The organism is Erysipelatoclostridium sp. MSK.23.31 (assembly GCF_019125875.1).
GTDB classification, from domain to species: Bacteria; Bacillota_I; Bacilli_A; order Erysipelotrichales; family Coprobacillaceae; genus Thomasclavelia; species Thomasclavelia ramosa.
This window is the reverse complement of the sequence record NZ_JAHOCB010000018.1, coordinates 1-57671: the sequence shown is the minus strand read 5'-3', so window position 1 is coordinate 57671 and position 57671 is coordinate 1. Positions and strand designations below refer to the sequence as shown.

At 29.0% G+C, this 57671-nt stretch carries 59 protein-coding genes, 2 pseudogenes and 1 riboswitch (1 of these 62 running past the window's edge); of the genes and pseudogenes, 29 read left to right on the top strand and 32 right to left on the bottom strand.

The genetic code is table 11. The features are described from left to right. The 4 genes from KSU54_RS09620 to KSU54_RS09605 all read right to left on the bottom strand — a co-directional run. Positions 1 to 651: the 5' portion of a helix-turn-helix domain-containing protein gene (locus KSU54_RS09620; RefSeq protein WP_003535582.1), read on the bottom strand. 144 nt of this gene lie to the left of the window's left edge; the window shows 651 of its 795 coding nt (coding positions 1–651); the start codon lies at positions 649 to 651; the stop codon falls past the left edge of the window. Positions 652 to 762: 111 nt separating this feature from the next. After that, positions 763 to 1230 (bottom strand): glyoxalase, encoded by a 468-nt coding sequence (locus KSU54_RS09615; RefSeq protein ID WP_003535581.1) that lies wholly within the window; start codon positions 1228 to 1230, stop codon positions 763 to 765. Next, positions 1227 to 1490, bottom strand: coding sequence for a DUF3795 domain-containing protein (locus KSU54_RS09610; RefSeq protein ID WP_009008832.1), 264 nt, complete (start codon positions 1488 to 1490; stop codon positions 1227 to 1229). Before KSU54_RS09610 ends, KSU54_RS09615 begins: the two co-directional genes overlap by 4 nt. A 29-nt stretch (positions 1491 to 1519) precedes the next feature. Further along, entirely contained in the window at positions 1520 to 2326 is an 807-nt protein-coding gene (locus KSU54_RS09605; protein WP_003535573.1) for a helix-turn-helix domain-containing protein, read from the bottom strand. 178 nt (positions 2327 to 2504) lie between these two features. Between KSU54_RS09605 and KSU54_RS09600 the strand changes: the two genes are divergently transcribed. Then, complete coding sequence (locus KSU54_RS09600) at positions 2505 to 3851, top strand: hemolysin family protein (protein WP_003535569.1); 1347 nt, start codon at positions 2505 to 2507, stop codon at positions 3849 to 3851. On the opposite strand, the gene KSU54_RS09595 is transcribed toward KSU54_RS09600, so the two are convergent. Then, on the bottom strand, positions 3838 to 5145 hold the full coding sequence (locus KSU54_RS09595) for an MATE family efflux transporter (protein ID WP_003535568.1): 1308 nt from the start codon (positions 5143 to 5145) through the stop codon (positions 3838 to 3840). The genes KSU54_RS09600 and KSU54_RS09595 overlap by 14 nt on opposite strands. 223 nt (positions 5146 to 5368) lie before the next feature. On the opposite strand from KSU54_RS09595, the gene KSU54_RS09590 reads away from it, so the two are divergent. Then, entirely contained in the window at positions 5369 to 6763 is a 1395-nt protein-coding gene (locus KSU54_RS09590; protein ID WP_117792139.1) for an ROK family protein, read from the top strand. 26 nt (positions 6764 to 6789) lie between these two features. Then, a complete protein-coding gene (locus KSU54_RS09585; RefSeq protein WP_003535566.1) occupies positions 6790 to 7101 on the top strand; it encodes a PTS sugar transporter subunit IIB in 312 nt (103 codons plus the stop codon). Positions 7102 to 7112: 11 nt separating this feature from the next. Here the strand turns inward: KSU54_RS09585 and KSU54_RS09580 are convergent, their stop codons facing one another. From KSU54_RS09580 to mnmE, 5 genes are all read right to left on the bottom strand, one after another. After that, the gene (locus tag KSU54_RS09580) at positions 7113 to 7925 is read right to left on the bottom strand and encodes a MurR/RpiR family transcriptional regulator (RefSeq protein WP_008792558.1); all 813 of its coding nucleotides are present in this window, start codon (positions 7923 to 7925) and stop codon (positions 7113 to 7115) included. A gap of 97 nt (positions 7926 to 8022) precedes the next feature. Next, on the bottom strand, positions 8023 to 8664 hold the full coding sequence (locus KSU54_RS09575) for an NUDIX hydrolase N-terminal domain-containing protein (RefSeq protein ID WP_003535564.1): 642 nt from the start codon (positions 8662 to 8664) through the stop codon (positions 8023 to 8025). Then, positions 8627 to 9499 (bottom strand): mechanosensitive ion channel family protein, encoded by an 873-nt coding sequence (locus KSU54_RS09570; RefSeq protein ID WP_003535563.1) that lies wholly within the window; start codon positions 9497 to 9499, stop codon positions 8627 to 8629. The genes KSU54_RS09575 and KSU54_RS09570 overlap by 38 nt, the downstream gene beginning before the upstream one ends. 8 nt (positions 9500 to 9507) lie before the next feature. Beyond that, positions 9508 to 9735 carry a hypothetical protein gene (locus KSU54_RS09565; protein WP_003535562.1) on the bottom strand — a complete coding sequence of 76 codons (228 nt, stop codon included), beginning with the start codon at positions 9733 to 9735 and terminating at the stop codon, positions 9508 to 9510. A 1-nt stretch (position 9736) separates the two neighbouring features. Next, positions 9737 to 11071: a tRNA uridine-5-carboxymethylaminomethyl(34) synthesis GTPase MnmE gene (mnmE, locus tag KSU54_RS09560; protein ID WP_003535561.1), complete on the bottom strand. Its 1335-nt coding sequence runs from the start codon at positions 11069 to 11071 to the stop codon at positions 9737 to 9739. Positions 11072 to 11170: 99 nt separating this feature from the next. Here mnmE and KSU54_RS09555 point away from each other — a divergent pair, with 99 nt between their 5' ends. After that, on the top strand, positions 11171 to 12163 hold the full coding sequence (locus KSU54_RS09555; protein WP_009300415.1) for a Gfo/Idh/MocA family protein: 993 nt from the start codon (positions 11171 to 11173) through the stop codon (positions 12161 to 12163). A gap of 82 nt (positions 12164 to 12245) precedes the next feature. Further along, positions 12246 to 14162 carry a GGDEF domain-containing protein gene (locus tag KSU54_RS09550; protein WP_040434125.1) on the top strand — a complete coding sequence of 639 codons (1917 nt, stop codon included), beginning with the start codon at positions 12246 to 12248 and terminating at the stop codon, positions 14160 to 14162. A gap of 308 nt (positions 14163 to 14470) precedes the next feature. On the opposite strand, the gene KSU54_RS09545 is transcribed toward KSU54_RS09550, so the two are convergent. From KSU54_RS09545 to KSU54_RS09535, 3 genes are all read right to left on the bottom strand, one after another. Continuing rightward, positions 14471 to 15775 carry a sensor histidine kinase gene (locus KSU54_RS09545; protein ID WP_003535553.1) on the bottom strand — a complete coding sequence of 435 codons (1305 nt, stop codon included), beginning with the start codon at positions 15773 to 15775 and terminating at the stop codon, positions 14471 to 14473. Further along, positions 15768 to 16466: a LytR/AlgR family response regulator transcription factor gene (locus tag KSU54_RS09540; RefSeq protein WP_003535552.1), complete on the bottom strand. Its 699-nt coding sequence runs from the start codon at positions 16464 to 16466 to the stop codon at positions 15768 to 15770. Before KSU54_RS09540 ends, KSU54_RS09545 begins: the two co-directional genes overlap by 8 nt. A 354-nt stretch (positions 16467 to 16820) precedes the next feature. Then, positions 16821 to 17300, bottom strand: coding sequence for a PTS sugar transporter subunit IIA (locus KSU54_RS09535; protein ID WP_003535551.1), 480 nt, complete (start codon positions 17298 to 17300; stop codon positions 16821 to 16823). 56 nt (positions 17301 to 17356) lie between these two features. On the opposite strand from KSU54_RS09535, the gene KSU54_RS09530 reads away from it, so the two are divergent. Then, positions 17357 to 18121, top strand: coding sequence for a MurR/RpiR family transcriptional regulator (locus KSU54_RS09530; RefSeq protein ID WP_008792552.1), 765 nt, complete (start codon positions 17357 to 17359; stop codon positions 18119 to 18121). Then, complete coding sequence (locus tag KSU54_RS09525) at positions 18121 to 18873, top strand: MurR/RpiR family transcriptional regulator (protein ID WP_003535547.1); 753 nt, start codon at positions 18121 to 18123, stop codon at positions 18871 to 18873. Before KSU54_RS09530 ends, KSU54_RS09525 begins: the two co-directional genes overlap by 1 nt. 17 nt (positions 18874 to 18890) lie before the next feature. Here KSU54_RS09525 and KSU54_RS09520 read toward each other — a convergent pair whose 3' ends face one another. From KSU54_RS09520 to KSU54_RS09510, 3 genes are all read right to left on the bottom strand, one after another. Then, positions 18891 to 20417, bottom strand: coding sequence for a PTS transporter subunit EIIC (locus tag KSU54_RS09520; RefSeq protein ID WP_003535545.1), 1527 nt, complete (start codon positions 20415 to 20417; stop codon positions 18891 to 18893). A 20-nt stretch (positions 20418 to 20437) separates the two neighbouring features. Continuing rightward, positions 20438 to 21763 carry a 6-phospho-alpha-glucosidase gene (locus tag KSU54_RS09515; RefSeq protein WP_003535543.1) on the bottom strand — a complete coding sequence of 442 codons (1326 nt, stop codon included), beginning with the start codon at positions 21761 to 21763 and terminating at the stop codon, positions 20438 to 20440. Positions 21764 to 22153: 390 nt separating this feature from the next. Next, positions 22154 to 23077 (bottom strand): AEC family transporter, encoded by a 924-nt coding sequence (locus KSU54_RS09510; protein ID WP_008792550.1) that lies wholly within the window; start codon positions 23075 to 23077, stop codon positions 22154 to 22156. Positions 23078 to 23252: 175 nt separating this feature from the next. On the opposite strand from KSU54_RS09510, the gene rho reads away from it, so the two are divergent. Then, complete coding sequence (gene rho / locus KSU54_RS09505) at positions 23253 to 24437, top strand: transcription termination factor Rho (RefSeq protein ID WP_003535540.1); 1185 nt, start codon at positions 23253 to 23255, stop codon at positions 24435 to 24437. Positions 24438 to 24682: 245 nt separating this feature from the next. Here rho and KSU54_RS09500 read toward each other — a convergent pair whose 3' ends face one another. From KSU54_RS09500 to rpmH, 9 genes are all read right to left on the bottom strand, one after another. Next, entirely contained in the window at positions 24683 to 25873 is a 1191-nt protein-coding gene (locus tag KSU54_RS09500) for an MFS transporter (protein ID WP_003535538.1), read from the bottom strand. A 65-nt stretch (positions 25874 to 25938) separates the two neighbouring features. Continuing rightward, positions 25939 to 26301, bottom strand: a complete 363-nt coding sequence (locus tag KSU54_RS09495) for a MerR family transcriptional regulator (RefSeq protein ID WP_003535536.1) — start codon at positions 26299 to 26301, stop codon at positions 25939 to 25941. After that, positions 26285 to 26590: a hypothetical protein gene (locus KSU54_RS09490; protein ID WP_003535534.1), complete on the bottom strand. Its 306-nt coding sequence runs from the start codon at positions 26588 to 26590 to the stop codon at positions 26285 to 26287. Before KSU54_RS09490 ends, KSU54_RS09495 begins: the two co-directional genes overlap by 17 nt. 58 nt (positions 26591 to 26648) lie before the next feature. Continuing rightward, positions 26649 to 27002 (bottom strand): GNAT family N-acetyltransferase, encoded by a 354-nt coding sequence (locus KSU54_RS09485; protein ID WP_226814513.1) that lies wholly within the window; start codon positions 27000 to 27002, stop codon positions 26649 to 26651. Continuing rightward, entirely contained in the window at positions 26989 to 27171 is a 183-nt protein-coding gene (locus KSU54_RS18855; RefSeq protein ID WP_226814512.1) for a hypothetical protein, read from the bottom strand. Before KSU54_RS18855 ends, KSU54_RS09485 begins: the two co-directional genes overlap by 14 nt. 43 nt (positions 27172 to 27214) lie before the next feature. Next, positions 27215 to 27814, bottom strand: coding sequence for an RNA-binding cell elongation regulator Jag/EloR (gene jag, locus KSU54_RS09480; protein WP_003535530.1), 600 nt, complete (start codon positions 27812 to 27814; stop codon positions 27215 to 27217). Positions 27815 to 27822: 8 nt separating this feature from the next. Then, entirely contained in the window at positions 27823 to 28719 is an 897-nt protein-coding gene (locus KSU54_RS09475; protein WP_003535528.1) for a YidC/Oxa1 family membrane protein insertase, read from the bottom strand. Further along, a complete protein-coding gene (gene rnpA, locus KSU54_RS09470) occupies positions 28720 to 29058 on the bottom strand; it encodes a ribonuclease P protein component (protein WP_003535526.1) in 339 nt (112 codons plus the stop codon). A 40-nt stretch (positions 29059 to 29098) separates the two neighbouring features. After that, the gene (rpmH, locus tag KSU54_RS09465; protein ID WP_003535525.1) at positions 29099 to 29233 is read right to left on the bottom strand and encodes a 50S ribosomal protein L34; all 135 of its coding nucleotides are present in this window, start codon (positions 29231 to 29233) and stop codon (positions 29099 to 29101) included. A 689-nt stretch (positions 29234 to 29922) separates the two neighbouring features. Here rpmH and dnaA point away from each other — a divergent pair. From dnaA to KSU54_RS09430, 7 genes are all read left to right on the top strand, one after another. Beyond that, entirely contained in the window at positions 29923 to 31269 is a 1347-nt protein-coding gene (dnaA, locus tag KSU54_RS09460) for a chromosomal replication initiator protein DnaA (RefSeq protein WP_003535522.1), read from the top strand. A 155-nt stretch (positions 31270 to 31424) separates the two neighbouring features. Next, positions 31425 to 32534, top strand: a complete 1110-nt coding sequence (gene dnaN / locus KSU54_RS09455) for a DNA polymerase III subunit beta (RefSeq protein WP_003535521.1) — start codon at positions 31425 to 31427, stop codon at positions 32532 to 32534. 209 nt (positions 32535 to 32743) lie between these two features. After that, positions 32744 to 32950 carry a S4 domain-containing protein YaaA gene (gene yaaA / locus KSU54_RS09450; protein ID WP_003535520.1) on the top strand — a complete coding sequence of 69 codons (207 nt, stop codon included), beginning with the start codon at positions 32744 to 32746 and terminating at the stop codon, positions 32948 to 32950. After that, positions 32950 to 34047 (top strand): DNA replication/repair protein RecF, encoded by a 1098-nt coding sequence (recF, locus tag KSU54_RS09445; RefSeq protein WP_003535519.1) that lies wholly within the window; start codon positions 32950 to 32952, stop codon positions 34045 to 34047. The genes yaaA and recF overlap by 1 nt, the downstream gene beginning before the upstream one ends. Beyond that, on the top strand, positions 34047 to 35972 hold the full coding sequence (gyrB, locus tag KSU54_RS09440) for a DNA topoisomerase (ATP-hydrolyzing) subunit B (RefSeq protein ID WP_003535518.1): 1926 nt from the start codon (positions 34047 to 34049) through the stop codon (positions 35970 to 35972). The genes recF and gyrB overlap by 1 nt, the downstream gene beginning before the upstream one ends. 17 nt (positions 35973 to 35989) lie before the next feature. Continuing rightward, a complete protein-coding gene (gene gyrA, locus KSU54_RS09435) occupies positions 35990 to 38449 on the top strand; it encodes a DNA gyrase subunit A (protein ID WP_117792141.1) in 2460 nt (819 codons plus the stop codon). Between the two features lie 53 nt (positions 38450 to 38502). Further along, a complete protein-coding gene (locus tag KSU54_RS09430) occupies positions 38503 to 39012 on the top strand; it encodes a GNAT family N-acetyltransferase (RefSeq protein ID WP_003535516.1) in 510 nt (169 codons plus the stop codon). Between the two features lie 25 nt (positions 39013 to 39037). On the opposite strand, the gene KSU54_RS09425 is transcribed toward KSU54_RS09430, so the two are convergent. Genes KSU54_RS09425 through KSU54_RS09410 form a run of 4 tightly spaced genes read right to left on the bottom strand, consistent with a single transcriptional unit; the run spans position 39038 to position 40388 of the window. Continuing rightward, positions 39038 to 39439, bottom strand: coding sequence for an HAD family hydrolase (locus KSU54_RS09425; RefSeq protein ID WP_259394520.1), 402 nt, complete (start codon positions 39437 to 39439; stop codon positions 39038 to 39040). Positions 39440 to 39462: 23 nt separating this feature from the next. Then, entirely contained in the window at positions 39463 to 39681 is a 219-nt protein-coding gene (locus KSU54_RS09420) for an HAD family hydrolase (RefSeq protein ID WP_003535514.1), read from the bottom strand. Then, complete coding sequence (locus tag KSU54_RS09415; protein ID WP_117792143.1) at positions 39678 to 40001, bottom strand: hypothetical protein; 324 nt, start codon at positions 39999 to 40001, stop codon at positions 39678 to 39680. Before KSU54_RS09415 ends, KSU54_RS09420 begins: the two co-directional genes overlap by 4 nt. 42 nt (positions 40002 to 40043) lie before the next feature. Next, a complete protein-coding gene (locus KSU54_RS09410) occupies positions 40044 to 40388 on the bottom strand; it encodes a class I SAM-dependent methyltransferase (protein ID WP_003535509.1) in 345 nt (114 codons plus the stop codon). 136 nt (positions 40389 to 40524) lie between these two features. After that, a riboswitch (Lysine riboswitch) is annotated at positions 40525 to 40692 on the top strand. Positions 40693 to 40743: 51 nt separating this feature from the next. On the opposite strand from KSU54_RS09410, the gene KSU54_RS09405 reads away from it, so the two are divergent. The 7 genes and pseudogenes from KSU54_RS09405 (at position 40744) to KSU54_RS09375 (ending at position 51188) form a co-directional block, all read left to right on the top strand. Then, positions 40744 to 42249: a Na+/H+ antiporter NhaC family protein gene (locus tag KSU54_RS09405; RefSeq protein WP_008792541.1), complete on the top strand. Its 1506-nt coding sequence runs from the start codon at positions 40744 to 40746 to the stop codon at positions 42247 to 42249. Between the two features lie 97 nt (positions 42250 to 42346). Further along, entirely contained in the window at positions 42347 to 45253 is a 2907-nt protein-coding gene (locus tag KSU54_RS09400) for an EAL domain-containing protein (protein ID WP_008792540.1), read from the top strand. Positions 45254 to 45384: 131 nt separating this feature from the next. Beyond that, entirely contained in the window at positions 45385 to 45972 is a 588-nt protein-coding gene (locus KSU54_RS09395; RefSeq protein ID WP_008792539.1) for a TetR/AcrR family transcriptional regulator, read from the top strand. A gap of 65 nt (positions 45973 to 46037) precedes the next feature. Beyond that, positions 46038 to 46734, top strand: a pseudogene (locus KSU54_RS09390) (ABC transporter ATP-binding protein). Then, the gene (locus KSU54_RS09385; protein ID WP_003535499.1) at positions 46735 to 48978 is read left to right on the top strand and encodes an ABC transporter permease; all 2244 of its coding nucleotides are present in this window, start codon (positions 46735 to 46737) and stop codon (positions 48976 to 48978) included. Between the two features lie 85 nt (positions 48979 to 49063). Then, the gene (serS, locus tag KSU54_RS09380; RefSeq protein WP_003535496.1) at positions 49064 to 50344 is read left to right on the top strand and encodes a serine--tRNA ligase; all 1281 of its coding nucleotides are present in this window, start codon (positions 49064 to 49066) and stop codon (positions 50342 to 50344) included. A gap of 16 nt (positions 50345 to 50360) precedes the next feature. Then, on the top strand, positions 50361 to 51188 hold the full coding sequence (locus KSU54_RS09375) for a Cof-type HAD-IIB family hydrolase (protein WP_003535488.1): 828 nt from the start codon (positions 50361 to 50363) through the stop codon (positions 51186 to 51188). A 1-nt stretch (position 51189) separates the two neighbouring features. Here the strand turns inward: KSU54_RS09375 and KSU54_RS09370 are convergent, their stop codons facing one another. The 3 genes from KSU54_RS09370 to KSU54_RS18845 all read right to left on the bottom strand — a co-directional run bounded on the left by KSU54_RS09370 (position 51190) and on the right by KSU54_RS18845 (position 52035). Further along, positions 51190 to 51756, bottom strand: coding sequence for a substrate-binding domain-containing protein (locus tag KSU54_RS09370; RefSeq protein ID WP_081446365.1), 567 nt, complete (start codon positions 51754 to 51756; stop codon positions 51190 to 51192). Between the two features lie 86 nt (positions 51757 to 51842). Continuing rightward, entirely contained in the window at positions 51843 to 51932 is a 90-nt protein-coding gene (locus tag KSU54_RS18850; RefSeq protein ID WP_232254053.1) for a LysR family transcriptional regulator, read from the bottom strand. After that, entirely contained in the window at positions 51913 to 52035 is a 123-nt protein-coding gene (locus KSU54_RS18845; RefSeq protein ID WP_003535485.1) for a LysR family transcriptional regulator, read from the bottom strand. Before KSU54_RS18845 ends, KSU54_RS18850 begins: the two co-directional genes overlap by 20 nt. A 209-nt stretch (positions 52036 to 52244) precedes the next feature. Between KSU54_RS18845 and KSU54_RS09360 the strand changes: the two are divergent. From KSU54_RS09360 to KSU54_RS09330, 7 genes and pseudogenes are all read left to right on the top strand, one after another. Next, a pseudogene (locus KSU54_RS09360) lies at positions 52245 to 52775 on the top strand (DUF6198 family protein); the annotation flags it as partial. A 113-nt stretch (positions 52776 to 52888) separates the two neighbouring features. Continuing rightward, positions 52889 to 53320, top strand: coding sequence for a LytTR family DNA-binding domain-containing protein (locus KSU54_RS09355; protein WP_003535483.1), 432 nt, complete (start codon positions 52889 to 52891; stop codon positions 53318 to 53320). Between the two features lie 8 nt (positions 53321 to 53328). Beyond that, complete coding sequence (locus KSU54_RS09350) at positions 53329 to 53748, top strand: DUF3021 family protein (protein ID WP_117792145.1); 420 nt, start codon at positions 53329 to 53331, stop codon at positions 53746 to 53748. A gap of 90 nt (positions 53749 to 53838) precedes the next feature. After that, positions 53839 to 54777, top strand: coding sequence for an ABC transporter ATP-binding protein (locus tag KSU54_RS09345; protein WP_008792533.1), 939 nt, complete (start codon positions 53839 to 53841; stop codon positions 54775 to 54777). Next, positions 54777 to 55907 (top strand): ABC transporter permease, encoded by a 1131-nt coding sequence (locus KSU54_RS09340; protein ID WP_003535480.1) that lies wholly within the window; start codon positions 54777 to 54779, stop codon positions 55905 to 55907. Before KSU54_RS09345 ends, KSU54_RS09340 begins: the two co-directional genes overlap by 1 nt. Next, complete coding sequence (locus KSU54_RS09335; RefSeq protein ID WP_003535477.1) at positions 55894 to 57042, top strand: ABC transporter permease; 1149 nt, start codon at positions 55894 to 55896, stop codon at positions 57040 to 57042. The genes KSU54_RS09340 and KSU54_RS09335 overlap by 14 nt, the downstream gene beginning before the upstream one ends. A 34-nt stretch (positions 57043 to 57076) precedes the next feature. Continuing rightward, the gene (locus tag KSU54_RS09330; RefSeq protein ID WP_117792147.1) at positions 57077 to 57580 is read left to right on the top strand and encodes a GNAT family N-acetyltransferase; all 504 of its coding nucleotides are present in this window, start codon (positions 57077 to 57079) and stop codon (positions 57578 to 57580) included. Positions 57581 to 57671: the final 91 nt, after the last annotated feature.

The window sequence follows — 57671 nt, the reverse complement described above, 5'->3', positions numbered from 1 at the left end:
TAAACCAATCTTATACCAAATATTCAGCGTTGTTTTTACCCATATCCATATGACTATATATACATACAAATTAGTAAACAAAGCAATAACCAAAGCTTCATGTAAAAACCAGTCTAATGAATACACCTGAACTGAAACTACATAAAGCAGTGGAATTACCCCTATACTGGCTACAATAATAGCTTTAATAACAACATTTTCTTTAGCTTGAACTAAAACTGTTAAAATTATCCAAGCATAAATAATTGCTGCACTACTTATTATTGACCACGTGAAACTATGATTTAGGTAATAATTACATAAACATGGTACAAAGATTCCAATCATCATTACGATTGTGATAAAAAGATAACTGATCTTAATGATTCTCTCCTTGTTTTCAATTGCTTTTATCTTTGTATAATTGATTAGATTTTGAACTGTCTTTTTCTCACTTTTATCAACTACAGTACCACCAATCAATTCATCAATACTCATCTTTAAAGCCTCACTTAACGGTAATAATAATGAGATATCGGGACACCCGATTCCACGTTCCCATTTTGATACAGCTTTATCACTTACATTGATTAAATTTCCTAATTGTTTTTGAGTATACCCAAGATTTTTACGAGCTGATAAAATTCGTATCCCAATTTCTTTATTATCCATAAAATTACTTCCCTTCTACGTCCTAATCCTAACATAAAAGTTATAATTTTACTATCGACGGACTGTTTACCTCACTAGAATCCTTGATCTATAAAAAAAGTTGTAGTCAACCTACAACTTATTGAAAATATTCCTTACATAGTCAATAGGATATTGTGTAATTCTACTTACTTCATCTATATCTTTTTTAGCCAATAATAGATTTGTAATTACTACATCCATTGCTTCACCAATTTCAATCATATGATTATCGGGATCAAAGATTCGTACTACCCGCTGTTGCCAATTATATTTTTTGATTGGGTGAACATATTTAATATTTGGATATGTCTCCAACTTTTTTATAAATTTATCAAAATCATCAACTTCAAAATATAATTCCATATTACAAGCTTTATCACAAACCCAATCACTAGGGACATCAACGAGCCAGGCAAAATCTTTTTGTAAAGCAAAACCACCATCAAAAGTAATATTTAAACCATGATCTAAAATTATTTTTTGATCAAACAATTGCATATAGAACTGTTTAGAAACTTCGAGATTTTTGACTGCTAAGACAGTTGCTTCTAATTTCATTTGATTTTACCCCAACATCTGCATTGTTCTAAACGTTTTCCCTGATCCCCTTGTTTTTCGTCATAAGCATACGATTTAGCCAATTTGCATGGAAAATCTTCACATTCACCACAATGATTTAATTCTTTTGTTTCTACGCACGATTTAACCGGACAAATTTCACCCCAAAAAGGATGTTCGATATTAATACATCCAGCACACCCAATCTTGCTTTTAAACTCACATTCACTACATATAATTCCACATCTCGATTCAATCATTTTCATCACCATCCTAAGCAAATTATAACTTAGAACTTATATATTTCATTGTAAAAATCCGCCAAGTTCGATAAATATTTCTTAGGAGTTGTTTTTGTAATCTGCTTAAACACTTTGTTAAAATGAGCCTGATCAAAATAGCCCCCTTGCAATGCTAAAGATAAAAAATCATCTTCTTCTATTTGCTTTAATAAATAATTAAATCTTACTACCTTAGCATATTCCTTACCACTCAAGCCTATGTAATTATGAAAATCACGTAATAATTGTCGTGAAGAAAGGTGACAATCACTAGCTACCTTTTCTAAACTAACATTTCCGTGATCCTGATCAATAATTTCTTTAGCTCTAATCAAACGAGCTGGTAATAAATTAACTTTTCTTTTTCCCGTAAAATATTTATTAAAAGCTTTGATCAACTGTTCATAATCTTTACATGATTGATAAAGTAATGCTAACTCTTCATCAAGCTGCACATCTAAATATCTCAATTGCTGACGCTGATTTACAAGTTTTTTTTGATGTAAACCACTAATTTGATACAATCCTCCTGGTCTAAATTCTACAAAGAAACGAGCTGGGGCTTTTTGCAAATCATTTTCTAAAACCACGATTTCACTCATTGGACCCCAAAAATCTCTTCGAGAGCGTCCCTGAAAAATAAAACAGCCACTAGCATCAGGAATAATATGAAATAATTTTGATGAGGCGGGAACTTCACTAGGAAAAGTAATTGTATAATGAGCAATAATATCTTTTAATTCTTCAGTAGGAGCAATATAAATATGATGATTTGTTTTATTAATATAACTTCCCTTATAATCGAAATTCTTCATTAAATTACCTCTTTATATTAAATTACCTGCATTATTTTATATACTCAGTATAATATTGGCAGGACATTTAATCAAATCTTAACAATCTTCATTGGCTATAAATATTTACATTCAATCATGAATTTGATAGAATAATTCTCATAAAATTTAATTACATAAAAAAGGAGTGTTTTAATTTATGGATGCAGGCCCCGAGTCTTCAATCACATTGCAATTAATTTTAATCGTTGTTCTTACCTTAATCAATGCATATTTTGCGGCTAGCGAAATGGCAATTGTTTCGGTAAACAAAAACAAGATTCGTCGTTTAAGCGAGGAAGGAAATAAGAAAGCTAAGTTAGTAGAAAAACTATTAGATCAGCCAACTAACTTCTTATCAACGATCCAAGTAGCGATTACTTTAGCAGGTTTCTTTAACTCAGCTAGTGCTGCTACGGGTATTTCTGTTAGTTTAGCTAATCTTTTAAAAGTTTGGTCAATTCCTTACGCTGATACAATCGCAGTTGTCTTGATTACTATTTTAATTTCTTTTATTACTTTAATCTTTGGGGAATTAGTTCCAAAAAGAATCGCTTTACAAAAAGCGGAATGGTATTCAATGTTCTGTGCTAAGCCTATTTTGATCATCAGTAAAATTGCTGGACCATTTATTAAAATTTTATCTTGGTCAACTAAGTTTGTCTTAAGATTATTTGGAATGGATGATGAAAATGTTGAAGAATCTTTGTCACGGGAAGAAATTCGTTCAATGGTTGAAAGTGGACAAGAGACAGGAGTTTTCAATGAAATTGAAACTGACATGATTACCAATATTTTTGAATTTGATGATAGTTTAGCTTTAAACGTCATGACCCCAAGAACTGATGTTTATTGTATTGATATTAATGACCCATTAAGTGAGAACATTGATCAAATGATGTCAATGCAGTATACTCGAATTCCTGTTTATGATGATTCAATTGATAATATCATTGGGATTTTAAATATGAAGGATTTTGCTATTGAAGCTAGACAAGTTGGTTTTGACAATGTTGATATTCGTAAGCTATTACGAAAACCATACTTTGTCTTAGAGACTAAAAATATTGATGATTTATTTAAAGAACTACAAGAAGATCGCCAACATATTGCAATTCTTGTAGATGAATATGGTGGGTTTTCAGGGATCGTCACAGTTGAAGATCTAATCGAAGAAATCATGGGAGATATCGAAGATGAGTATGATCATGACGATGAACCTAAACTACAAAAAATAGATGACTATAATTTTATCGTTGATGGAAATTATCTAATTGACGATCTTGATGATGAATTAGATTTAAAATTAGATAATGTTAATCATGATACAATCAGTGGTTTTGTTCTTCATTTATTAGGAGAAATTCCTGATGATAATCAAGAACGTAGTGTAACTTATGAAAATCTTACATTTAAAATTACTGGTGTAAAAGGTAATCGTGTAACAAAAATCAAATTAACAATTAAAAAATCAGAAGAAAAAGAATCCGATTCTAGTGAAGACTAAAATCGGATTTTCTTTTTAAAATAATAGTAATTATAGAAGTAATCAATTCTGTTACCACATAAGTTAGCCAAACTCCATCTACTTTAAAAATAGTTGATAAAATAAATATTACTGGTGCAATTAAAATAAAACCTCGTAATGATGAAATTATAAAAGCTTGACGTGGTTTATCGCTTGCACTAAAGAAAGTGGCACTAATCATATTTACTCCTGCAAAAATAAAGCCCCCAAAATAAATATGAATTCCTCTAACTGCCAAATCCAGCAATTCCGGATTGCTACTTGAATTAAACAAAGCTACGATCTGAGCAGCAGCAAAATAACTGCTAAGATAAACAATAACTGCAAATATAATAACTGTCCAAAGACCATAATGATAAGCTAAATTTACATTTCGATATTCTTTAAAACTAAGATTTTTACTAATAATTGGTTGAATTCCCTGAGCAACCCCTGTAAACATCGATACAATAACAAAAGCGATATTAGCAATAATTCCGTAGGCTGCAACACCTATATTCCCGCTATACTTCAACAAAGTAAAATTAAATAACAACATTACTATTCCAGTAGCTAATTCTCCTATTAAAGCTGATAATCCTAATAAAAAAATATCTTTACAATGGTTAAGACATAATTTTGTTTTAAGAAATTTAAAATTAGCTTTCTTGATTACATATGGAGACATAATTGAAATTGAAATAACCGGTGCTACCCCTGTTGCTAAAGCAGCCCCAAACATTCCTAAACCAAAAGGGAAAATAAATATATAATCCAAAACAACATTAGTTAAACTACCAATTAACATTCCCATCATTGCTAATCTCGGATTATCATCATTACGAACAAAGCCAATCAATAAATTATTCAACATAAACATTGGTGCAAAAAACATAATTGTTTTTAAATAAGTTGCAGTATAGATAGTTGTATCTTGATTAGCCCCTAAAAGATTTGCTAATGATGTCGACGCACTTAGTCCCAAAACAACAAAAATAATGGCTAGAATAAGCATAAAATAAAGAGCATTACTGAAAATTATATTTTGTGAGGTTCTATTACTATTTACCTTTAACAAAGAATACCGTGTTCCCCCACCGATTCCAATCATTAGTCCTAAACCATTTATTAAACAGTACATTGGTAAAGCTAAATTTAGAGCTGATAATCCAATTTCACCAACACCATTTGCAATAAAAAAAGTATCTGCCAGAATATAGCATGATAAACCAATCATTCCTAAAACATTTAACGATGTATATTTTAAGAAATCTTTAAAAATATAATTTTTCATCCTCATTCCTCCAGTCTTTCTCCATCTTAAACTATAAGATTACCTTATAGTCAATCAAATTTTAAAAATATTTCAACTAAAGCGACTAGATTAATCACTTTTTTATTTATCAAGTTGTAACTTTTAAATAAACTAGCCTAAAACACTAATCTTCATTTTATTAGCCAATAATTTTGATTATTATTTAATTAGTTATCAGTTATTACTGAAAGGGGAGGTGAAAATGGAAGATTTCCTAAAAGATGTATATACATCGATATATAAAAAGTGGATTTTATTTCAACAGATCGATAATTGTCAAATTATGCTTTCATCAAAAGATCAAAATAAAATTATCTTGGAGACAAAGTATGGTGTAGCTAATGTTATTTTTTATAAATTCAATATTATTGAATTAAATGTTATTGGTAAAATAGATCAAGAATCTTGTTTCTTTTTACACTTTCAAATGAATAACATAAATCATGCAATTAATCTATTTTATGAAATGGTTGAATGTTTAAAAACATTGATCAAGAAACCAAAAATAAAAATCTTATTATGCTGCAGTGGTGGTCTTACAACAACTTATTTTGCTTATAAGATTGATGAAGCAATTCAGTTATTTGCTCTTGATTATGAAATTGCAGCAACTGGCTACAACGAATTATTCAAAAAAGGTGAACAATATGATGTAATCCTACTAGCACCTCAAGTTTCTTTTATGTATGCAAAAGTTAAAAAGATTTTTAAAGATAAATATTTACTTAATATTCCTGCACAAGTATTTGCTAAATATGATGTAAAAGAAATTCTTAATCTAGTTGACCAAGAACTAATTAAAAAACGTAACAAAAATGGTCAAGTTCAATTGCTTTCGATTAGAAATAAAACCATCACCTTTCATCGTAAAATTCTATGTATTTCTCTTTTTAGAAATCGTAATCGGATTCATATTGCATATCGACTTTATCAAAGTCAAAGTGATATTATTGTAAACAATGAAACAATTAAACAACGAATTACAATTCAAGACATCTATGATGTTATCGATACTGTTTTATTAAATTATCCAGGTATTGAGGTTATTGGTTTTTCAACACCAGGAATTGTTAATAATGGATTTGCTACAACTGCCAGTATTAATGGTTTTGATGATATGAATTATAAAAAATTGTTTACAAGCAAATATTCACAAAAATTTATTATTACAAACGATGTTAATACCGCAGCAATTGGCTATCATGCTACTCAAAATCAATACTCATCAATTGTGTTACTTTTTCAGCCAATGAGTACTAAAGCTGGTGCTGGTATCATCATTGATAATAAATTAATCAATGGCAAGCATAACGTGGCAGGTGAAATGAAATACCTCCCCGTAAATCTATTAGAGAAAGGTGCTAATGTATATAAAACACCAGAAGATATTATTAAAATTGTTAAATATATTTCTTTATCGATTATTAGTGTAATTGGGCCTGAGGCAATCGTTATCTTTTGTAGTCTTTTACCTAATATTGAAGATTTAGAAAATGAGTTAAAAACAGTATTACCACAAGAATATATTCCTCGGTTAATTAAAATTGACGATATTCAAGAATATATTTTCCTAGGTCAAACAATTATTTGTACCTAAATTAAATAAAAATTAAGGAGAAAATTATGAAAAAGATTTTATTAGTATGTTGTGCAGGAATGTCTACAAGTTTATTAGTAAACCGGATGCGAGAAGTTGCTAAAACAAAAGAAATTGATTGCAAAATCTGGTCAACAAGTGAAAAAGAATTACCAAATGAATTTGCCCAAGAACCTGCTGATGTAATTCTTGTTGGTCCACAAATCAGATATTTACTTAATAATATTAAAAAAGAAGTAAACAATACTGTTCCAGTTGAGCTTATTGATATGCGTATTTACGGTATGATGGATGGTGAAAAGGTTCTTAATCAAGCTTTAAACGCATTAGAAAAATAATCAACTGACAGCTATTTTAAATAGTGCATATAATTAGATAATTCAAGACGATAGAGCAATGTTGCATATAAAATATTGATTACGTATTCAGCACTAAAAGTAGCACATAAGCTATCAATATCTTCAAATAAACTAGTATCAAATAATAGATAATCGTGGCACAGCTGAATTAGATCCTTACCCTTTTTACCTAATATCCCGACCGTATATACATTCCTATTTTTTAAGATTTTAGCAATTTCTTTAATTAAGTTATTATCGCCGGTCGTAGTGATAAGGATCGAGACGTTACTTTGATGCTGCTGCATATTATCAATATATTTAATATTAATACCATTTTGATATGAACAAGGAAGCCCTAATGATTGTAATTTAAAACACATTTCTTTAGCAATCGTATCTGAAAGACCAATTCCATAAATATCGATAAACGAAGCACTCAATATCCGATTACAAACACGATTAACAACATTTTTATCTAGTAATCGATTTGTCTGAATCATCGCTTTTTCATATAAAGAGGCAATTACTTTTTCAGTATCTTCTAAAGATGTAAAATACTGTTCAGGATGCTCAGTTGGGAGATCATTATATTTAAGATAATCATTTCTTTCTAAGATCAATGTAGATAAAAATTCACGAAAATTATTGAACCCTAATTTCTTATAAAGACGGGTTACTGCCGCTTGTGAAGTATAACTCTGTTTTCCCAACTCACTGCTTGTAAGATTATTAATTTTTTGATCTTTGTTTAAAAGAAATTGAGCAATACTTTTTTCAGTATTGGTAAGGTTATTATCATCTAATAAGTGTTCTATAATCATATTTCGTAGACCTCCTTTAACTATTTGATCGTATCTATATTTTATCAAATAATCAATAAAATAAAAGGGTTGAATAAATCAACCCAGTAATTGTCTATTAATCGCATAAACATTGCCAATTATCATCAAAATGTGCTTTGAAGCACATTTTTATCTGTTCTAAAGTTACTTTCTCCTCAGCCAATTCAGGAAGTTCATCTAGGCTAAAATAACCACTATCAAGTGTTTCGATATTTGGTTTAAATGCACCACCAAGATAAGAACATTCTATGAAAATCTTAGTAATTCCATACGCATAGCGAGGCGTATTATGAATATTACGATCTAGAATTGCAATTACTTTAACTATCTGAGCCTCAATCCCGGCTTCTTCTTGTAATTCCCTAATTGTATTTTCCTTAACACTTGCTAAAGCATCTACCCAACCACCGGGAATTGACCAGCGTCCATCAGATTCCTGCACCAGCAAAATCTTATCACCTTTAAAAACAGCACCACGAGAATCTAATTTTGGTGTTTGAAACCCTGTTTCATTACAAAATAATGAAGTAACTGTTGCAATCGGTAAATCACTTTGTAAAGCGACCATTTCTGCAGATATTTGACGAATTCGCTCAAATCTTTCTTGATCAAATTTATCTTTTGTATATGCTAATCCACCTTGAGCTAAAAATTGTAACTCTTGAGCTAAATCTAACCACCTATTTTGTTTGTTCATCATTTTTTTCTCTAGTTTCATTAATTACAACTCGATGCGGATATGGAATATCAATCCCGTTTTCATCAAAACGTTTCTTAATAATCAAACGCAAATCTGATAATAATTGAAAACCAGCACCACTATCCTTAGAGAATAATGTTGCTCGTAATTGAATTCCACTATCATTAAATTCGACACAATGAACTTTAACCATTGGTTCATGTTTTTTCTTTTGTGCTTTAGTTCTGCCATCTAAACATAATGAATGTTTACTTCCTTCTTCTTGAATAATTTCAATTGCTTTTTGAATATCACTTTCGTAAGAAACCTCAAGATATAAATAGTTGGCTTTTTGAGTCTTAACATTAGATACATTTTCAATAATTGCTTTATTCATTATCGTATTAGGTATAATTACCTGTGTTCTTTCTAATGTTTCAATGACACTGTGGCGCATTGAAATATCAATTACAGTTCCAATAACATTATATTCTCTAACATTGACAAAATCACCAATTTTATAAGGCTTATAAGTCATGATCATAAAACCATTGATCATATTACTTGCAGCTTCTTGTGATGCTAACCCAACTACAACTGCTAAGATTCCTCCACTGGCCAGCAGAGCCTTAATGATTGACTGCATCGCCGTAATTTCACTCATAATAATTGCTAAAACAATTGTTACTAAAACGATTTTTTTAATACGCATTGGAAAAACTAATTTCAACGGATCATTTATCTTCTTTTTTATAATTTTATTGATTATTTTATTAATAACCAAAACTATAACAACTGATATCAAAATACTTATTCCGCTATCAATTAATCCATGTTCAAATAAACTATTTATTCGTTCATAAGTTTTATCCATTTAACCACCTACTTAGATTTTGAACCATAATATTTACCAATAAAATATAGACAGATACATTGAATAGCTCCAATTATTGATAACATCAATAAAACATAGCTAATCCAAAATAATATATCATTACCTGTATTAAAAGCATTAATTATTAGAAATACTACAAACGATATAGCTGCCACAATCCCTAAATACTTTGAAAAGCCTAGAAATCTAGCCGATAAAATTCTATTTTTGTCCATTTTATTTACCTATACAAAAGCGTTTAAATAATTCATCTAATAAATCTTCTTTCGCTTTCTCTCCTAATATTTCTTTTAAATTATTCCAACATTCATATAAATCAGTAACAATCAAATCCGTTGGTATCATCATTTCCATAGCTTCAACAGCTTGCTTTAAAGCCTGACTAGCACGTTGTAATAACATTGTTTGACGTGCATTTGTCAGAATATGATCATTATTATCAATAATCTTACCTAACTCAAACATTTTTTTGATTTCTTCTGTCAAAGTGCTAATTTGATTATCTTTAGCACTAATAACAATACCATCTAAATCTACTTTTGTTCCTTGATCGGCTTTATTAAGCACGATAATTCTAGTAGCATCTTCTGTTAGTTCTAATAACTGCATATCTTCACTACTTAATGACTGCGAACCATCAATTACCAATAAAACAAGGTCCGCTTGGTGAATCAGTTCTTTAGACTTTTCAACCCCCATACTTTCAATGATATCATCAGTTTCTCGGATTCCTGCAGTATCAATCATATTGAGAACTACTCCATCAATGCTAATACTTCCTTCAACAATATCCCGGGTTGTTCCTGCAATATTTGTTACAATTGCTTTATCCTCTCGAAGCAGAGCATTCAATAAACTACTCTTACCAACATTAGGACGTCCAATAATAACTGTTTTAATTCCCTCTTTAACTAATTTAATATTTTTAGAATCATCAAGAATCTTATTCATTTTAGTCAATAGATTGGCACTTCGTGGTAATAACGAAGAAGCAGTCAATTCCTCAACATCATCATATTCAGGATAATCAATATTAACTTCGATCTGAGTGATTATTTGAATTAAATCTTCTTTCAAATCTTCAATAAAACCGCTAATACTACCACTAATTCCTTTTAACGCTAAATCTGTTGCATAACTATTTTTAGCAGTAATAATATCACTAATTGCCTCAGCCTGTGATAAATCAATTCGACCATTAAGAAATGCTCTTTTACTAAACTCACCACGCTCAGCCATTCTAGCACCATTTTTGATACACACTTCTAATACTCGTGAAGTAATATAAACACCACCATGACAATTTATTTCCACCATTTCTTCACCTGTAAATGTTCTTGTACCTCGATAAATATTAACTAACACTTCATCAATTCTTTTTCCATCGTCAATGATATATCCATAATTGATCGTATGACTAGGTTTTTCTATTATTTTGCCTGTAAAGAATTTTTGAACAAAGGCAATACAATCTGGACCACTTACTCTAATCATTGAAATTGCAGCTTCTAAGCGACTTGTTGCAATTGCAACAATAATATCTTCGTTCAAAATATCACCTTCCTTTATCTTTTGTATTTTATCATAAATTATTATTAATTAATATACCTAATCAATGCTATAATGGTGGTAAGCAGGGAGGAATTCAACATGAAACTTGGAATTATCGGTAGCGGAATGATCGTCTACGATTTATTAACATTCATTGATATTATTGATGAAATAGAACTAACGGCAATATTAGGGAGAAAAGAATCTCAAGAAAAAATTGAAACACTTATAAATAAACATCATATAAAAAAAGCATACTATGATTATGATGAATTGTTAAATGATGATGAAATAGATACTATTTATGTAGCTTTACCAAATCATCTCCATTACGAATATACAAAAAAAGCCTTATTGCATAATAAACATGTTATTTGTGAAAAACCATTTACTTCAAATGTCAATGAATTAGATGAATTAATTGCTTTAGCTAAACAACAAAATTGTCTTTTATTTGAAGCAATTACAAACCAGTATCTTCCAACTTTTAAAGAAATAAAAGAAAAAATATCTGAGATTGGGAAAATCAGTATTATTTCATCTAATTATTCCCAATATTCTTCACGTTATAACGCTTTTAAACGTGGTGAAATATTACCAGCATTTGATGTCAATAAATCTGGTGGGGCTTTAATGGACTTAAATGTATATAATATTCATTTTGTTGTTGGTTTATTTGGTGCCCCTAATAAAGTAGAATATTTTGCTAATATTGAAAAAGGAATTGATACTTCAGGAGTTGCTATCTTGGAATATCCAACATTTAAAGCAATCTGTATTGGTGCTAAAGATTGTGGTGCTCCAATCATTTCTACAATTCAAGGTGACCAAGGTTGTGTAAAAATTGATGGTCCTACCAGTGTTCTAACTGATGTGCAAATTTTAAGAAATGGCCGAGATAGTGAGATTCTACCAACTGGTAACTATCATCGAATGTATAGCGAATTTAAAGTTTTTGCGGAATGTATTGATAATAATGACTTTACTACATGTAATAAAATGCTTGAACATTCACGAATCGTCATGGATGTTTTAACTAAAGCACGCCAAAGTGCAAATATTATTTTTGGTTGCGAACGGGATACAAAATAATCTGTATCCTTTTTTATTATCAAGACATAGTAACAATGCTATAATAATATATATACATTACAAATTGGAAGAGGGTGGCTAAATGCAGAAGATATTTAGGAAATACATTATCATAATCATGTCTATTTCATTAGCCTCTGTTCTTTTAATAAATTTTTTCTTATCAACTGATTCTTTACAAGCCCGAACTTTAGAAACATTTAATTTAAAAATTAATCAAGTAATTCAAACAATTGAAAATAATCGTACCGAATTAGTATCTTTGAAATCTAGTCTTGATGAAGATTATTTAACTAGAGCAAAAGCATTTGCTTATGTTATTGAAAAAAATCCTAATATCATTGAAAGTGTCACTGAACTTCAAAATTTAGCTACACTACTTGATGTAGATGAATTACATGTAAGTGATAGTGAGGGTTTAATTGCTTACTCATCAGTTCCTAAATATGTTGGTTTGGATTTTCATAATGGTGAACAAATGCGTGGTTTTTTACCAATTTTAGAAAGCGATGACCCTGATGAATATGTTATTCAAGATGCTCAGCCTAATACTGCTGAAGGTAAAATTATGAAATATGTTGGAGTGGCTCGTAAAGACAAAAAAGGATTAGTACAAGTCGGTCTTGAACCAACACGACTTTTAGAAGCACAACAAAGGAATACATATTCCTATATATTTTCTAGATTTCCCACAAATGAAGGTGAGCAGCTTTTTGCAATCAATAAAACAACCAACGAATTGATTGCCAGCACTAATGATTTAGACGACAAAGAAGCAAGTTACTATACTTATGATAATTTAAAAGATTGTCAATCTGGTACTTTTAAAGATATTGGAAACAAAACTGAAAATTTTTTTGTAACTAGAGAATATGATAATATTTTAATTGGAGCAACTGTTCCAAAAGATATTTTATATAAAAATCGTTCAAGTGATTTATTATTAATTGGTGCTTATTTAATTGCAATCGAAATCGTTATCGTTGTGTCAATCAATGTTATATTAAACAAAAAAGTATTAAAAGGAATTCATAGTGTCCTCAATGATTTAAATAGAATAAAAAATGGCGATTTAAATACTGTCGTAAAAGCTGATGATAATCAAGAATTGATAGATTTAAGCTCTGGAATCAACAGTATGGTTAATAGTGTTGTCAACTCCGCTGATCGAATATCAAAAATTATCTCCATTATCGATATCCCACTAGCAGCATTTGAATATCAAAATGATACGAAACAACTTTTTGCCACTGCAAGATTGAAAGAACTGCTCCATTTAAGTGATGAAGAAGCAAATCAAATGTATCTTGATCCAAAACAACTATTAAAAAAACTACAAATAATTATTAGCAATCCAATTGAAAGTGAGAGTGATGTTTATTGTCTTGAAAAAGATACTTTTATAAAAATCCGACTTGTGAAAGATGAAAATGGTTTCTATGGAACTGTTAATGATGTTTCTTCTGATATTTTAAAGAAAAAACAAATTCAGTACGAAAAAGATCATGATCATTTAACTGGACTATTACTATACCCATCATTCAAAAGAGAAGTAACTTTAGTCATTAATAACAATAATTATAATCATTTATATGCAGCTGTAATGGTTGATTTAGATTCATTTAAACATATAAATGATACTTATGGTCATGATTTTGGTGATCATTATTTGAAACGTTTGACCTACGCATTAAATAAGCTTTCTAAATCAAATTGTTTAATCGCACGACGATCTGGTGATGAATTTTGTCTCTTTATTTATAATTATCAAGATAAAAATACTATAATAAATCAATTAAATAAATTATGGTCTTATTTTAAAGAAGAATTAATTGAACTTCCTGATCATTCATATCAATCAATAAAAGTATCTGGAGGCTTTGTATGTAGCAGTGGTCCAAATAATACTATCGAAGAATTAATGAAGAAATCTGATAAAGCTCTGTATGAAGCAAAAAACCACTATAAAGGTCATTTTATTGAATATAAAGGAAAATAGTTGATAGTAAATAAGAAAAAACTACGGAAATATAACCCGTAGTTTTTATTATATTATGTGTCTGTCAAAGTGCCCTGACAATATTTGATAAACTTCCCTCCCCACAAGAGACGTTATCTTTAGGAAAAATAAATATTATTTAATTATTTTTTCCCGTATAGCCATTCTATTATCCATTCAAAGAAACTATATAATTGCACCGCTAAATCCTCCTTTACGAGGAAATAATAACGATAAAATCTTTCTTTTGTTGTTTCTTGTATTTTAATGAATTATTTTGTATTTTATTAGATGTATTAAACAATTTTTTAAATTTTTAATACATTTAATAATGTTATATCAATAACTAAACTTTGATTAGTCACACTATAATCAATACTTCCATTATATTTCAAAATAATATTATTAATAGTAATCAATCCAAGGCCATGATTTTCTTTATCTTCTTTTGTGGTTTTATTTTCTTTGATTATATTTATATCAAAGTATTTATCAACAGGATTAATAATTTTAATTAATAAATTTCTTTTTATATTTGCAACGTATAGCTTAATAAAACGATTATTACTTAATTTATAATTTGCTTCAATAGAATTTAATACTAAATTATAAAATAGTGAACATACATCCATACTATCCATCTGTATATTACCAATTACATAATAAGATAAATCAAATTGAATATGACTATCTTTAAATGTTTGATCAAATGAATTTAAAATACTAGAGATATAGATATTATTAGTGTTATAAATATCTTTACCAGTTATTGCTTCCGACATATTTCCTATATAAATATTTGCTTCATCATAATTTTTAGAATTTATTAATTCATTTACAACTGCCAAATGTCCTTTAATATCATGTTTAAACTTACGAATATTAGAATAATTATCAATAATTTTTTTATAATAATCTTCTTGTAATTTCAATGTTTTATCTTTCATTATACTATCTAAATAATATTGTTCTTTTTCTTTCTTATTCTTAATAAACAAAATAATTGATATAAATGAAATAACTATATTCAAGTGTGCAACAATTATAATTGACATTGATACCCTTGAGCTAACAATATCGTGATACATTACAACTATAAATTGCGGAAATAAAGTTGCACTAAAACAAAAAATAACATTCATGAATATATACCACGGCATTTCAGATAAATTATATTTCTTAATATAAATTAATTTAGCCATTTTTATTGGTTTAACTCCGCATATCACAATTAATAATCTTAAAATATTTGATATAACAAACTGCATATTTGGTGGTTCATAAAGGTTATATTTGAAAAATAAATTCATAAATTGTTCTAATACTGTTGTAATTAAAATAGTAATTATAACTACTTTAAATGTTTTAAATAATTTATCTCTATAAATAATAATTAGATAGATTAAACATATCAGTGCATTTAAATCTATCCATATATCCTCTATTTTACTATAAAATATTATATATATTACTAAAATTATACTAGATAATATGATATTTTCTTTAGTTCTCTTTTTCTTATCATTATTTAAATCAAATATAGCATCACCAATTAATAAATATTTAGCTATATCAATATACTGTTTAATTAATAAAATTATCCAGCTAGTCATAAATTATATTCTCCAATAAATATTTTCTATAAGTAATTAATACTGTTTTACGGTTACTCTTTGATATCGGTAATCTTTCATCATTATCCAAAATTAAAAACTTATTATTTATTTCGTTAATATACCTCATATTTATTAAATAAGATTTATGAATTCTAATAAAATTTGAATTATGTATTTTATTAGCAAAATCTTTAAGTGTCATGCGATAAACTTCATAACTGCCATTTGTATGAATATTAATATATGGTCCATCGGCTTTTACATAATATACTTCATATAAATCAATTATATCTTCGCTTATTTTAATTAAGCGATGTTCTAAAAGTTCTTTAAATATTTTATTAAGCGGGATATCCATCTTATGAAGAACATCTTTACTGATATATCCATAGACATTCTTCCCAAATGAATCACTCATATATTCCTCATAGTTGGTTAGAAAAATAATTCTTGATTGATTATTTCGATTATAAAATATTTCTTTTACCTCTATACCTGAAACTTTATCCATTTCAATATCTAAAATTATAAAATCAAAATATTGCTTACTTTCTAATAATGCCTCTCCACAATAAAAAGTATGATATACAAAACTATTATTTCTTTTCCAACTACAATTATTTAAATACTGAATTATTTCGTTTATGTAATTTTTGTCATCATCACAAATTGCAATATTTATCTCCATTTAAACTACTCCTATCACTGGCTAACTATAACAAAATCCTGCAAACTTGTATATCTTTCTTTACTTATCAACTTCAATATACACTGATTTTATCTACAAAATTAAATTTATCTAAAGATTGGTCTAACTTTTTTTATCACAACCTAATTTTATATCTTGATAACATAAAAAAGAGAGCTATGCTATAAATTAATGCAGTTAGCATGATCTCCCTCTTCAAATATTATTTTTTCATTTCAGTTGTTTCATTTTATTTTCAATAAAATCCAACAGGATTCGCTAGTACATAGTATATCATTACCCTTGGATATTATCTATATTTATTATTATTTTTTATTGTTTTCAATAAAATATTTAATCTATATATTTAATGATATTTGTTTGATTTATAATTGCCTCCGTTTCTGATAGTATTTCTAGTTTCTTAGTATTACCCGTATCTAAAATTACTAACATTGTAATATCTTGATACCCTAATTCTTTTAGTCTTACTTTATCAAAAGTAATTAATTCTTCACCTGTATGTACATAGCTTTCTTTAGCTACTTTTACTGAAAAAATCTTTTCTGTTAGATTAACAGTATCTAGACCAACATGAATTAATAATTCTACACCGTTTGCTAATGTGATTCCAACTGCATGTTCTGTATTTTCCATAATAGCTGTGATTTTACCATCACATGGTGCAACAATTATATTATTATCAGGGTAGATTGCAATTCCATCGCCCATCATTTTTTGTGCAAATACTTCATCTGGTACTTCTGTAATTGGAATGATCTTACCACTGGTGAAGGCTTTTAAATATTTATCTTTTTTTTTAAATAATCCCATTTTTTTACTCCTTTATTGTATAATTATTTTACTATATGAAAGAAAAGAGGAAACTTATGTTAATAAATCAACTAGATGATGAAATAATTAAAAATCTAAGTCAAAGTGAATTATATATTCTTCATTATGTTTATGATCATCCTGATGAGGTTATTGACATGAGTATTCAAGAATTAGCTAAAGCTGTTGCCTTTTCTTCTGCTACGATTCTTCGTTTTTGTAAGAAACTTAATTTTAGTGGTTTTGCTGAATTTAAGTTTGCATTAAAACAGCAAAATAAAGAAATTGCGAATTTAAAGAAACCAATTTCTTCAATGGATTCTATTACTAGTCTATATGATGATATTGAGAGCACTTCATTATTAATCAAAGAGCGTTATTTAAAAGAAATCATCGATTTGATTGATAGTAATAAAAGAATCCATCTATATGGTGAAGGTATTTCCCGAATTCCTGTCGACTATCTTGAAAAATTGTTATTTTCAATTGGTCGTCAAAATGTCTACAAGTATAAATCATCTCGTTTAGCAGCACATATTGCTAGTAATGCCAATGAAGATGATATATTAATTGCTATAAGTACTAGTGGTAATTATCCCACTACGGTTAAGATTGTTAAATTATTTAATTTAAATCATGCAACAATTATAGCAATTAGTCCATATACTAAGAATGCTATTGCTGATTTAGCAAATATTAATTTTCGTTTTTTTGTTAATCATCGTGAAAATATTGATACTGAATATACTTCAAGATTAGCAATTTTCTATATTATTGATGTAATATTTAAAACTTATTTAGTTAGAAAGGAAAAGGAATAATGATTGCTTTACTTGAAAATGCTAAATCTTTAGATTTGTCTGAAAATGAAAAAGAGTTACTATATTATCTTGAAAATAGTTGTAAGGAAGTTGTATCAATGACATTATCACAGTTAGCAAAAGCAACGTATATGTCTAATGCTTCAATCATGCGCTTTTGTAATAAGCTAGGCTTATCTGGTTTTAATGAACTAAAATATGAATTAAAGCAAAGTATGCATCAAGAAATTGATTATCAAATGATAATTGAAAAGCCCTTATCCCGTTTTCTTGATAATCTTAAAAACTTAAATTATGAAATTATTGAAGAAGTTGTTGATTTATTGTGTAGTCCTCAACCGATCTATGTCGTAGGTAGGAGTTTAAGCTTAGTGGCTGCTGATTATTTTCAAACTATTTTATCATCTATTGATATTAATTGTATTTTAATCAATGATCTTCATCTATCAAAAAGTGTCTTTAATAATTTAAAGGCTCCTGCTACAATTTTTATTGTATCAGCAAACAATGCTGGAAAGATATATGATGAAGTAGTTACAATTGCTAAGACTCATGACTGTAAAATTATTTTACTTACATCTAACGCTAAAGGTTCATTAGTAGATTCTTGTGATTATGTTTTAAGTAGTAATGATGAAAATCTAACTTATCATGGCGTAGACATAAATTCAAGGCTAGGTATCTTTACAATTATGCAAATAATTATTGAACTAACTGCTCAAAAATTAGCTTTAGAAAAGGCAACTGATTAAATTCGTTGCCTTTTTAATTAGTATTTTAAAACTTCTCTAACTGAATTAGCTACTTGTTCTACTTTAGGACCATAAATTACTTGAATATGATTTTCTGATGGTTTAACAATTCCCATACTTCCTGTCTTCTTAAGTTCTTCTTCATTTACTAATGACATATCTTTTACATCAACTCTTAAACGAGAAATACAATTGTTAACAGTAATAATATTATCAAATCCTCCTAAGCCTTCAATTATTTTTGTTGCTAGCGCTTGTTGTTTATCACTAATACTCGCAGTATCATTAGTATCCTTGTCTCCATCATCTTCCGCAACTTCAATTGATAAATGTTTGCGGTTAAAATACCATTTAAATACATTATAATAGATAATTGCATAGATTGGACCAATAATAATTATCCAATACCAATTAGATCCTGGTTGGAAGACACCCCAGATAAACATATCAATAATACCGCCACCAGTATTTCCAACTGCTACTTGTAATAATGACATTAACATAAAGGAGATACCACCCATAACCGCATGGAATAAGAATAATGGCGGTGCAATAAACATAAATGCAAATTCTAATGGTTCAGTAATTCCAGAAACAATACTTGCTGCAACTCCTGCAATCATTAATGCTTTAACTTTATTCTTTTTTTCACCTGGACTTGTCTTATAAATAGCATAGGCTGCTGCAGGTAATCCAAAGATCATAAACAACATTTTTCCTTGTCCCAAAAACTGTGTATATTCACGCATTACACTAATATCAACACTATCAAAGAATTGCAAGAAAATATTTAAACATCCTTCTACCCCTTGATATACCCCACCGATTGCAGTAGTTCTAAAAATACCATTTAAAACATGATGTAATCCTGTTGGAATTAATAATCTTTCTAAAAATCCAAATGAGAATACCCCTAATAAACCTGATTCAGAAATCAATGTACCCAAACCATTAATTCCAGCTGATACAGGTGCCCAAATAAATGGTGCTACTTGTCCTAATAACGCCATTGCTAAGATAACGACAATTGCAACAAAACGTTTACCACCATAAAAAGCAATTGCTACTGGGAATACTACTTTATGATATTTATTATGCAAAGCCGCTACGGTCACCCCCGTTAAAATACCAGCTACTGCTCCCATATCTAAAGTTTCTACGCCTAAAATAGTTGAAATTTGTAATGAATCAAAATTCATAAAACCAGAATTGATCATACAACTTGCACTTACTAAGAAAGTATAATAGCCAATAAATCCAGCAAATGCTGCAACTTCTTTATCTTCTTTAGCCATCCCAAATGAAATAGAAATAGCAAATAATACTGGTATTAAGGTAAAAACAACATTTGATACTGTTTTTAGTGTATTTAAGATATAAAATACAACTGGCTGTTGTAGAAATGGCACTGCCTCTACTACTTGTGTTTTAAGTAAAGCTGCAGTAACTCCCAGAATAATTCCACATGCTGCTAAAGCCGCAATTGGCATCATTAAACTTCTTCCTAAAGCCGAGAAGAAATCCATTACTTTATTTTTTTTCATACTAATCCCCTTTTATTATTTTATTTTAATTCTGGCCACATTCCTTTATTAGCCTCAATTAAAGCATCTAATACTTTACGAGCTTTTTTACCATCATTGATTAAACGATTTAAAGTAAATGCCATTAATGCTTTTTGATATGAATTTTCAAAATAAGCATCAACAATTAATTTTTCACAAGAAACTTGGTTTACTAACAATCCTAAATAAAATTGTGGAATATTACCTACACGCATTGGTCTTGGTCCATTAATTCCTAATTCACAAACGACTTCAACCATAGCATCATCCTGCATATTAGCGATTGCTCCATTGTTTTCAACAATTAAAATATGACGAGTATTTTTATTATATGCGATTGCTTCAGCTACATTGATCATCATTTCTGCATGGGCATCACTAATATCATCGAATTTATCACCTAAAACACCCGCAGCTATAACTTCACGACATTCATCAAAAACTCGTTTTTCACGTCCTGCCATTACTTCGTCAGCTCTAGTAAAATTAGGATCTAAATGTGCTGCTTTATAATCTGGATATAAATAATATTGATCATATGTGTTTGGTAAAAAATCTGGAAAATCATTCATTAAAGTTTCAACCATACCATAAGTATCCAACCAAGATTGATCTCTTTGTTCCGCATCTTGTGGTAAGAAGCCATTTTTCTTAATTAATTCTCTCAATTTTGGTAATAAATCTTCCCCTGTTTTAATATCGTATATATTAGTAAACCAGCCATAATGATTTAAACCAAAATATACAGGATCTAAATTTTCCCAATCACAACCTAATAAACGACTGCATGAACGAACAACATTTTCTGGTTGATCACAAATATTTAAAATTTTCTTATCATCAGGAAATTCTCTTCTTAATGCTTCAGCTACAATAGCAGCTGGATTTGAATAATTTAAGATCCAAGCTTCAGGTGCATAATTACGAATATCATGAACTGCTTTGATCATATCAACACATGATCTAAGTCCATAAGCCATTCCTCCTGCTCCACATGTTTCTTGTCCAATTAATCCCATGCTTAAAGGAATATGTTCATCTTTAGCACGCATTGGTAATCCCCCTGCACGCATTTGCATAAACACAAAATCCATTCCTTCATATGCTTCTTTAATATCAGTTGTATATGAGAAATCTAATTCAGGAAATTGTTCTTTAAATAAAATTTTTCCAAATTCACCAATTGGTTCTTGGCGCTCTGCATCAATATCAAATAAAACTAATTTTTTTAATGGGAACTGTTCTTTCATACGACAGAATGATTTTAAAAAACCTAATGTAAAGGTACTTCCTCCTCCAACAATACAAACACTATATTTTTTCATTTTTGTTTATCTCTCTTTCTACTTTTTCTGCTTTACTTTGATGGCCTATCAAGTACATATTTACTATCTCATAACACATTTATTTAAACAATACTTTGGCCTTGTTTGGGAATGAAAGCCCTAACTTGTTATTTGTGACATTAAATGTTATTTTTTTCAAATAATTATAATATATTTCAAAAAATAACTTTATTCATAAGTAAAAATTTAATTTTTAGACCATTTTGGTCTTTTTTTATTTGATAACACTATTTTGGTTTGATATAATCTAAGTGGGGATATTGACCTCTCCCAAAATTAATATCCCCTAATCACATATTTTCTGTAATCAAAATAGTAAAGAACCTCGTTATATTCACGAGGTTCTTTACTTAATAATATAAAAGTATACTAAACAAGCAATAATGAAACTATTAACGGAATTGTAAAGACACTGACCAGAGTAGTAATAAAGATACTTTTTGCTGCTAATTCAACATCTCCACCATATTCTTTAGCAAAAAGAACTGCACTATTAGCGACCGGCATTGCCAAATTAACCAAAGTAATTCCTTGAATCAATGGATCTTTGATAAAATATGCAATGATTGGAAAAACAGCAATTGGTAAAATAACTTGTTTAACAATCGTAAAGTAGTATAATCTTAATTCTGTGAACAACTCTTTAACTTTAATATTAGCTAAGGTTGCCCCAATGATCATCATTGCTAATGGTGTTGTCATGTCCCCAACCATACCACATGAATTAGCAATTACATCAGGAATTGGAATTTCTAAAAAATAAATAAATATTGCAATAATTGAAGCAACTACTCCGGGTGAAAGTAAATTTTTAGGATTTAATTTCATTTTTACATCATTCCCATAATTAATTAAAATAACGCCTAAAGTAAATACTTCTAAATTAAAAAGGATATTAAATAAAGCAGTATAAAAAACTGCGTCATTACCAAACAAGGCTTTCATAATTGGATATCCCATAAATCCAGTATTAGAAAAAATTGTCATAAACATGTATAATCCTTTTTGGTGCATTGGAATTCGCATTAATTTAACTAAAACAAAACTGATGACCGGTAAGGCCACATACACTGCTGTAGCAATTGCTAAAGTATAAATGACCATACTCTTTTCACTAATCGATGTTGTACAAACAGATGAAAAAATAAGTGCTGGTGTAGTAATTGAAATAACAATAAAATTTAGTTTCGTATTTAATTCATCATTTAATATTTTCTTTTTTTGCATAAAATAACCAAGTCCAATAATTAAAAATAATTGAATCATTTGGTTAATAACTACCATAATATCCATGATAATCCCCCAATCTTTCATTGATAGAATCATACCACGATATTAATTAGTTTAGAATGATATTTGCAAATAATGAAAAAGACAATCACGAATATTAATAAATTTTATTGTATAATACTAGCAAGCTAAATTATAATGAATATTAATTGTAATAAAACAATAAGAAGGAGATACTATGGAAAGTATAAAAAATGATAAAAATAAGGTAAATACCAAAGAAGAAGACGAATTGGGTGAATTAGCATCTGGAATTCTTGAAATAATGGTTGATGGCTATGGATTTTTAAGACCTAAAAATTATACTCAAGAAAGTCGTGATATTTACATTTCCCAATCACAGATAAGACGCTTTAATTTAAAAAATGGCGATGAAATAGTTGGTCATGCACGTAATTCTAAAAATGGTGAACGATATAATGCACTTATGCGAGTTGATTTAGTTAACGGACAAAATCCAGATCAAGCAAAAAAAAGAATTGCTTTTGAATTTTTAACACCGATTTATCCTAATGAAAGAGTATATTTAGGTAAAGATAATGAACAATTATCAATGCGTCTAATTGACTTAATTTCTCCAATTGGAAAAGGTCAACGAGGAATTATTGTTGCACCACCAAAAGCTGGAAAAACGACATTACTAAAAGATATTGCTTTATCTGTATCAAAAAATTATCCAAACATCAAGATATTTATCTTACTTATTGATGAACGACCTGAAGAAGTAACCGATATTAAAGAAGCATTGGATGCTGATAATGTTGAAGTTATCTACTCTACTTTTGATGAAAAATCAGAAAGTCATATCAAAGTTGCACAAACTACCCTTGAACGAGCTAAACGCTTAACAGAACAAGGATATGATACAATGATCTTGTTAGACAGCTTAACACGATTAACTAGAGCAAATAATTTAACTGTTACCCCTTCAGGAAGGACCTTATCAGGTGGTCTAGATCCTGCATCATTTTATTTTCCTAAACGCTTATTTGGAGCTGCAAGAAATACACGTGAAGGTGGTAGTCTAACTATCTTAGCTACTGCTTTAATAGAAACAGGAAGTCGGATGGATGATATGGTTTATGAAGAATTTAAAGGTACTGGAAATATGGAACTAGTACTAAGCCGTAAATTACAAGAAAAGAGAATTTTTCCCGCGATTGACGTACAAAAATCCGGTACTCGTCGAGAAGATTTATTATTGAGCAAAGATGAATATGAAGCAATGCAAATAATTCGAAAATCTTTAGATCAAACTACGATCGAACAAGCAACTGATTCATTATTAAATATGTTTGAAAAAACTAAAGATAATGAAGTATTAATAAAAAATATTTTAGTTTCAACAAAACATCAAAAATAATATAGTTAGTTTTAGTTATTTACTTCTACATACTAACACACTTCTTTGAAATAATGAATTTCTGCTAAATCTGGTTGTGCAAGTATTAAGCTAACCAGATTTATTTATTTTTAATCTTATTTATTACCATAATACTAATTATACTAAAAAACGTAGCCTCATCATGATTCATTAGCTTTACTATTTCCTATAATTTTATTCTACTCTTGTTAAATAAAAAAAATCAAAACATTTATAACAATGTTTTAACTTTTGTGCAATTTATTTTGCTGATAATAGTAGTATGATAAAACAGTTGCTAAAAGGAAAGCAACAAAACCAAAAATAAATGGTAAGCGAGGATTAAATGTATAAAAGAAACCAGCCATCAAGGCACCTATAATTCCACCCAATGATTTTATCGCGTTGTAAAATCCCATTACAATACTACTATTAGTATCATTAGAACGGCTAGCTACTAAATCTTGAGTCACTGGTATAATGATTGCGTTCAATGCAAAGAAAATTATATTCATCACAATAAATATAATTATATTATTTGTTGCTAAAACCCCTAACATCGTAACACTACTCAACAATAAAATCAGCATTGACGATCTAGAAACATTAGTATTCTTAATGATCCATAAACAAATCGTACCATTAGCAACTAAAGAAATAATTCCAATTGCAGCCTTGATAATTCCATTATAACCTGATGTTAAATTATAAATATCTTTGATATAATAATTAAAACTTTGTTCAAAAGCAGTAAAACCAAGAAATGCAAGGCAGCAGATCGTAAACATAATTAAATATTTTTTATCTATAAATACTTTTGCTTGTTTAAATGAATTAAAAGGGTTTGCTTGTTTTATGAGCAAAGCAACTTTTTGTTTGACTGGTGAAACAACATCATTTTCACAAAAAAGATAAAAGAAAATACCACAGCTAGCTAAAGTAGCTGCTTGAACTGCAAAGGTTAAATCAATTGAGATTTCCCCAAGCATCCCCCCTATAAAATAACCAAAAGCAGCACAAACACTTGCAACTGTTGCTAAAACAGTTAGATTTTGACCCCTTTTTTCAGGTGGTGTAACATTAACGACATAGGTTAAAAAACTTACATAAGAACCTCCTGTAAAAACGCCTGAAAACATTCTTGCAAATATCACACTATTTTGTGAATTTGCTTGCCAAAACAAAACTTGACCAACTGCGTAACCAATACTACAGATCAACATCGTTGTTTTACTGTTAATTTGTTCATTTAATTTTCCCCAAAATGGTGAAAATAAAAAATTTAATCCCATCATTGCCCCAAATGCAACACCAAACATATAATCTCCCAGTTGAAGATTTTTTATTACTGTTGGAGTAATTGGATGAGCATAATTAGCGGCTAAATTAAAAAGTCCATTAATAATAAAGAACATTAATAATTTATTTTTATTCATCTTATCACCTACTTATTATATTGATTATAATTGAAAGAAAAATAGATAGCAATAATTCTTGCTATCTATTTTAATAACTTTTCTTTATATAGATTAATTTTATAATTCACTGTCTCAATATTCTTTTCCAACTCTTGTTGCTGCAATAATAATATTTCTTTCTGTTTCAAAAAAATTTCATATCGTTGATTAATCGTATTGTCACCTTCTTGACACAACTCAATATAATTTTTTATATATGCTATCGTCATTCCCGTTTTACGCATACACATAATTATGTCTAACCACGATAGATCATCATCATCATAAACTCTTTGATTGCTTTGATTCTTTTTTATTTTAGGTAGTAATCCTTCTTTTTCATAATATCTAAGTGTTGAAGCACTTAGATTGTACTTTTTAGTTACTTCTTTAATTGTATATTCCATTGGTCTCTTCCTTAACTTCTTCAATCATTTTCTTTAATTTATTAATTAAACAGCAGCATTCATATTGTTTATTAATTACCAAATCTTGATGAAATTCTAGAATATCCAGCAAAGTCATTTCTTCATCAATCAATTCTAAGATATCACTACTATTATATCCCATAGTAATCAATGTTTTGATTAGTGATATGACTGCTTGATCCCGGTAATTAAAGTTTGACGTTGTGGCGATTATTTTATTTTTTTGAAGTAGCAATAAAAGTTCTTGATTAATAACTATTTTATCCATGAAGTCGTCCTCCTAAGTTAAGCATACTACTTAAACCTAACTATAGGGCAAGCATTATTTAAATTATTTTTTCATACAATTCAAATAAGCCAAGATCAGAACCCCTAAAATCAAGATTTATTGCTCCCACATATGTATAACCACAACGCTCATATAGCTTGATTGCCGGCACATTGCCTTTACGAACATCTAAACGAATTGTTTTTACCCCATTATTTTTAGCTAATTCATCAGCATATTCTAATAATTTTTGAGCTATTTTTAATCCTTTAAATTGTGGATGAACAGCTAAAGTATGAATTACATAAACTTCATGATCTTGTGCATCTATCTTCCAAGCTGCTAATTGATAATTTTCTTCTTGGACATGATTAATAACAATACTCCCCACTATTTGATCATTTTGCCGCATTACATATAATTCTTTTTTTTTCTATTCCAAAAATTGCTTCATCACGAGTTGGATAAATTCCTTTTTTCCAGCCAGGATAATTTACATTGGCTAGTAAATCGTCTACAACTGCTCCATATAACGCTTCGATCTCATTTACATCAGTTGCCCTTGCTAATTCTATATTCATCTTCATATCACTCCTTAAAGAAAAAACACATGATAACATGTGTCTAATCTACATATGAAATAACCATATGTCTATTTTTTCCTTCACCATGACTTTCTGTCTTAATATGTTCAAATCTAGAAAGTTCTTGATGCATTACTTTACGTTCATCAGCAGGCATTGGATCAAGCTTGATTTCAGCTTTCGTGCGCAATACTTGTTTTCCAAAACGTTTAGCCATTGATGCTACTTTTTTATAACGGTCTTCTTTATATCCGTTAATATCAACGCTAATTTCAAATCTTTTCTTAAAGGTATTGCTTACGGCATTTTTAACAATAAAGTTAATTGCACGTAGAATAACTCCAGCTTTTCCAATTAAGATAGAATTATTACTAGTATTAATATTACAGTAAATACGACCATCTTGTAGATAAGAAACTGTTTCCACTTCAAATCCCATATCTCCAATAAAACGACGAATATAACTTTCAATATATTCTTGGATCATTGGAATTGTATAACACTCAATTTCAGCTTTTTTAGTAAATAAAGTTTTTGTCTCACTAATTACTTCATAATTTAATTCATCAATTGTTACACCTAGTTCTTGACATGCTGTATTTACAGCATCTTGAACTGTTCTTGCCGTATATCTTTTCATATTTTCACCTACTTTTTATTTAGAAAATTAGTAGTTGTTGATTCAACTTCCTTTTTTGCTTTCTCAATATGGAATAATTGAATATATACTGTTCTTATGATATTAATAACATTTGTTGTAATCCAGTACAACGACATTGCTGCAGGCATTGTAGCAGCTAAGTAAACAATGAAGATCGTCATTACATTGTTCATTGTATTCATCGACTTCATTTGTTGACTAGGACGATATTTTGGTGAGCGTTTTGCCATTATTTGAGTAATTTGCATTGCAAAGAATTGTGTTCCTGCAACTAAAACCAATAAAACAATATACGCAATATCCAAATCCATAATATGGCTGATTGGCTTAGCCCCTAAATTAATTCCAAAAATATATGTAGAATATAATATATCAATTCTTTGTACTGCTTGCCACATTGCAAACATGATTGGTAATGTAAGGAATGTTGCAAATGATCCAAACATACTTACATTATTCTTTTTATATAAATTTTGAATCTCTGCATTTTGACGCATTTGTGAAGCTTGATCTTTACGCCCTTTATACTTACGTTGAATCTTTTCCATCTCTGGTTGTAATAATTGCATTTTTTGCGTTGAGACGGTTGATTTGATCATAATAGGTAAAGTGATAATATTAACGATAATTGTAACCCCAATTACCCCAAAAGCTACATTTCCTACATAATCATTAATGAATAAGATTCCTTTAGCTAAAGGAATTACAAAGATAAAATCAAACCACCCTGCATCAAATGACCAAGGAGTTGAACTTGTAATTGCCCTAGAAGCAATTAATTTACCGTTTGCATCAAGATTTTGTGCACATCCTGTCAAGATAGCAACTAAGAAAACTAAACAAAATACTTTTAAGATTTTTTTAGTCTTGTTATCTAACACCATTTATTTTTCCATCCTTTTTAATATTTTTTTATATAAATATTTTAGCTCATTTAGATTAGAATTGAAATCTAAATCTAAATATTTATTTCTAATAATAACTATATAATCATAATTATCATCGAAATTAATTGTTTGTTGAAGCATCATTCTGACTTGACGCTTAATTTTGTTACGAATTACTGCTTTTCCAAGTTTTTTGCTTACTGATATCCCAATTCGAGCATGATCTAAATCATTTTTTAGGTAATATATAATGAAAGAACGATTAGCCATACTTTGTTTTTTCTTAATAATACGGCTAAAATCTTCATTTTTTCGTACTCTAAATTCTTTTTTCATAAATTTTTAGAAAAAAAACCCACCGTAAAGTGGATTTTTCTTAAGCAGATAAGACTTTTCTTCCTCTTTTACGGCGACGTGCAAGTACTTTTCTTCCTCCTACAGTAGCCATTCTAGCTCTAAAACCATGAGTTTTTGATCTTTTTCTCTTATTTGGTTGATATGTTCTTTTCATTAATTACACCTCCAAAATTTTTTATACTTTTATACAAATAACATATGCCTCACCATTTTATATGAAAAAGCTCGTTAAGTCAATGAAATTACGGGAAAAAGTATAATTAGGAAAATCTAACATTTTACAAATCTCACAAAATAATGTGAATTTTAAAAAATCTTTTTAGACAAATTTATTAATTCAGATTTATTAAAATAGTTTATATTGTACAAAAGTCACATTAAATTGTGCTTTTCTTTTTGCTATTAAGAATAAAAAAACCTTAATTTATAAGGATTTTCTTGATTTTCGATAAAAAGTAACATTATTTTGTGACTTCTTTCTCGACGAATCTTGCTAATTAATCATAAATTAACCTAAACTTCACACAACTTATGCACAAAGTCATACCCTTATTTTTTACTATGTGAATAAATGTGAAAAACTCTCAAAGTGCTTGGAATAACAAATATGCTATTGTGAGTTTATTATGAACAGTAGTTTCTAGATAACTAGATAGCCACATTTTTCACATTCACATAAATCTTTATGCACAAGTAAAGTTGTGAATATTGTGAATTTCTAATAAAAACCTACGGAAATGTAACAATTATTGTGAATAACTTTGTGAACACTCTTTTTTAACTGTTTTTATCCTTTAAATTTACATTTTATTAACTTATAATGAGGTTTGCGGAGGTTAAAAAATGAGCGATAATAGTAAGATTTGGCAATTATGCCTCGACACTTTAGAAAAACAAAATTTGCCAGAAGAACGTAAAATCGATAAAGTAATCATGGAATCTGTTTTTCGAAGTGCAAAAATAGCATCCATTAACAATAACAAAGTTATTATTACAACCCCATTTTCATTTAATGTTGAAACAATTAAAAATAACCAAAAAGACATTGAAGATATTCTTTCTGGGATGTTAGCTTCATCAATTAATCTTGAAATCGTTGGTGAAGAAGACTTTAAAAAATCTGTTGCCGTTAAACAAGAAACGCCATTTAGAGATAATCTGAATCGTACCTTGACATTTGATAACTTTGTTGTAGGAAGTTCTAATCGCATGGCACAAAATGCAGCTCTATTAGTATCTACTAATCCGGGTTCTAATTTTAATCCACTGTTTATTTATAGTAATCCTGGATTAGGTAAGACCCATCTATTAAATGCAATTGGAAATTATGCAAAAGAAGTAAATCCAGCGCTTAGAATTCGTTATATTACAAGTAAAGATTTTGTTGATGAAGTTATTGGGGCAATGAAAGGCCGTGATGGTGATGAAATCTATGATAAGTATAAAAATCTCGATATTTTATTAATTGATGATATTCAATTTTTATTCAATAAAGAAAAAAGCAGCGAGATATTTTTCCACATTTTTAATGAATTAATTAATAATAATAAACAAATTGTTATTACAAGTGATAAGATGCCTGAAGAATTACAAGGAATTGAATCACGTTTAATCAGCCGTTTCAATTCAGGATTAAGTTTCGGAATTGATCCGCCAGAATTTGAAACAGCTCGCGCTATCTTAGAAAAAAAGATAGAAAATCTTGATAATCCTTCTTTAATTATTCAAGATGATGTTGTTGATTTTATGGCTAATCATTATTGTAAAGATATTCGTAGTCTTGAAGGGGCTTTAAAACGTCTTTTCTTCTGTAGCATTATGAATCATACTAATAATATTGATATGGCTTTTGCATTAGAATCTTTTAAAGATGATAAAATTGTTCAAAATCCAAAGAGTTCCCTAACTAAAGAAAGTATTTTAAAAACAACTGCAGAATTCTATTATCTGACAATCAGTCAGCTAATTTCAAAAAACAAGACACGTAAATTAACAACCCCAAGAGAAATGTGTATGTATTTAATGCGGGAATTATTAGATATTACTTTTGCTGAAATTGGGGCTACTTTTAGCAATCGAGATCATTCAACAGTAATGAAAGCATGTGCTCGCGTAGAAACTAAAATCAAGAAAGATCCTGACTACAAATTAGCAATAAATAAGTTAAAAGACAAATTAGGTATCGTTTAGACACAAAACTACCACAAATTGCACACATAGTTATACACATAAAAAACACTGATTATATCAGCTTATTTAATGCTTATGCACAATATTCACACTATAATAATATTAATAGCATTATTTTAAATAATTATATATAATTAGTCACAAGGAGGAAATTTATGAATTTTAAAATAAAACGACTTAAATTATTAAATGCTCTTGCTAAAGCAACTAAAGCAGTTTCAATTCGAAGTCCCTTACCAGTATTGACTGGAATTAAGTTTGATTTACAAGACGATTGTTTAATTCTAACTGGTAGTGATTCTGACATTACAATTCAAACTAAAATTGAAAAAGATGAAGATTTAACGATTTATCAAACTGGTGGGGTAGTTTTAAATTCTCGTTACATCTTAGATATTGTTCGTAAGATTGATAGTGATGAAATTAAAATTGAGATTTTAGATGGTGCTTTAACTAGAATTTCGGGAGCAACTTCTAAATTTGACTTAAATGGTACTGATGTTTTAGATTATCCACGAATTGATTTATCAAAAACTGGAACAAAAGTATTATTAAATGCACTATCTTTAAAAGATATTATTTCACAGACCAAATTTGCTGCTAGTGATAAAGAACACAAACCAATTTTAACAGGAATCAACTTTAAAGCAGGAAATCGTCAATTAGAATGTACAGCAACGGATAGCTATCGTCTAGCTAAGAAAATTGTATCTTTAGATGAAGACGTTACTTTCAATATTACAATTCCTCAAAAATCTTTAGATGAAATTTCAAAAATTATTGAACGTGATGAAATGATTGAAATGTATGTTTCTGATCGTAAAGTCCTTTATGTGTTTGATAATAATATTATTCAAACACGATTAATTGATGGAACTTTCCCAGATACTAATCGTTTAATTCCTGATGCTTTTGATTATGAACTAGATTTAGATGCTCATTATCTATTAAATGCTATTGATCGTGTTTCATTACTAACAAATGAACAAAATAATATTATTAAATTAGATATGTCTGATGAAAAAGTCGTCCTATCATCATATATGCAAGAAATCGGTTCTGTAGAAGAAATTTTAGATAAATCTTTTTATAAAGGAACACCAATAAGTATCTCATTTAGTTCAAAATATGCAACTGATGCAATTAGAGCTTTTAATGAACCAAAAATTAAAATTTTATTTACTGGAGAAATGAAACCTTTTATTATTAAAGATTTTGAAAAAGATGATGTAATTCAATTAGTTTTACCAGTAAGAACTTTCTAAGCTACATTATGTAGCTTTTTTTTTCGTGAAAGTATTTTTTTACTAGTTGTTTTATTTATATGTGGATAAATTTTAAATATGAGCGAATTTTAATAAAAAATAAGATTTTATTCATTTTTATAAAAAATGCGTTAAAATGCTTATTTTTTTGATTTTAACAACAATTTATGTTATAATAACTCTAGATTTTATAAAAAAAGAGGATAGTCATGAAAAAAATTCAAATAAGAGATGAATATATTACCCTAGGACAGTTTTTAAAGTATGCAGGATGTGTTTCTAGTGGAATCGAAGCTAAGATGGTTATTAAAGATGAATTAGTGATGGTTAATGGTGAAGTGGAAACAAGAAGAGGCAAGAAACTTCGAACTGGTGACCAGATAGAATTTAATGGAGAGTCTTTTGTTATTGATTAATGAAAGTTAATTCATTATGTCTAGACAATTTTCGTAATTATAATCATTTTTTTATTGAGTTTGATCGTGATATCAATATTTTAATTGGCAGTAATGGACAAGGTAAAACTAATCTGATCGAAGCGATTTATTTATTGTCAGTAGGAAAATCTTTTAAAACTCATATAAATAAGCAGATGATTATGTTTGATTGCGAATTTGCGAAAGTAAAAGGTGAAGTCACTTCCAATAATAAGCTCCGTAGTTTAGAAATGATTCTTGGGAGTGATTTTAAACGTGCGAAAATAGATGACCAGGATATTTATAAAATTAGTGAATATGTTGGTCTTTTAAATGTCGTAGTTTTTGTTCCTGATGATCTTTATTTAATTAAGGGCAGTCCAAATAATCGCCGACGTTTTATTGATTTAGAATTATCAAAAATCTCACCTATCTATGTTTTTAATTTAAGTAAATACAATAATTTACTTAAGGAGAGAAATAAGTATTTAAAAATTTTAAATCAAAAGAATCGTGATGGTGATGAATATTTAGAAGTACTTGACGAACAGATGGCACGATTGCAAGTAGAGTTGATTAAAAAAAGAATTGATTTTATTAAGAATTTAAATCAAAAAGTAACTTCTATTTATAATTTAATTGCTAAAAATGATAATGAGAAAATTAGCTTACGATACAGTTGTTTCCTTAAACAAGAGTTAACGTATGAAAATATTTTAGCATTATATAAAAAAAATCATCAGCGAGATATTCGATATATGCAAAGTCATTTAGGAATTCATAAAGATGATTTGAAAATCTTTATGAATGGCAATGCTGCAGATTTATTTGCTTCACAGGGGCAACAAAGAACGATTGTATTAAGTCTAAAGATTGCGTTGATTGAATTGATTAAAGATGAAATAGGAGAATATCCTGTTTTACTATTAGACGATGTTTTATCTGAGTTAGATGAAGCGCGTAAAAATATGTTATTAGATATTTTGAATCAGAAAATTCAAACTTTTATTACAACAACTTCAATTGATGGAATTAATCATCAAATTGTTGAAAAGGCAAAAAAAATCTATATTAAGGGTGGCAAGGAGGCTACATAATGTCAGAAGAAAAAGTAGAACATAGTTATGATGAATCCGATATTCAAGTCTTAGAAGGACTTGAAGCGGTTCGTAAAAGACCAGGAATGTATATTGGGACAACTTCAATTAGGGGATTACATCATTTAGTTTGGGAAATTGTTGATAACTCGATTGACGAGGCATTAGCTGGATATGCTAGTCATATTCGCGTAATTTTAAAGGATGATGATGTTGTTCAAGTAATTGATGACGGTCGAGGAATGCCAACCGGTACTCATGCTAAGACTGGAATCTCAACAGTTGAAACAATTTTTACAGTATTACATGCTGGTGGAAAATTTGGTGGTGGCGGATACAAAGTATCTGGTGGACTTCATGGGGTTGGAGCCTCAGTTGTAAATGCGCTTTCAGAATGGTTAGAAGTAAATGTTCATCGTGATGGACATGAATATTATCAGCGTTTTGAAAATGGTGGGAAACCAGCAGGTGAATTAAAGATTATTGGTGACTCTGATATAACAGGAACAATTGTTACTTTTAAGGCTGATAAAATAATTTTTAAAGAGGGTACTGTTTATGATTATGATACACTCAGACAAAGAATTAGAGAGTTAGCATTTTTAAATAAGGGATTACGTTTATCGTTAGAAGATCAACGTAACGGTGTGGATCGAAAACATGAATATTATTATGAGGGCGGAATTAAAGAATATGTTGCCTATATTAATAAAAATAAAACACCGATTCATGAAGAAATAATCTATGTTGAAGATATGCAGCAAGAAATTACAATTGAAGTAGGAATGCAATATAATGATGGTTATCAATCAAATATTTATTCCTTCTGTAATAATATCAATACTCATGAAGGGGGAACTCATGAAGAAGGTTTCCGTTTAGCTTTAACACGAGTTATTAATAATTATGCTAAAAGTAAAGGACTGCTAAAGAAAGATGAAGAAGCTTTATCTGGTGACGATGTTCGTGAAGGTTTAACAGCGATTATTTCGGTTAAACATCCTGATCCCCAATATGAAGGACAAACTAAAACAAAATTAGGTAACGCTGAAGTTCGAAAAATTGCCAGCAATATTATTAGCGCATCATTAGATAAATTTTTATTAGAAAATCCTGATACAGCTAAGATTATTGTTGATAAAGCTATTGTTGCAGCAAGAGCAAGAATGGCAGCTAAAAAAGCTCGAGAAATGACAAGAAGAAAAAATGTTCTTGAAGTTTCAAACTTGCCAGGTAAATTAGCTGACTGTTCAAGTAAAGATGCTAGTGAATGTGAAATCTTTATTGTCGAAGGGGATTCCGCTGGGGGGAGTGCCAAAATGGGACGTGACCGTCGAATTCAGGCAATTCTACCATTACGTGGAAAAATTTTAAACGTTGAAAAATCGAGATTAGAAAAAATCCTTGGAAATGCTGAAATTCGTTCTATGATTACAGCGTTTGGTACAGGAATCGGAGAAGAGTTTAATCTAGATAAATTAAGATATCATAAAATTGTAATTATGACCGATGCCGATGTTGATGGTGGGCACATCAGAATCTTAATGTTAACATTCTTGTATCGTTATTTAAGACCGTTAGTTGAAGGTGGCTTTGTTTATGCGGCTCAACCACCACTTTATTTATTGAAACATGGTAAAGATGAATATTATTGTTATAGTGATGAAGAACTAGATGATTTGAAAACTAAGATTGGTGAAGGTGCTAAATATAGTATTCAACGTTATAAAGGTCTTGGAGAAATGAATGCAGAACAACTTTGGGAAACAACGATGGATCCTGAAAAACGAATTTTAAATCAAATTGATTTAGACGAAGCAATGGAAGCGGATATGATTTTTGATATGTTAATGGGTGAAAAAGTTGAACCAAGACGTGAATTTATTCAAGAAAACGCTAAATACGTTACTGATTTAGATATTTAAGATAAAGGAGATAAATAATGGAAGAACGGGGAATTAGAAAAGTAAAACTAACATCTGAAATGAAAAACTCTTTTATGCAGTATGCGATGTCAGTTATCGTATCAAGAGCTTTACCTGATGTTCGAGATGGGTTAAAACCAGTTCAAAGAAGAATTATTTACGGGATGAGTGATTTGGGATGTACTCCAGGTACACCATATAAGAAATCTGCCCGTATTGTCGGAGAAGTTATGGGGAAATATCATCCTCATGGTGACGCTTCAATATATGAAGCTTTAGTTAGAATGGCTCAAGATTTCTCATATCGTTATATGTTAGTTGATGGTCATGGGAATTTTGGCTCAATCGATGGTGATGGAGCAGCAGCACAACGTTATACTGAGGCAAGAATGTCAAAAATATCTAGTGAGCTGGTTCGTGATTTAAAGGAAGATACAATTGATTTTATTCCAAACTATGATGGTGAAGAACAGGAACCGGCGGTTTTACCGGCTCGTATTCCCAACTTACTAATTAATGGTTCAACGGGGATTGCAGTTGGGATGGCTACTAATATTCCACCTCATAACTTAGTAGAAGTGATTGAAGCAATTTTAGCAGTTGCAAAAGATCCGGATATCACAATCATGGAATTAATGGAAAATTATATTCAAGGTCCTGATTTTCCAACTGGTGGTTATATTTTAGGTAAAACAGCAATTAAAAAAGCCTATGAGACAGGAAATGGTCTAATTGTCATGCGAGCAAAAACGGAAATTGAAGAAAAAGGAAGTAAAAAAGTTATTGTTGTTACTGAAATTCCTTATATGGTCAATAAAGCTCGGATGATTGAAAAAATGTCACAGTTAGTTCGGGAAAAGAAAATTGAAGGAATTACAGAAATACGTGATGAATCAAATCGCGATGGTATTCGAGTTGTAATTGAATTACGTCGGGATATTCAACCAGAAGTAATTTTGAATCAATTATATAAATTAACATCATTGCAGACAACCTTCGGGGCTAACTGCATTGCCTTGGTCAATAATGAACCAAAAACATTAAATCTAAAGGAAATGATTACTTTATACCTTGATCATCAAGAAGAAGTAATTAAACGACGTACTAAATTCAGATTAACTAAAGCTGAAGACCGAGCTCATATTTTAGAAGGATTAAAAAGAGCTCTTGATCAAATTGATGCTATTATTGATTTAATTAGATCAAGTCGTACTACTGAAATCATTCAAACTAGATTGATGGAAGAATTTAATATGTCTGATAAACAAGCTAAAGCAATTCGAGAAATGCAATTACAACGTCTAGCTGGTTTGGAAAGACAAAAAATTGAAGATGATTTAAATAAATTATTAGAAATTATTGCTGATTTAAAAGATATCCTAGAAAATAGAGAACGTTTATTATCGATCATTCATGATGAATTAGAAGAAATTAAAGATAAATATGGTGATAAACGCCGTACGGAAATTATTCAAGGAACATTTGATTTAGAAGACGAAGATTTAATTCCAGTAGAAGACGTTATTATTTCTTTAACTAATAATGGATATGTTAAGAGAATGCCAGTAGATACATACAAAACACAAAACCGTGGTGGACGAGGAATCAAGGGAATGGCAACTAATAGCGATGATATTGTAAGTTCGTTAATTAATATGTCGACTCATGATGATCTATTATTCTTTACAAATTTTGGTAAAGTATATCGTTTAAAAGGATATAATATTCCAGAGTTTGGACGTTCGGCTAAAGGTTTACCTGTTGTAAATTTATTAAATCTTGATAAAGAAGAACAAGTTAAATCGATGATTAGTATTAATCGTAAGCAAATTGAAGAAAATAATGATTATTATTTATTCTTTGTAACTGCTAGCGGTTTAGTAAAACGAGTTCACATCAATGAATTTGAACGAATTCGTCAATCTGGAAAGATTGCGATAAGCTTAAGAGATGATGATCAATTAGTTTCGGTTAAATTAACAGGTGGTAATGATCAAATCTTAATCGCCGCCTCTAACGGTAAATTAGTTCGTTTTGAAGAAACTAATGTTCGGCCAATGGGACGAAGTGCTAGTGGGGTTAAAGGAATCAATGTTGATGGTAGCGAAGTTATCGGAATGACAACTGATAAAGAAGGTAAATATATCATGGTTGTGACAGAACGTGGTTATGGTAAGATGTCGCCATTAGAAGAGTATCGTTTGTCAAATCGTGGTGGTAAAGGGGTTAAAACTATTAATGCAACAGAGCGAAATGGTCAAATCGTTGCATTGCGTGCTGTTAATGGCGATGAAGATTTATTAATCATTACTGACGATGGAATCATGATTCGTTTACCAATGGAACAAGTTAAAACAGCCGGTCGAGCTACACAAGGAGTACGTTTAATTAAAGTAAATGCAGAAAACAAGGTATCTTCAGTAGAGGTAGTTGAAAAAGCTGCTGAAACAGAAGAAGATAAATCTGAAGAAGAATAGAATTAAAAGTATCGCTTAGCGATACTTTTAATTCTTTGAAAAAGGAAAATAAAATGATTATAAGACCAGAAGAAAAACAAGATTTTAATGAAATATATACTGTAGTAAAAGCCGCTTTTGCAACAGCTGAACATAGTGATGGAAATGAACAAGATTTAGTTATAGCTTTAAGGACTGGTAATAATTATATTCAAAAATTATCATTAGTTGCTAAAATTGATAATCAGCTCGTTGGTTATATTATGTTTACAACAGCAAAAGTTGGAAATGATACAGTATTAGTTTTAGCACCATTAGCTATTTTACCAGCATTTCAAAAACAAGGGATTGGTAGTACTTTAATTAACAAAGGCCATCAAATTGCTAAAGAATTAGGATATGAATATTGTTTAGTTTTAGGTAGTGAGCACTATTATCCACGATTTGGATATTTACCAGCTGAACAGTTTGGAATCAAAGTGCCTAAGGGAATTCCTTCAATTAATTTTATGGCAAAAAAACTGATATTTAGAGCTGGTAAAATTAGTGGCGAAGTTAAATATGCAAAAGAATTTGGAATATAAAATAACTCTCACTTAATTGTGAGAGTTAATTTTGATTAATAAAAGCTAATATTTGTTCTATTATATCAAAATGATACTGTGCACTATTTTTAATAACTGTTTCAACATGATTAAAAGTAAAACTGTTATCAGTACATTGCAGCATACAAATATCATTTTCACCATCTCCAATTGTATAAAGTTGCTCAGCTTTTAATTGATAGAAAAGTTTTAATAATTCAGATGCTTTAGAAATATCTTTAGCTAAAATATCAGTATAGCGGGAATTATGAAAGACATTAATATTTTCAATTTGGTCAAATGTATACTGCTTTCTTTGGGCAATAGAATCAAATTCTAAGGCAAACGAAATAATTTCATTTCTTATATTTTCTAAATCTTCTAGGTTATTGATTACAATACTCTGGGACATCGTATTTGCGGTTATTATTTTATTATTACTTTTAGTTGTTAATCTAATGTAACAGCTCCATTAGCACAAATGACATAATCAAAGAAATCAATATCATATTTCTTAATACCATCTTTGAATTTCTGAGGACTTCTTTCGGTTACGATAATAAAGATGTTACCAGCATCTCTAAATTGTTTAATTTGTTTTCTAGTTTCAGGTAGAATTACTTTATTTGTAGTAATTGTACCGTCAAAATCACTACCAATTATCTTCATTTTTTCCTCTTTCTTGCAACAAACATTCCGGCATGGGTAGTCAAATAAAAAAGATTATTTTTATTTAAATATTTTTGCATATATTCATATGGTTGTTTTTTCTTTTTATATAGTGGCTCAAGATTAAGACTTAGACCTTTACCACTTAAAATAAATTGATAATAAAGATCCAAGTCAGTTATTTCATAAACCTCTTTTCGATCATATAATTTTATATCTTGAAAATATTTTTCTAATTTTGTTTTACCATTTTCATAACCAAAGAGTTGATATAAAATTTCTTGATTAAATGAGATTTTTGAATCAAAATCTTTTAACATAACATCTCTTTCTTTCATCATATCTTTAGCAATAGTTGAACATTAGAGAATTCCATCATCTTTTAAAATACGATTGATTTCTTGTAATGCTTTTGGTAAGTCGTCAAAATACATGAAAACATGATTTGCTATAACGACATCAAAACTTTTATCAAGATATGGTAAATAATAACAATCAGCTTCTTCAATTGTTTTAATTTGGGGTAAATGTTGAGTATTGTTTTGACATTCTTCAAGCATTTTCAGAGAAATATCAGCTAAAGTAATCGAAATATTATTAGAAATTTTATTTTGATTATTTAACCAAATAGTTCCATCACCACACCCAATATCTAGTATCTTGGCATTGGGACAAAATTGATTATATGTGTATTCGATAAATAACACCTCCCTTGCTTTTTCATTCTAGCAAGTGACGTTACGTTCCTGTCAATAGTTAAATAAATATAAAATGTTCTCACTTTAGAACAATTTTATTGACAAGAACAAATTGCTTTGATAAACTCATGGAGGATAAAATTAAATAATTGGTAGAGGTGCAATGATCAATAGTAGCAAAATGTAATGTTTGGTGACAGCATTTGCGAAAGGGTGATTTGCCGAAGGAAATAGTAACACCAATTACTATTTACCTGGGGGATTATAGAAGATATAATTTCCTGTCACATTCATGTGGAGCGCTATCTTAGTATATAAGTACTTTGATTGTTGCCAATTAAAGTATTTTTTTATGGAGGAAAAGATGGATTTTGTACAAACAGGGTGGGCGTTATTGCCACCGGTCATTGCAATTTTAATTGCATTAAAAACTAAAGAAGTTTATTTATCATTATTTTTTGGAATTGTTTCGGGGGCTTTACTGTTAAGTAACTTTCATATTATTGATACTGTTAATGTTATGTTTGATACAATGATTGGAAGTTTAAGTGATACATGGAATATCGGTATTTTAATATTCTTAATATTTTTAGGAATTATAGTTACATTGATGACTAAAGCGGGTGGAAGTAGAGCATATGGACTTTGGGCAAAAGAAAAAATAAAATCAAGACAAGGCTCACTATTTTCAACCTTCTTGTTAGGAATTTTAATCTTTGTAGATGATTATTTTAATTGTTTAACAGTTGGAAGTGTAATGCGTGAAGTAACAGATGAATTTAGTGTTTCAAGAGCAAAATTAGCTTATATTATTGATAGTACTGCGGCTCCAATCTGTATTATTGCTCCAATTTCTAGTTGGGCGGCTGCTGTAAGTGGTTATACAAGTGGTGATGGTTTTAGTTTATTCTTACAAACAATTCCCTTTAACTTGTATGCTTTATTAACAATCGTAATGGTGACTTATGTTATTAAGAAAGATTTTCATATTGGAACAATGAAACATCATGAAATAGCTGCTCAAAATGGTGATGTGCATAATGGTGTAAATGATTATGAAGAAGGAGAAGAAATGGAAGTTTCTGATCAAGGGCGGGTTTATGATCTATTATTGCCAGTTTTTTTCTTAATCATTAGTTGTATTGTGGGAATGTTATACACAGGTGGTTTCTTTGAAGGAGTATCATTCATTACGGCTTTTACTAACTGCGATGCTTCAAGAGGACTGGTCTTGGGATCATTTTTTACACTAGTATTTATCTTTATTTTGTATCTTCCTAGAAAGATTATTAGTTATGAAGATTTTGCTAAATGTATACCAATGGGATTCAAAACGATGGTTCCAGCGATGATTATACTTACTTTAGCATGGACTTTAGGGGATTTAGTGTCAGATAAATTACAAGCTGGGGTCTTTGTTTATAATTTAATGCAGGGAGCTAGTATCTCTACAGCAATTTTACCGGTTTGTTTATTTTTAGTTGGAACAGGTCTAGCATTTGCAACGGGGACTTCATGGGGAACTTTTGGAATTTTAATTCCTATCGCGACTTCGATTTTCCCCGAAGGTTCACAAATGCTTGTAATTGCGATTGCATCTATTTTAGCAGGGGCAGTCTGTGGCGATCATATTTCACCAATTTCTGATACGACGATCATGGCTTCGGCCGGAGCTCAATGTAATCATGTTAATCACGTCACTTCTCAGATACCTTACGCAATGTTAGTTGCTGGAGCTTGTGTTGTTGGATATTTAGTTGCTGGTTTTACTACAAATGTTGTATTGACATTTGTGATTGCAATAATTGCCTTATTCATATTTATTTTTATAACCAAATATTTTTATAATTTTAAAGCAAAGAAGGACTAAGTGTCCTTTTTCTTTATACTTTATTTTATAATTATATTAAATAACGGTTATATTTGATATAATGAAAATAGAGTGTGACCAGAAAGGTGGTGTTAAAATGGAAGAAAGTCATAATTTTTATTTAAACGATTATACTGAATTTGTTAAACAGGCGACTGATATTATCGAAAGTAATAAGAATAGTAAAAATTATGTAATTATGTACGCTGATTTAACTAATTTTCAATTAGTTAATGACTTTTATGGTTTTATTGAAGGGGATCGTTTTCTTTTAGAATTTGCTAAATTTTTAAGTATGTCTCCACGGACAATTTTATGTGGACGTGTTTTTTCAGATCATTTTTTAAGACTATCTTTATTTGAAGATAATTGTGATATTGAATCTGTAACAAGGAATTATGAACAAAAATTAGAAACTTTTATTTCATCGCAAGAAGAACATCACCCGGATTCAAAGATTGCTGTAGCAGCAGGATTGTGTCCAGTTAAATTAGAAGAAAAAGCTATCATTAAAGCAATTGATCAAGCTAATATAGCACGAAAAGAAGCTAAAAAAGATAATCATTGTAAACTAGTTTGGTTTAATGAAGATATGCAGAAATTTATTAATAAACGTAAAATATTAGAAATTGAGATTCAAAATGCTTTACGTAATAAATTATTTACATTCTATCTTCAACCTAAAGTTAATATTAATACGGGAAAAATTGTTGGAAGTGAAGCATTAGCCCGCCTTATTAAAGATAATAAAGTTATTTATCCTGATCAATTTATTGAAATAATGGAGAAAAACGAAACAATAATTGACTTAGATTTTCTTATTTGTCAGCAAGTATGCAGGTATCTTCGAGAAAGAATTGATCAAGGCAAAAAACTAATTCCTGTATCAATGAATATGTCAAGAATGCATGTTTATGAAACTGGTTTTGTTGCTAGGGTTAATAAAATTGTTAATAAATATAATATTCCTCCATATTTATTGGAATTTGAATTAACAGAAACGGTTATTTTGAAGAATTTAACCAAGGTGAGAGAAGTAGCTGATGAATTACGAAGTTTTGGTTATCGTGTTTCGATTGATGATTATGGAACAGGTTACTCAGGGATGAATATTTGGCAAGATCTAAATTTTGATATTGTTAAATTGGATCGTTCATATATAACTAAAAGAGAGTCAAATAATAATCGCAATAATATTATTATTCCTGCAATCGTTGATATTTGTAATAAGTTACAGACAACAATTATTTGTGAAGGAGTTGAAACATTGGATCAATGTTTATATATGAAACGTTTTGGATGTAATGTAGTTCAAGGTTATTATTTTTCAAAGCCAGTTAGCACAGTAGAATTTGAAAAAATGATTGATGAAACGGACGGTAAATTTAATTTACCATGGAATAAAGATGATTTTAAATATACTTCTGTTGACAATATTTCTCAAAGTGAAATCAAAGCTATTACTAATTCTATCTTTAATTTTATTCCTGGTGGGGTGGCTGGATTCAGTTATGAATTAGAACTACTATTTGTAAGTGATAGTTTGGTTGAATTAAGTGGTTATAGTCGAGAAGAATTGCTAAGTGGAGGAATTGAATGGCCTAAAAAGTTGTTTTATAGCGAAGAAGAATTTAAACATGTTTTCTATCATAATGGATTAGCTGATCGTTCTTCTAAAAATTTAGTTGAGTTTAAAATTAAAGCTAAAAATGGTAAAACCGTGTATATTAATATGTATGGGGGATTAGTTGATAGTCCAGAGTGGGGTTCATATTATTTATGTTGTTTTTATGATGTTACAAATGAAAAAGTGAATGAATTAAAATCACATGAATTACAAGAAAATATAAATAGTTTATTAAAAAATATTAACGGTGGAATTGGTAAAATGACACTTGATGGCAAAGGAACAATTTTATTTGCATCAGATGGTTTTTATAAAACGATTGGGTATACTCGTACTGATTTTAATCAACCGCCAATCAATAATGATTTAAGTCAGATAGTTAGTAAAGAAGCTTATTTTTTATGTAATCATGTAATTGAACAGATTAAAGCTGGTAAAATCGATTATTTTGAAGTTGAAGTAAATTCCAAAACTGCACAAAAGATTTGGCTAACGATCTATTTTTCTAATATTCACAGAGAAAATGGAAAATTAGTAGCTGATGTTTTTTGTATCGATAGCACTGTTGATCATCAACAAATGATGCTAGAACAACACTGTAATGAGATGGAAGATAATTTAAATATTGTTATTGAAAATACCCCAGGGGATATTGTCGTTATTAAAATAAAAGATGATCATATTACCACTAAATTCCTTAGTCATGGATTATCTAAAATATTTGATTTTGAACAATCTGAGTTAACAGATATACTGAAACATAATAAAGGATTTGATTTAGTTTATGAAGATGATCGAGAAGTTTTAGCTAAACAATTTATAGAATTATCTAAACAAAAAAGTTGTGTAAATTTTGATTATCGCTCATATTATAAAAATGGTAAAGTCAGTTGGCATAATATCAATGCAAACTTTTATCGTCAAGAAGAAGATGGAACAATCATTTATCATGGAATTATCACTAATATTAATACTCTTAAAGAACAACAAGAACGTGCGGAAAAATTAAAAGATCGTTATAATTTTATTTTATCAGTGTTGGCTGTTGATGTTTGGAATTTTGATGTTAGAAATAATCGGATGGATAGTTTATATATGGATGATAAATTTAGTATTGATTTACCTAAAGGAGCAAAAATAGTTCCTGAAAAATTATTAGAAGATGCGCTTATTTTACCTGAAGATCAGAATAAATATTTAAATATGCTCACTTCAATAAGAGCGGGACAGAAAACAGCCCATGATAAATTACATTGTCGAATTAAAACGGGTGAATATAATTTATTTGATCTTATGATAAGAGTAAAGGATACTAATTCAGATATGGCTATAATTATGGCTAAAAATTTTGATCAATTTTTTAATAAAAAAGAATAGGAAAAAATAAGGGCTAAATTATTTAGGCCCTTATTTTAATAATGAACGGTTGTTAACTAATGATTTTTAATGAGCTTTGATGATTGTTTTAGCTATTAATATCACGTATGATGTTGTTGTGGGGTGAGAAGATGCAGATAAAAAAAGAAGATTTAAAGAATGATATTATTGAAGCTGCTAAAGTGGAATTTTTGCATCATGGCTACGAAGGGGCTTCAATGAGAATAATTGCTAGTAAATCACATACCACCTTGGGAAATTTATATAATTATTTTACTAATAAAGAAGAATTATTAGGAGCTGTATTAGAGCCATCAATTAAGTCATTAAATAAGTTAGTTGAGGTTCATCTAAATGAAGAAATTCAAGTTCATTCACTAGAAGAGGTTGATGAAGCACTTGATCAATTTGGAGATTTTTTTGAAGAAAGTGATTTTCGATATATAATGGATGAACGATTAATTATCCTTTTTGAATTAAAAACGACGGAATATAAAGAAAAAAGGGATTGGTTTCTTTTAAAATTTAAGCAACATATGGCATGGCATCTTAATATTGAAGATATCAATTCGCCGTATATTGATATTATTACAAATATGTTTATTGATTGTATTAAGCATGTATTAGTAAGTCATGATAATCTTGAAATGCAAAAACAAGAATTTTTAAAAGTTTTCAAAATGTTGTGTACAGGCATTGTTGTTAACGAAGAAAAATAAAAACTTGCAGTGATGATTCATTGTCTTTTGAATACATGTTTTTATTATGCAAAAAAGGAGAAAATATGATTAAATTTGAAGAAGTATCAAAGATTTATCAAAATGGAAATAAAAAAATTTATGCTTTAAATAAGGTTTCTTTTACGATTAATAAAGGTGAATTTGTCATTATCTTAGGACCGAGTGGGGCAGGGAAAAGTACTTTATTAAATATTTTAGGGGGAATTGATCGTCTTGATGAAGGAAAAATAATTATTGATAATGAAGTAATTTCGAATAAAAATGAAAATGAATTATCAGATTATCGAGCTCATCAAGTAGGATTTATATTTCAATTTTATAATTTAATTCCAACACTGACGGTTTATGAAAATGTAGCCTTGATGAAGGAACTAAAAAAAAGATATTATGCCAGTTGATAACGTTTTAGATCAAGTAGGACTATTAGTGCATAAGAAAAAATTTCCTCATCAGTTATCTGGGGGAGAACAACAGCGAGTTTCAATTGCTCGAGCAGTGGTCAAAAATCCAGAGATTCTTTTATGTGATGAGCCGACGGGAGCTTTAGATAGTGATACGGGAGCAAAAGTATTGAAGTTATTACATGATATGTGTAAAGAATATCATAAAACAACTATCATTGTTACCCACAATACTAATTTGCAAGCTATCGCTGACAAAGTAATTCGAGTAAAAAATGGTCAAATCAATACAATTACAACAAATTCTCATCCTCTTGATGTGATGGAGGTGGAATGGTAAATGTTGTTTAAAAAAATGATTCGAGATTTATGGAAAAATAAGGTTCAGTTTGGAGCTATATTTATTATGATGTTTTTAGGTGTTTTTATCTTTTCAGGTATATCTAGTGAATATCATGGACTTGAAGTAGCTTTAAATAACTATATTAAAGAGAATAATTTAGCTGATGCTTGGCTTTACCAAAAGGAATTTAGTGATTCGACTCTTAATGAACTAAAAAAACAGACTGATTATGAACAAAGAATGTATGTCTCTACAAGCAATAAAGCGGTTGATAATAGTAATATTGATCTCTATATTACTGATAGTAATAAAATTTCAACTCTTAAAGTCGTTAATGGTAAATCATTTAATAATCAAGATGATGGTATCTGGCTTGATGCAATGTATGCTAAGAAAAATGGTTATCAGTTAAATGACCAAATAACTTTAAAATATCAGAATTTTGAATTAAGTAAGAAAATTATTGGTTTAGTTTATTCCCCTGAAAATATCTATCTGGCTAAAGAAGAGCAACTGACACCAAATCGTCAAAAATATGGTTTTGCATATGTAAATAATAATAGTTTTCCTAACACTTTATACCATCCGAATCAACTAGTCCTTTCCTCAAAAAAAGACATTAGTAAAATAGTTGATCAATTATTAGCTGGTAATGAATACAAGCTAATTCTCCAAAAAGATCATCCTAGTGTAAATATGTTGACTGGAGAGATTGCCCAGCATCGCTCGATAGGTTTGGTTTTTTCATTAGCTTTTTTATTTATTGCTGTTTTAATTACGATTACAACAATGCATCGGGTTTTGCAAAGTCAACGAATGCAGTTAGGAATTTTAAAAGCATTAGGTTTTAAGAAAAGAAAGCTACTGATCCATTATTTATCACATTCAACATTTATTTGTTTAGTTGGTTCAATATTAGGTTACTGGCTTGGTTTAATAATAATGCCAGCTTTGATTTATCCAATGTTTGAAGAAATGTATGTTTTACCGGTTTTAACTAGCCAACCAATAGTTTTAGGATATTTATTACCAATTGGCTGTACTATATTATGCATGTTAATTAGTTTTTCTGTCTGTTTCAAATATTTAAAAATGAATGGTGCAACAATTCTTTACAGCAATAATTTAATTAGTAATTCAAGTTATTCACTAGCATGGAGCAGTAATCTACCATTTCGATTTCAATGGAATATTCGTGATATTATTCGAAATAAATTACGGAGTCTTATGACTATTTTTGGAGTTTTGGGCTGCACTGCATTATTATTTAGTGCTTGTGGCCTATATGATACAATGACTAATTTGACCGATTGGAATTATACTAAATTACAAAATTATAAATATAAACTTAATTTAAATGATAATCTTAATGAAGAGCAAATTGATTATCTTTTAAACCAGACTAAAGGACAGACATTATTAGAGAGTACAGCTAAAATAGTAATTGATGAACAAAATTTAGATGTTTCGTTAACAGTCTTGGAAAATAATGATTATATCAAACTTGCTCAAGATTTAAGTAATTTTAAATCTTTAAAAGAAGGAATTGCATTATCAAAAAAAATAGCCGATAAGCTTGATTTAAAGGTAGGAGATATAATTAAGTGGAAAGGAAATTTAGATCATCAAGAATATCAATCTAAAATATCTTTAATTATTAGAACCCCGAATATCCAAGGAATTACGATTATGAAAGAAGAATATTTGCAAACTGGTCATCAATACTATCCCACTGCAATCATTGGGAGTAAAAATCAAGATTGCTTGACCAATCTAACAAATATTTCTTCAATCCAGTATCAGCAGGACTTATTAGAAAGTTTTGATGTTTTATTAGAGGCAATGATCCTAATTATTATTATTCTAGTTTTAGGTGCAATTATTTTAGGTGGAGTTATTTTATATAATTTAGGAGTACTGTCTTACTTAGAACGTTATTATGAATTTTCTACATTAAAAGTATTAGGATTTAAAGATACTCAGATTCAAAAAATCTTGGTTCAACAAAATATATGGTTATCAATGATAGGAATTTTATTAGGTTTGCCTGTAGGATATTTATTGATTGAATACATGATATCAACGATTCAAGATACAATGGATGTAATTAATTTCATTGCTTTACCTTCTTACTTATATGCAATTTTAGGCACTTTAGTTATTTCCTGGGTAATAAGTAAAATTATTTCATTAAGGATAAAACATATCGACATGGTTTCTAGTCTAAAAGCAAATGATTAAAAGAGAAACATCTTGATAATAATTGAATAAGGTGCATAATTATTGTATAATTTTAAAGAATATATATAAGCAAGGGAGAATTAAAATGATTGATATTGCGATATTAAGAGAAAATCCAACCTTAGTTAAAGAAAACATGAAAAAGAAATTTCAAGATGACAAGATTGGATTAGTAGATGAGGCTTACAAATTAGATAAAGATTATCGAGAAGTTTTAACTAAAGCTAGTGAATTGAGAAGTAAACGTAATAAATTATCTAAAGAAATTGGTCAATTTATGCGTGAAGGAAATAAAGATGCGGCTGAAAATAATAAGAAACAAGTAAGTGCAATGGCAGATGAATTAGCTAAATTAGAAGACTTAGAAACTCAATATGGTAGTGAGTTAAAAGCAATTATGATGAAAATTCCTAATTTTATCGATGAATCCGTTCCATTAGGAAAAGATGATAGTGAGAATGTTGAAATTACTAAATATGGGGAACCAGTCGTACCAGATTTTGAAATACCTTATCATACTGAAATAATGGAAAATTTTGATGGTATTGATATGGATGCAGCTGGGAGAGTTGCTGGACAAGGTTTTTATTATTTAATGGGTGATATTGCTCGTTTACATTCTGCAATTTTATCATATGCTCGTGATTTTATGATTGATCGTGGCTTTACATATGTTATTCCGCCATATATGATTCGTAGTAATGTAGTTACTGGTGTTATGAGTTTTGAAGAAATGGATAGCATGATGTATAAAATTGAAGGGGAAGATTTATATTTGATTGGTACTTCTGAACACTCAATGATTGGTAAATTTATTGATAACATTTTAGAAGAAGATAAATTACCATATACGTATACTTCATATTCACCATGTTTTAGAAAAGAAAAAGGGGCTCATGGAATAGAGGAGCGTGGAGTATATCGAATTCACCAATTTGAAAAACAAGAAATGATTGTTGTATGTAAACCTGAAGACAGTAAGATGTGGTTTGAAAAACTATGGAATAATACTGTTGATTTATTTAGATCATTAGATATACCAGTAAGAACTTTAGAATGTTGTTCTGGAGATCTAGCTGATTTGAAATCTAAAAGTATTGATGTTGAAGCTTGGTCACCAAGACAAAAGAAATATTTTGAAGTTGGTTCATGTTCAAATCTAACTGACGCTCAAGCAAGAAGATTAAATATTAGAATTAATGGTGAAAATGGAAAATATTTTGCTCACACTTTAAATAATACAGTAGTTGCACCACCAAGAATGTTGATTGCTTTCCTTGAAAATAACTTAAATGAAGATGGCAGTGTAAATATTCCTAAAGCACTACAACCATATATGGGAGGTAAGGAAAAGATAACTAAATAGTTATCTTTTTATCTATATGAAAACTCTTTATATAAGTGATTTAGATGGAACGCTATTGAATAGCCAAGGAAAAATTAGTGATTACAGTATTAAAACAATTAATAACTTAATTAATGAGGGAATGATTTTTACATATGCTACTGCTCGTTCTCTAGTTTCCGCTTCACCAGTAACAAGAGGATTAATCAAAAATCTTCCTTTGATAATCTATAATGGTACATTTATTGTCAATGGCGAAACTGGAAAACTGCTTCATAAGAATATTTTTAATTCAAAACAAGTAGCGCATATAAAAGCAATAATGGAAAAAAACCAATTAAAACCTATGGTATATGCACTAGTAAATGAAAAAGAACGAGTAACGATAATAAATGAAAGCCTTCATGAAGGGGTAAAATATTATCTTAGTAAGCGTAAAACCGATTATCGAATTAATTTAACATTAGATTACTTATCTTTGTATGAGGGTGAAGTTTTCTATTTTACCATAATTGGAGATTATGATAATCTTCGACCAGCTTATGAAAGTTTAAAGGATGATTTAGATTATAATATTACTTTTCAACAAGAAATATATCGTAAAGAATACTGGCTAGAAATTATGCCTAAAAGTGCCTCTAAAGCAAGTGCTATTTTAAAGTTGAAAGAACTTTTAAACTGTGACAAGATAGTTAGTTTTGGTGATGCAATCAACGATTTGCCAATGTTTGCAATATCTGATCAAAGTTATGCAATGGCTAATGCAGTAACCTCTTTAAAACAACAAGCTACAGCAGTTATCAAAAGTAATGATGAAGATGGTGTTGCTCACTGGCTTAAGGAGCATGTTATAAACACTAAATAAATCAGTAAGATAAAAAATAGTTTTTATGATTTAATATCGAAGTAGTTTTTAAATAATTAATAAAATTACTGATCAGTGGATTATAATTATCTTGATCATAGATTAGATAAACACTTTTTTCACTTAATGGTGTTAAGGGAATAGCTTTAAGATAATCGTTATAGCAATTATCTTTTGTAAAGGCATGCAAAATTGCGCAACCTTGATTACAGGCAATCTTCAATAAATTCCCTTCAAACTCAGGATAATTGTCTTGATAGTATAATTTTCTAACATCAAATAAAATATTTGGAAGCTCCTCTTGGCTAACAGTTTTTTGATTAGCTAAGGGGTTATTTTTATTTATTAATACTATTAAAGAATATTTTTTTATTAATATTTTTTGATAGTCAGGATATTTAGGAAATGATAATCCTAGGGCTATATCTATCATCCTTTGTTCAAGCGCATGATATAATTGATAATTTGCATAGCTTGTTAATTCTATTTTTATATTAGGAAATTCGTTTATAAAATCAGAAAATATAGTAACCAATAATTGAGGATCTAAATTTTTAAGAAAACCAATTTTAATTGTACCTTATTGTCCTTTTAAGAAAGAATCAATATTTAATTTTGAATGATTAAATTGATTAATTATTTTTTTAGCTTCAATTAAAAAAATCTACCAGCTTCGGTCAGTTCTATTTGTTTATTATTGCGATTAAATAATTTAGTTCCTAATTCAGTTTCTAATAATTGTATCTGTTTTGTAACTGCAGTTTGCGATATATAGATTATGTGCTGCTTTAGTAAAATTCATTGTCTTACAAATTGCTAAAAAATAATTTATTTGATTAAGATTCATTTCATATTCCCCTTTAATAACTTTTAATTATTATATAATATCTTTTTAATATTAGAAAGTTATTGATTAATATATTACTATCTTGGTGATGGAGGAATATAAATGAATAAAAATGTTAATCGTTGGATCATCTACATACTATCAATCAATATTTTGGCTTTGGGAATAATTTTGAATACCCGCACTGATTTGGGGGTGCTGCGTTCACTAGTCTTTTTTATGCTTTTAGTAAGGTCAACAATATTTCATTAGGAACTGCTTCAATTATTTTATATTTGATTTTAATTATTGTTCAGATTTGTTTAGTTAGAAAATTAACTATTACAATTTTTTTAGAAATTCCATTTTCATTAATCTTTGGATATATTATCGATTTTTATGATTCTTTAATTAAAATTAGGTGTTCAAATTTATTATCTGCTTATCTATTATTACTGATTGCAATTATTTTTGTTTCACTTGGAGTATACTTTTCAGTTAGCTGTAATCTTATTGCAACACCAGTTGAATCAACGGTTAAGACTATCTCGCAAGTATATAATCTAAAATTTTCGTTAGTAAAAAATGTATTTGATATTACTATGATTATTATGATGCTCTTGCTTTGTTTAGTCTTACAGATACCAGTTTATGGAATTGGTATGGGAACAGTGTTATCTGCTCTGCTGGTTGGTAGATTTATTTCGGGCTATCAATATCTTTTTGATGAAAAAATTCAGATATATCAATTATCTAGATAAAAGAATGTTTTAGCATTCTTTTTTTGCATCTTAGCTAATCTATGTGCATCTTACCAAAATTAGATAGGTAAAAAAGATATTATATGATAAGGTGTTAATAAAGGAGGGATTCGATGAAGGTGCTCATTGAATGTGAGGAAGATAATGAATTAGAAGTAGTAATTCGTTGTAATAAAATTGATGATGAAGTAAGGCGAATTATTTCTTTATTTGAAGATAAACATTTTATTATTGGAAAATTAGACAATCGTAGTTATCAAATTAAAATAGATGATATTTATTATTTAGAAGCAAATGAAGATCGTGCTTTTATTTATTGTGAAGATAAAGTCTATGAAACAAGCCTAAGATTATATGAATTAGAAGATCAATTAGATCCCCGATTGTTTGTAAGAATCAGTAAATCAATATTGCTAAATTTAAACAAATTAGATAATGTAAGAGCTCTATTAAATGGGCGTTATGAAGCGCTATTAATTAATCGTGAAAGGTTAATTATTACACGTCATTATGTAAGCAGTTTTAAGGAAAAATTTGGAATGTAGGTGATAAGATGAATAAATTAAAAATGTTTAAATTTTATATGTTGACGACTTGTGTATCATATACGTTTGTAATTTTATTGCAAACATTATTATTTCATTTCAATCATCAAAATATGTCTAATGAATTAGTTGTGATGATTTTTATCGTTTGTGTAATCGTAAACTTATTGATAAACGTAACTCATTATTTAGAATTACAGGAGTGGTTAACCAATTTACTTTCAATTATCGAAATAGCTTTTGTAGTCTGTACTGCTAATTATTTATGTGGATATACAAACAGTATTATTGAATTAGATAATTTTATAGGTGTTACATTTATGTCAGTAACTGTTTATTTTTTTGTAAAAGCAGTCGTTTTTATGAAAAATAATGAAGATGCTAAAAAAATAAATGAAAAATTAAAAAGAAACCACCATCGCAACTAATAGTTGCTTAAAAGAAACCATGCTGCAATCTAAAATTGGTGGTTTGAAATAAAAGTTTTACGTATAGTGATGATGTAAGGAGGAGTAAAGATGAATAAAGTTATTGAGATAAAGAATTTGACTAAATGTTATGGTGATTTAATTGCTTTAGATGACTTTAGTTTAGATGTTTATGAAGGGGAAATATTAGGGTTATTAGGACCTAATGGCAGTGGTAAATCGACAACTATCAATACGATCTTATCATTATTAAAGTATGATTCTGGTTCAATCAAGATTTTTAATAAAGAGATGAGTCCTACTGCTTATGATATAAAAAGTAAAATTGGTGTTGTTTTTCAAGATGTAGCTGTATTTGATGAATTAAGCGTTATTGAAAATATTGATTATTTTTGTGGTTTATATATTAAAGATAAAAAAATTCGTGCCAACTATGTTCAAGATGCAATTAATCTTGTTAGTCTAAACGAATTTACTAAATTTAAACCAAAGCAATTAAGTGGGGGATTATTACGAAGATTAAATATTGCATGTGGAATAGCGCATAAGCCAAAATTAATTTTTTTAGATGAGCCAACAGTTGCAGTTGATCCACAAAGTAGAAATAATATTTTAGAGGGAATTAAACGATTAAATGAATTAGGAGCAACAATAGTTTATACAACCCATTACATGGAAGAAGTTGAGCAGCTATGTAATCAAATTATTATTATTGATAAGGGGAGAGTAATTGCATCTGGAACTAAAGATGAATTAAAAAATATGATTACTCTTGGGGAGAGAATTACGATTGAATTAAAATCAATGAATCAAACATTTATTGAGCAGCTTAAAAATAGTGATCGTGTAATGAATATTGAGATTGAAAATAATACTGTTCATATATCTTATAATACGAAAGAAGATAATTTAAGTAAGTTAATTGATTATGTTCGAGAAAACAATGTTAATTATACTAGTTTATTTAGTGAACGTCCGACATTAAATGATGTATTCTTAGAATTAACAGGAAAAGAGTTGAGAGATTAATGTTCTATCATTTCTTTAAATATCAATTTAAAACATTGCTTAGGAACAAGATGGTAATATTTTGGACGTTAGTATTTCCACTTGCTCTAGCGACTTTCTTTAACCTAGCATTTGCTAATTTAACAGCAAGTGAAGAATTTGAAACAGTTAAAGTTGCACTTGTTGAAGAGCAGGCTAATTCACAATTTAAAGAAACATTGCAGGAATTGGAAAAAGGTGATGATAAGTTAATTGATTTACAAATCACAAGTTTAGATAAAGCCCAGCAGTTATTAAAAGATGAAAAAATTACGGGTTATTATGTTGTTAGTAATGAAATAAAGTTAGTGGTAAATAATACAGGAATTGATGAAACAATTTTGGAAAGTATTGTTAATGAGTATAACAGTACAATGAGCACTGTTGAAAATATAGCAACATTAAATCCAAGTGCATTACAATCTAATATTTTAAATACAGTCAATTTATCTAAAAATAATTTTGAAAATCAGAATATTGGTGGAAACACGGATTTAACAGTAGTATATTTTTATACTTTAATTGGGATGAACTGTTTAAATGCTAGTTTCTGTGGACTTAGAACAACTAGTCAAATTGAAGCAAATCTATCTAGACAAGGAACTCGAATTACTATATCACCGATTTCAAAACTCGTTACGGTTTTATCGGGAATCTTATCTGCCTTTATTATTCAATTTTCAATAATGATGGTATTAATGGCTTACCTGATCTTTGGATTAGGTGTTGGTTTTGGTGAACAGACGGGTTATATTATTCTTTTGATTGCAATCGGATGTTTTACTGGAGTAGGATTAGGAAATTTTGCTGGAAATGTTCTTAAGTTTAAAAAAGAAGATACTAAAATATCATTTTTATCAAGCTTTTCACTAGTTTTATCATTCTTTTCAGGAATGATGATCATTGATATTAAATACTGGATGCAAACAAATCTTCCTATTTTAACTTATATTAATCCAGTAAGTTTAATTACTGATGGGTTATATGCTTTATACTATTATGATAATTTAAGTCGTTATACTACTAATATGATCTGCTTATTTGTAATCGGAGTTCTTCTAATCTTAGGATCACTATTCTTTACAAGGAGGAAGCAATATGACAGTATTTAAAAAATATCTAAAAATTGCTAATACTTATACACTTATGATTTTGGCATATACTGCTATCTTCCTTGGGTTAGCAATTTTTACGGGAACTTATAATTCTACTTCTACTGACTATAAAAGTATGGATGTTAAAGTCGCTATTATAAATCGGGATAAAAATACGGAATTAATTAATGGTTTTAAAGATTATATTAAAGATCATGGCGAATTAATTAGTTTAGAAGATGATAATGAATCTTTACGTGATGCGTTATTTTATCGTACAGTTGATTATATTATGATCATTCCAGATAATTACACTACTGATTTTATTAATGGTAAAGATGTAACTATTGAAACAATGGAATTGCCAGATGCATATAGTAGTATTTATAGTAAGAATCTTTTGAATAAATATTTAAATACAGCTAATTTATATTTAAAAGCAGGAATTAGTGATACTGAGTTAAGTAAGTTAATTAAAGAAGATTTAAATAAAAAAGTTGAAGTGGGGATGTTAGATAAACAAAATGAGGTTGATTTTACAATGCCGGCAACTTATTATAATTTCTCTAATTATATGTTAATAACAATAACAATGGTAATTGTGACAATGATCATGGTTTCTTTCAATGAAGAAAAGATCAAACGGCGTAATTTAGTTTCACCAGTTAGTTATAAAAGTATGAATCGTCAGCTAATGTTAGGTAATTATACAGTTGGATTAGCTATCTGGCTATTATATGTGGGATTCAGTTTTATTCTTTATAAAGATGCGATGTTGACAATGAATGGATTATTTTTAGTACTTAATTCACTAGTTCTAATGATATTTATTCAAGCGTTTAGTTTTATGATTGCTAAATTTACAAGTAATCGAGAAATTTTAAGTGGTGTAGGAAATCTCTTTGGTATGGGTTCGAGTTTTATTTGTGGAGCATTTGTACCACAAAGTATGTTAAGTCCTTTTGTTTTAAGTTTAGCAAAATTTTTACCATCATATTGGTTTATTAAAGCAAATAATGAAATTATTAAATTAACTGATTTTAGTTTTGGATCAATTAAACCTATTTTAATTGATATGCTAATTATCTTCGGCTTTACTTTATTGGTATATCTTGCTACACAAATTGTCACAAAGATACGTTTAAAGAAGTAAATATGCTATAATCATCTTACAAGAAGGTGATTGAATGGAAATTGAATATTTAGAAGCAGTACCTAGTGATGCATTGAAAATAATTAATTATTTGAATGTGGTAGCTGGCCAAAGTGATAACTTAACTTTTGGTTTGAATGAATGTATTTTGAATGAAGTACAGGAGATGCAGTTAATCAAGGAATTTCACGAAGATCCTAATTCCGTAATGATAGTTGCCAAAGATGGCGATGAAATTGTTGGAATTGCCACACTAAGTGGTAATCAAAAGACACGATTAAGCCATCGAGCGCAAATGGGTGTAAGTGTTTTAAAAAGTTATTGGCATCAAGGAATAGGTAGTAAGTTAGTCGCTATTATAATTGGATATGCTGCTGAAGCAAGTATTGAAATTATCGAATTAGAAGTTGTTACGAGTAATGAAAATGCTATTGCTTTATATCAAAAGTATGGTTTTGAGGTAATCGGAACATATGAAAATTTTATGAAAATCGATGATCATTATGTGGATGCTTATCTTATGAATTTATATTTATAAGAAACAAATAGGGCAATAACTCTATTTGTTTTTTATTTACCTGTTCAAATTGAAAATTTGAACATATAGACTTAAGTCAGTTGAGCATACG

What these genes read in the sequence shown, in the direction of transcription:
- KSU54_RS09345 (WP_008792533.1), top strand. Translation starts at nt 53,839, where the DNA reads ATGAATAAAGTTATTGAGATAAAGAATTTGACTAAATGTTATGGTGAT.
- KSU54_RS09475 (WP_003535528.1), bottom strand. Translation starts at nt 28,719, where the DNA reads ATGGTGTTAGATAACAAGACTAAAAAAATCTTAAAAGTATTTTGTTTA.
- serS (WP_003535496.1), top strand. Translation starts at nt 49,064, where the DNA reads ATGATTGATATTGCGATATTAAGAGAAAATCCAACCTTAGTTAAAGAA.
- KSU54_RS09535 (WP_003535551.1), bottom strand. Translation starts at nt 17,300, where the DNA reads ATGGGATTATTTAAAAAAAAAGATAAATATTTAAAAGCCTTCACCAGT.
- KSU54_RS09350 (WP_117792145.1), top strand. Translation starts at nt 53,329, where the DNA reads ATGAATAAATTAAAAATGTTTAAATTTTATATGTTGACGACTTGTGTA.
- KSU54_RS09580 (WP_008792558.1), bottom strand. Translation starts at nt 7,925, where the DNA reads ATGATTATAGAACACTTATTAGATGATAATAACCTTACCAATACTGAA.
- KSU54_RS09575 (WP_003535564.1), bottom strand. Translation starts at nt 8,664, where the DNA reads ATGAAACTAGAGAAAAAAATGATGAACAAACAAAATAGGTGGTTAGAT.
- KSU54_RS09595 (WP_003535568.1), bottom strand. Translation starts at nt 5,145, where the DNA reads ATGAAAAATTATATTTTTAAAGATTTCTTAAAATATACATCGTTAAAT.
- KSU54_RS09420 (WP_003535514.1), bottom strand. Translation starts at nt 39,681, where the DNA reads ATGAAGATAATTGGTAGTGATTTTGACGGTACAATTACTACAAATAAA.
- KSU54_RS18845 (WP_003535485.1), bottom strand. Translation starts at nt 52,035, where the DNA reads ATGAATCTTAATCAAATAAATTATTTTTTAGCAATTTGTAAGACAATG.
- KSU54_RS09485 (WP_226814513.1), bottom strand. Translation starts at nt 27,002, where the DNA reads ATGCGGCAAAATGATCAAATAGTGGGGAGTATTGTTATTAATCATGTC.
- KSU54_RS09565 (WP_003535562.1), bottom strand. Translation starts at nt 9,735, where the DNA reads ATGGACAAAAATAGAATTTTATCGGCTAGATTTCTAGGCTTTTCAAAG.
- KSU54_RS09405 (WP_008792541.1), top strand. Translation starts at nt 40,744, where the DNA reads ATGGATTTTGTACAAACAGGGTGGGCGTTATTGCCACCGGTCATTGCA.
- KSU54_RS09610 (WP_009008832.1), bottom strand. Translation starts at nt 1,490, where the DNA reads ATGATTGAATCGAGATGTGGAATTATATGTAGTGAATGTGAGTTTAAA.
- KSU54_RS09590 (WP_117792139.1), top strand. Translation starts at nt 5,369, where the DNA reads ATGGAAGATTTCCTAAAAGATGTATATACATCGATATATAAAAAGTGG.
- rpmH (WP_003535525.1), bottom strand. Translation starts at nt 29,233, where the DNA reads ATGAAAAGAACATATCAACCAAATAAGAGAAAAAGATCAAAAACTCAT.
- yaaA (WP_003535520.1), top strand. Translation starts at nt 32,744, where the DNA reads ATGAAAAAAATTCAAATAAGAGATGAATATATTACCCTAGGACAGTTT.
- dnaN (WP_003535521.1), top strand. Translation starts at nt 31,425, where the DNA reads ATGAATTTTAAAATAAAACGACTTAAATTATTAAATGCTCTTGCTAAA.
- KSU54_RS09415 (WP_117792143.1), bottom strand. Translation starts at nt 40,001, where the DNA reads ATGTTAAAAGATTTTGATTCAAAAATCTCATTTAATCAAGAAATTTTA.
- KSU54_RS09540 (WP_003535552.1), bottom strand. Translation starts at nt 16,466, where the DNA reads ATGGAGATAAATATTGCAATTTGTGATGATGACAAAAATTACATAAAC.
- KSU54_RS09385 (WP_003535499.1), top strand. Translation starts at nt 46,735, where the DNA reads ATGTTGTTTAAAAAAATGATTCGAGATTTATGGAAAAATAAGGTTCAG.
- KSU54_RS09500 (WP_003535538.1), bottom strand. Translation starts at nt 25,873, where the DNA reads ATGAATAAAAATAAATTATTAATGTTCTTTATTATTAATGGACTTTTT.
- KSU54_RS09430 (WP_003535516.1), top strand. Translation starts at nt 38,503, where the DNA reads ATGATTATAAGACCAGAAGAAAAACAAGATTTTAATGAAATATATACT.
- rho (WP_003535540.1), top strand. Translation starts at nt 23,253, where the DNA reads ATGGAAAGTATAAAAAATGATAAAAATAAGGTAAATACCAAAGAAGAA.
- gyrA (WP_117792141.1), top strand. Translation starts at nt 35,990, where the DNA reads ATGGAAGAACGGGGAATTAGAAAAGTAAAACTAACATCTGAAATGAAA.
- KSU54_RS09555 (WP_009300415.1), top strand. Translation starts at nt 11,171, where the DNA reads ATGAAACTTGGAATTATCGGTAGCGGAATGATCGTCTACGATTTATTA.
- KSU54_RS09510 (WP_008792550.1), bottom strand. Translation starts at nt 23,077, where the DNA reads ATGGATATTATGGTAGTTATTAACCAAATGATTCAATTATTTTTAATT.
- KSU54_RS09585 (WP_003535566.1), top strand. Translation starts at nt 6,790, where the DNA reads ATGAAAAAGATTTTATTAGTATGTTGTGCAGGAATGTCTACAAGTTTA.
- KSU54_RS09525 (WP_003535547.1), top strand. Translation starts at nt 18,121, where the DNA reads ATGATTGCTTTACTTGAAAATGCTAAATCTTTAGATTTGTCTGAAAAT.
- recF (WP_003535519.1), top strand. Translation starts at nt 32,950, where the DNA reads ATGAAAGTTAATTCATTATGTCTAGACAATTTTCGTAATTATAATCAT.
- KSU54_RS09490 (WP_003535534.1), bottom strand. Translation starts at nt 26,590, where the DNA reads ATGGATAAAATAGTTATTAATCAAGAACTTTTATTGCTACTTCAAAAA.
- KSU54_RS09375 (WP_003535488.1), top strand. Translation starts at nt 50,361, where the DNA reads ATGAAAACTCTTTATATAAGTGATTTAGATGGAACGCTATTGAATAGC.
- KSU54_RS09340 (WP_003535480.1), top strand. Translation starts at nt 54,777, where the DNA reads ATGTTCTATCATTTCTTTAAATATCAATTTAAAACATTGCTTAGGAAC.
- KSU54_RS09615 (WP_003535581.1), bottom strand. Translation starts at nt 1,230, where the DNA reads ATGAAATTAGAAGCAACTGTCTTAGCAGTCAAAAATCTCGAAGTTTCT.
- KSU54_RS09570 (WP_003535563.1), bottom strand. Translation starts at nt 9,499, where the DNA reads ATGGATAAAACTTATGAACGAATAAATAGTTTATTTGAACATGGATTA.
- KSU54_RS09530 (WP_008792552.1), top strand. Translation starts at nt 17,357, where the DNA reads ATGTTAATAAATCAACTAGATGATGAAATAATTAAAAATCTAAGTCAA.
- KSU54_RS18855 (WP_226814512.1), bottom strand. Translation starts at nt 27,171, where the DNA reads ATGAATATAGAATTAGCAAGGGCAACTGATGTAAATGAGATCGAAGCG.
- KSU54_RS09335 (WP_003535477.1), top strand. Translation starts at nt 55,894, where the DNA reads ATGACAGTATTTAAAAAATATCTAAAAATTGCTAATACTTATACACTT.
- KSU54_RS09355 (WP_003535483.1), top strand. Translation starts at nt 52,889, where the DNA reads ATGAAGGTGCTCATTGAATGTGAGGAAGATAATGAATTAGAAGTAGTA.
- KSU54_RS09395 (WP_008792539.1), top strand. Translation starts at nt 45,385, where the DNA reads ATGCAGATAAAAAAAGAAGATTTAAAGAATGATATTATTGAAGCTGCT.
- jag (WP_003535530.1), bottom strand. Translation starts at nt 27,814, where the DNA reads ATGAAAAGATATACGGCAAGAACAGTTCAAGATGCTGTAAATACAGCA.
- KSU54_RS09495 (WP_003535536.1), bottom strand. Translation starts at nt 26,301, where the DNA reads ATGGAATATACAATTAAAGAAGTAACTAAAAAGTACAATCTAAGTGCT.
- rnpA (WP_003535526.1), bottom strand. Translation starts at nt 29,058, where the DNA reads ATGAAAAAAGAATTTAGAGTACGAAAAAATGAAGATTTTAGCCGTATT.
- KSU54_RS09605 (WP_003535573.1), bottom strand. Translation starts at nt 2,326, where the DNA reads ATGAAGAATTTCGATTATAAGGGAAGTTATATTAATAAAACAAATCAT.
- KSU54_RS09600 (WP_003535569.1), top strand. Translation starts at nt 2,505, where the DNA reads ATGGATGCAGGCCCCGAGTCTTCAATCACATTGCAATTAATTTTAATC.
- KSU54_RS09400 (WP_008792540.1), top strand. Translation starts at nt 42,347, where the DNA reads ATGGAAGAAAGTCATAATTTTTATTTAAACGATTATACTGAATTTGTT.
- KSU54_RS09520 (WP_003535545.1), bottom strand. Translation starts at nt 20,417, where the DNA reads ATGAAAAAAAATAAAGTAATGGATTTCTTCTCGGCTTTAGGAAGAAGT.
- KSU54_RS09330 (WP_117792147.1), top strand. Translation starts at nt 57,077, where the DNA reads ATGGAAATTGAATATTTAGAAGCAGTACCTAGTGATGCATTGAAAATA.
- dnaA (WP_003535522.1), top strand. Translation starts at nt 29,923, where the DNA reads ATGAGCGATAATAGTAAGATTTGGCAATTATGCCTCGACACTTTAGAA.
- KSU54_RS09550 (WP_040434125.1), top strand. Translation starts at nt 12,246, where the DNA reads ATGCAGAAGATATTTAGGAAATACATTATCATAATCATGTCTATTTCA.
- gyrB (WP_003535518.1), top strand. Translation starts at nt 34,047, where the DNA reads ATGTCAGAAGAAAAAGTAGAACATAGTTATGATGAATCCGATATTCAA.
- KSU54_RS09545 (WP_003535553.1), bottom strand. Translation starts at nt 15,775, where the DNA reads ATGACTAGCTGGATAATTTTATTAATTAAACAGTATATTGATATAGCT.
- KSU54_RS09515 (WP_003535543.1), bottom strand. Translation starts at nt 21,763, where the DNA reads ATGAAAAAATATAGTGTTTGTATTGTTGGAGGAGGAAGTACCTTTACA.